The following is a 56,260-nucleotide window of genomic DNA, read 5'->3' as shown; positions in this document are numbered from 1 at the left end:
GCACCGTCACCGTATAGCCCATGTCCCCAGCAGCGCGCACGCAGGCATCCACACACATGTGGCTCATCGCACCGACGATCGTCACCTGCGTTATGCCGTGCTGCTGCAGCTGCTGCTGAAGCGATGTGTCACGGAAGGCGTTGACATGCTGCTTGACGATGACCACCTCGCCGTCCTGCGGCATGAGCGCATCGCGGATCCGCGCGCCGTGCGAGCCGGCTACAAAAAACGGCGCATCCGCACCCGCCTCATGGCGCACATGAAACACCGGAACACCCGTGCGGCGCGCATCGGTAATCACCGCCAGCGCGTTTTCTGCGGCCGGTTCGATGCCGGTCAATGGCAGTTTCCCGCCAGGAAAATAATCGTTCTGCAGGTCGATGACGATGACGGCCTTGGTCATGGTGTTCTCGCGTGGGATGTCATCGGAGAGCATGCGCCGGCGCGCTCATCGCGACGAGTGGCACCACCGACATCACCGGGCCGGGAGCGACATCTCATCGCTGCCGCGGGTATCCGCCGCGCGTACCCGGCCGCAAAAGGTGGTCAACGGCTCAAGGCAGTCAGCCACCAAGCGCACCTGCAAACCGCTGCCGGTAGTCGCTGGGCGATAGCCCGAGAATGCGCTTGAACACCTTGCGAAACGCCGCCGCGTCCTGATAGCCGACCTCCCACGCAATCGCGTCGATGGTCATTGCATGCGCTTCCAGCAGCGCGCGCGCGCGGCCGATCCGCAGCCGCTGGCCATAGTCCGTGCTGGTCATGCCGGTCGCCTTCTGGAACCGGCGCAGAAAGGTGCGCGCCTCCAGCCCGGCCTGTGCGGCCAGGCTGGTCAACGCCACATCTCGCGCACCGGTCTCCTGCAGCCAGTGCTGCACCCGCAGGATCGCCGCGTCGCCATGCGTCAGGCGCGGCGAAAACACGCTGTAGTAGCGCTGCTGTCGGCCCGGCGGGTCGACCAGCAGCACCCGCGCGGTTTCCAGCATGACTGCCGGCCCCAACAGGCGATCCACCAGCCGCAGCCCAAGATCCGTCCACGACATCACACCACCGGCGGTAATGACATCGCCCTCGTCGATGAGCAGTTCGTCCGGGTCCACCTGGACCGCCGGAAAGCGCTGCTGCAATGCTTCCGCATGCAGCCAGTGCGTGGTCATGCGGCGTCCGTCCAGCACGCCGGTGCCGGCCAACAGAAACGCACCCGCGCACACCGAGCACAACACCGCGCCCTGGGCATGTTGCGCGCGCAGCCAGTCGATCAGGCAGGCATTGCGCGCCGCATCTGGCGCATCGCCCAGGCTTGGCGGCAGGATCAACGCGCACAGGCGCGTGTCGGCGTGCATGTCGTTCCCGGACACACGCAACGGTGCTGCGGCGGGCGCCGGCTGCTGCCAATGCGTGACCCGGATCGTCGCGCCCGCCCCGTTCGCTCCCGAGAACCGGTTGGCCACCGCAAACAGATCGGTCAGGCCAAGCACGGCCGCCTGCTGCGCATCCGCATACAGCACCACGCCGACCTCGATGGTTTGCCTGGATGCCATCTCGTTCTCCATGCCGACTTGCATTCAGCAACGCGCCATTAGTGCAGTTGAAGTAACCGAAGCACGTCGCCCATGCTCCGGCTCCACAGCTTGCCCACATCACAGGAGTATGCCAATGACCTACATCATCCATGGTGCCACCGGCGCACAAGGCGCGCCGCTACTCAATGCGCTGTCGCAGGCCGGCAAGCATGCCGTGGCCGCGGTACGCAACACCGATGCGGTCTCCGGGGCGTCGGTACAGGTCGATCATCTTTCCGTCCGATCGCTGACCGATGCCTATCGCGGTGCGGATGGCGTCTTCGTCCACCTGCCTCAGGCACCCGAGGACGTGCGCGTTGCCTACGCAAACAACATCGTCCAGGCCATCGACACCGCGAAGCCGGCGCGCGTATTGATTTCTACCAGCGGCAGCATCGTCGATGCACCGGGCAGCGCGCTGCAGGCAGCACCCGACTCGGCCATCGCCATTCTGATCGACGGCGTGCAACGCAGCAGCGTGTCGAGCGCTGTCATCGCCCCGCGCCTGTATCTGGAAAACCTGCTGCTGCCCATGGTCATTGGCGGCGTGCATGGCGACGGCGTCCTCGGTTATCCGATACGCGAAGAGTTCCCGGTGTCCTGGAGCTCGCATCTGGACGTCGCCGATGTCGCCGCGCAGCTATTCGACCGTCCTGGCGTGACCGGCGTGGTCGGCGTCGGCCAATTACCTGGCCTGCTCGGCGCAGACCTCGCTGCCGCACTGGCCCATCATCTGAAGCGCGATGTCTGCTTCCAGAGCGTATTGCCAGCGGATTTCGGTAAGCACCTGGAGCCGCTGCTCGGCCCCGCGGCAACGGCGGTGGCCGGTTTCTACCAAGCGTTGTGGCAGACGCCTGCCAACACCATCGACTCAGCGACCAGTGCACAGCACCTGCTTGGCATCACACCGCGCAGTGTCGACCAGTGGTTGAAAGATCTTGCTATCCAGTGATTGATTGCAGGCATCGCAGGGTGCGTGGCGTGGCTAAATCGACCACGCTACGCACTGCATTGATGGGACATTAAGTCGAAGAACAATGTCCGAATGACCTCAGGCGTCGGTACCTGTGAATCTTCCGCAGGTCGATACGGGGAATGGGAGAGGCGCATACTGCGGAGCCCTGGACTTCCAACCCAGGCACGCAGGATCAAAGATCATTCGTGGTACCTACCGGGATCGACTATCTCGCTGCGCTTGCTCGTTATGGGAGCAGCGCGCTTTCCTGACGGAGTGTTGGGCAGAACCATTGATATCAAGGTGATAAAGAAGACCTCGCGGGCAATCTTTTCGCGAACGTAGTCGTAATGACATCCGGGAACGTCGCCTTGGAGAACTTGCTGACAATCTCCCGCAAGAGCATCCGAAAAGAAAAAAAACGATCAGCAGAATCTCACTATGCCGCTACATCAGTTTCTTAGCGCTTCAGATGTACTGCCTGGAGGCGCACCCGGCGCGAAAAAATGCCGTTAGCCGATGCCTGTACCCAATGCGGGCTCACGCCATCTGCTTGCGAATGGGCAGGAGTTTCCTCTCGGAACTCCGCAGACTATCCAGGTAATCAGCCCACGCTTGCATCATTTTCATGCGCTCTGGCAAGTGCGCGGTGCGATTGTAGGCACGTCCCAGCGGATCGCGCACGGCATGCGCAAGTTGGTGCTCGATATAGTCAGGGCGAAAGCCCAGAACTTCATCCAGTACGGTGCGCGCCATCGCACGAAAACCGTGACCGACGATAGTCGCGCCATCGAATCCTAGATTACGCAAAGCGGCGTTGATTGTGTTCTCGCTCATCGGCCGGTCTGAACTGCGGACGCCAGGGAAAACATAGTCGCTACGCTTGGTAAGCGGTTGTAGATCCCGCAGCACGCTCACGGCCTGAATGGACAGTGGAACGATATGCGGCGTCTTGGTCTTACTGGTGACGTAACGCCACTCGGCGCCATCCAGGTCGATATCGGTCCACTTGGCATGCCGCAGCTCACCCGGACGCACAAATAGCATGGGAGCAAGCTTGAGAGCTGCCTGCGTCACTGCGGCACCTTGATAAGCCCAGAGTGCGCGCAGCAGATCGCCAATCTGATTGGGGTCAGTGAGACTGGCGAAGTGCCTTGTCTGGGGTTGCTCCAGCGCGCCTGTCAGGTTGTCGGCCGGATTACTTTCGGAGCGGCCCGTGGCAATGGCGTAGCGGAACACTCGTCCGGCATGTGCACGGGCCCGATGAGCAGTTTCGATGATGCCCCGCTGCTCCAGCTTCCGTAGGGCAGCCAGCAGGATTGGAGCGCTCACATTGGTTATGGGCATGTCGGCAATGGACGCCAAATCTTTCTCGATCAGCCGGCGCTCGCGCTTCACCGATCCGGGACTAAGGCCTTCCCTGGCGCGCTTGTTCAATAGCTCCAGTCCGATGGCGCCAAATGTGGTGTTAATGCGTCCGGTCTGGACAGCTCTCTCGACGCGTGCGATGTGGGCCGGATTGGCTCCACCCTTCAGTAGCGCGCGCAGCTTGTCGCGCTCCACGCGTGCCTGCATCAATGACATGGCCGGGTATTCGTCGATGGTCACAATGCTTGGCTTGCCGGCATAACGATAGCGGTAGCGCCAAGCTTTCGAGCCAGTGGGACGGACCTCTATGCAGAGGCCATTCGAGTCAGCCACCCGAAAGGCTGCCACTTTAGGTTTCAACGCGCGAAGCTTGGCATCAGTGAGCATGTGAGTCAGACAGCTGTGAGTCGGAGCCGCCCATTGCCGCTCCACGACTCACAGCCTGACTCACTTTATTGCCGGACGCAACTGGACGTCGCTGAACTTCGGAGGACGCAGGCCAGCTAATTTATCTTGATTTTTGCGGATTCTCGGACTGAGCCGGACGTCCCCGGACTGCGTTTTGGTGGGCCCACCAGGATTCGAACCTGGAACCAAAGGATTATGAGTCCTCTGCTCTAACCGTTGAGCTATAGGCCCTGCTGCACAGCGCTCGCTGGTGCCGCATGCAATGCGTCGGGCCCACAGGAGTGGGGCAAGTTTACCTGTCTGCCAACAAGCTTGTCTGCTGGATGCCCGCTGCTAACTGCTTACTTGCTGCATCCTGCGTCCGCTTCCGAGAGACCTACCTAACCGCGCTGCACACGCCCCTGGAGATAGCCGGGCCGTTCAAGCTTTATGTGCTGGTCGCTCGGCACACAGTCGATCGGCATACATCAGCTGGCGGGAAAACCATCACGCATCCGCGGTCTGCTGCTGCCTGTCGATCAGCTGGCGACCTTCGCGGAAGCCTTGCGCGATGGCATCCTGGTAGGTGTCCCAGGTCTGAGTCCGGTCGTTGATACGGGGCAGGCGCGTGCTGCCTCCGTCGGCGTAGACGTCCACCCAGAGTGTCCACTTGGCCGTTGGCGTGGCCTGTTCGGCACGTACGCGGATCTCGTGATCGCGGTACGTGGTGGTTTCGTAGCGGCTTTGTCTACTCATCGGATGGCCTCGTTTCCTTTCGTGGACCAACTTAGAAGCGCCGGCTGGAATATCACGTGAGATTGAAAGAAACATCCACTTAATAGTGCGTTGCCGTGCGGCTTCGTCGCCAAGGTGTGAAGCCGATCTCCTCCATCCAGCACAGCCTGCAGCGGCGTCGCCGGGCCGGCGCCTGAAACGCAACAGCCCCGCGTGTGCGGGGCTGTTGTGGGACCACCGTAAGGATGCGACTGACAGGGTCAGTCGATATCCAGGAACGAGCGCAGCTGTTCCGAGCGGCTGGGGTGACGCAGCTTGCGCAACGCCTTGGCCTCTATCTGACGAATCCGCTCGCGGGTGACGTCGAACTGCTTACCGACCTCTTCCAGCGTGTGATCGGTATTCATGTCGATACCGAAGCGCATCCGCAGCACCTTGGCCTCGCGCGGGGTGAGGCCCGCCAACACGTCGCGCACCGTCTCGGAGAGATTGATGTTGGTGGTGTTGTCGATCGGGGACTCCACATTGGTGTCCTCGATGAAGTCGCCCAGATGCGAATCCTCGTCGTCGCCGATCGGGGTTTCCATCGAGATCGGCTCCTTGGCGATTTTCATCACCTTGCGGATCTTGTCCTCGGGCATGTCCATTTCCTTGGCCAGTTCTTCCGGCGTGGCCTCGCGGCCGAACTGCTGGAGCATCTGGCGGGAAATGCGGTTCAACTTGTTGATCGTTTCGATCATGTGCACCGGAATACGGATGGTGCGCGCCTGGTCTGCGATCGAACGGGTGATGGCCTGGCGGATCCACCAGGTTGCATACGTGGAGAACTTGTAACCACGACGGTATTCGAACTTGTCCACGGCCTTCATCAGGCCGATGTTGCCTTCCTGGATCAGGTCCAGGAACTGCAGGCCGCGGTTGGTGTACTTCTTGGCGATGGAGATCACCAGGCGCAGGTTGGCCTCGACCATTTCCTTCTTGGCCTTGCGTGCCTTGGCTTCGCCGTAGGCCATCGCACGGCTGATTTCCTTGATCTCGGCCAGGGTCAGGTAGTTGGCCTTCTCCATCTCGATCGAGCCCTGCTGCTCGGAGACGATCTGGTCCTTGACGTCGCGCAGCGCCGACGACCACTTCTGCTTGCGCTTGAGTGCGTCTTCCACCCATTCCAGGTTGGTCTGGTTGCCTTCCCAGGAGCGGATGAAGTCCTTGCGCGGCATGCGTGCCACGGTGGTGGCCAGGTGCAGCACCTTGCGCTCGTGATCCTTGATGCCGTTGACCACGCCACGCAGCTGGGTGACCAGTGCGTCGGTCAGCGGCAGCGGCAGCTTGAGCGTGGTGAAGATGGCGGCCATGTCTTCGCGCGCCTTGACCACCAGCTTGTGCTCGGCGCCGTTCTTGGCATAGATCTTCTTGAACTTGGCGTATTCGTTGGCCAGGTTCTCCATGCGCGTGGCGACTTCGACCGGGTCCGGACCGGTCGGGCCGGCCTCTTCTTCGGCCGCGTCGTCGTCGCCGTCTTCGTCGTCGTCTTCATCGACGGCGTCTTCGTCCACCGCGACCGGGCCGGCGGCGGCCAGTGCAGCGGCGGCAGCGTCGGCTTCTTCGATCAGGTCGTTGAAGCCGACCACGATCTCGGCCAGACGCTTCTTGCCTTCCTTGTGCGCTTCGTAATCGGCCAGCAGCATTTCGGTCGACAGCGGGAACACGCCCAGTGCTGCCTGGACCTGGCTCAGGCCTTCTTCGATACGCTTGGCGATGGCGATTTCGCCTTCGCGGGTCAGCAGCTCGACGGTACCCATTTCGCGCATGTACATGCGCACCGGGTCGGTGGTGCGACCACCTTCGGTGTCGAGCGCGGTCAGCGCGGCGGCGGCTTCTTCGGCGGCGGTGTCGTCAACCTCGCGGTTGCCGGTGTTGCCATCGTTGAGCAGCAGGGTTTCGGCATCGGGTGCAACTTCATGGACATCGATGCCCATGCCGTTGATCATGCTGATGATGTCTTCGATCTGCTCCGGGTCGACGAGGTCGTCGGGCAGATGGTCATTGACTTCGGCGTAGGTCAGATAGCCCTGTTCCAGGCCCTTGCTGATCAGTAGCTTGATGTCGGATTGCTGGGCAGGACGTTCGTTGGCCATGAGTGCTCGCGCCACCGGCTTTGAGATTGGAAAGAGAACCTAGCATTATACCAGCGTGAAGCCCGGTCTGCCGGATTCAAGACGGGACCGCTGGTGGACGTGTTGTATCTAGGGTCTGAGAAGGAAGGTCACCGGGCCGTCGTTGACCAGGTCGACAACCATATGGGCCCCGAAGCGCCCGGTTTCCACCCCGCCGCGATGTTTTTCGCGGCAGATCGCCACCAATTGATTGAACGCCCGTTCAGCCTCCTGCGGCGGCGCGGCCGTGCTGAAGCCCGGCCGGTTGCCGGAGCTGGTGTCCGCAGCCAGGGTGAACTGGCTGACCAGCAGCAGGCCGCCGCCGGTGTCCGTGAGTGAGCGGTTCATTTTGCCGGCGTCGTCGCCAAATACCCGGTAGCCGAGCAGGCGCTCGGCCAGGCGCCGGATCTGCGCATCGCTGTCGCCGGGCTCCACCCCGACCAGGGCCAGCAGGCCGGGGCCGATCTGCCCGACGCTCTGTCCGTCGACGGTGACCGAGGCCCGGGTAACGCGTTGGATCAAGGCAAGCATGGGCATCCCGGGCAGCAAACTGTGCCGCGCAGCATGCCCAGCGCTGCCCGCCGTGTCACCTGCGGGTCTTCACCGGCCGCGCTGTTTAGAATTGCGCGGATGACACCTGATCTTCGCGCTCGCCTGCTGTATGCCACCGCCGCCACCGTGGGCCGCCTGCCCTGGCCGCTGCTCAAACGCGTGGCCGATGCGCTGGCCTGGAGCTGGCGCAAGCTCAATGCACGCGAGGCGCGCGTGGCGTGGCGCAACCTGGAGCTGGCGTACCCGGAGTTGAGCGCGGCACAGCGCGCGCAGCTGCATGCACAGGTCCTGCAATCGACCGCACGCCAGACCCTGGAAGTGCTGCGCACCTGGACCCGCCCGCCGGCAGACAACCTGGCGCGTCTGCAGCGCAATGGCCAGGAGCTCTACGACGCAGCCCTGGCCTCCGGCCGCGGGGTGATCGTGGCCGCGCCACACTTCGGCAACTGGGAGCTGCTCAACCAGTGGCTGTCCGAACGCGGGCCGATCGCGATTGTCTACCGGCCGCCGGAGTCCGAGGCGGTGGACGGCTTCCTGCAGCTGGCACGCGGCGGCGACAACGTGCGCCAGGTGCGCGCCGAAGGCCCGGCCGTGCGGCAGTTGTTCAAGGTGCTCAAGGACGGCGGCGCGGTCGGCATCCTGCCCGACCAGCAGCCGAAGATGGGCGATGGCGTGTTTGCGCCGTTCTTCGGCATGCAGGCGCTGACCATGACCCTGGTCAACCGGTTGGCCGAACGCACCGGCGCCACGGTGCTGTACGGCTGGTGCGAGCGCGCCGGCGACGACCTGCAATTTGCGCTGCATGTGCAGCCGGCCGACCCGGCCGTGGCCGACCCGGACCCGGTGCGCGCCGCCAGCGCACTCAATGCCGGCATCGAACAGATCGCCCGGCGCGACCCGGCGCAATATCAATGGACCTACAAGCGCTACACGCTGCGCCCGCCGGGCAGTGGCGAAGCCAATCCCTACGCGACCGCGCGGCACCCGCACTAGGCCATTGATCGCCAGCGGCCACTCGCCTTGCGAGACGGGCGCCGGTGCTGCCTGCACACCCGTCCCCATCGGCGCCCGGGCCGTCCCGTCGGCGGGGCACAGCTACCGGGCGTGGATGACGGCGTTGTGCCAGATGCCGTGCAGCCACCGAAACGACGCTGCAATCGGGTCCGGCGCATCACGCGTCCTGCGGCCCCGCACGCGCAGGAGAACGCGCCACGACGCGCGCTCCCATCAACCGCTTACGGCAGGTTCGCGCGCAGAACGTGTCACGCCGCATCACCACCACGCTCAATCGTCGTGCGGGTCCGCTGGCGTGGACAGGATGCGCTGATAGAAGGCCAGATCCAGCCAGCGCCCGAACTTGAAGCCGGCCTCGCGCACGGTGCCGGCGTGGGTGAAGCCGAACTGTTCGTGCAAGGCGATGCTGGCCTGGTTACTGGCATCGATGCCGCCCACCAGCACGTGCACGCCGCGCTGCTCGGCCGCGGCGATCAGGGCCTGCAGCAGCGTGCGCCCCAGCCCCTTGCCGCGATGGTCCTGGTGCACGTAGATCGAGTGTTCGACGCTGTATTTGAACGCCGGCCAGGCGCGGAAGGTGCCGTAACTGGCAAACCCCATCAGGGTGCCGTCGTCGTCTTCCACGCCGATCACCGGAAACCCGCCGGCGCGCTTGGTGGCGAACCAGCCGACCATGCTCTCCGGTGGCCGTGGCCGGTAGTCGTACAGCGCGGTCGAATGGGCGATGGCCTCGTTGAAGATGTCCAGAATCGCACTGGCATGACGCGCTTCGCTGCAGTCGATAAGACGCATGGGATCTGCTGGGCTGAAAGATCGCCCGATTAGAAAGCATTGCCGGGCGCTGAACAACGCGGCCGGTGCGCAACCAACCGGTACCCGCGTGGTCACTCATGCGCGGCCGCTGGATGCAGCGTTCCAGCCGGCGGTGGCAACTGGCGGCGGCGAACCACGCGACAATGGCGCCATGCGTCCGGTCGCGGCGCGGCGGCGTCCGCCTTGAAGCGGCCGTGGCAATCCCCATCTGGAGTCGTGCATGAGCAGCCCCGTCCCCTCCCCCAGCGCACAGGCCTTCGGCGATCCGGCGGCGATCCGCTGCGAGCGCGCCGCATCCGAACTGCGCGCCGGCCGGCCGGTGCTGCTGACCGCCGCAGGCGGGCGGTCGCGTGCGGTGCTGGCGCTGGACAGCAGCACGGCGCAGTCGTACGCCGCCTTCGCACGCGCCGCGCACGGCCGCCACTATCTGTTTGTCACCCCGACCCGCGCCCAGGTGCTGGGGCTGACCGCGCCGCAGGGCGCACGGGTTGCGCTGGCCGACCAGAGCTACGACCAGCTGGCCGCGCTGGCCTATCTGCGCGACACCCCGGTACCAACACAGTGGACCGCCGGCGATGCGCTGGATGCCGGTGGCGCGGAGATCGCGCGGCTGGGTTTGCTGCTGCCGGCCATGCTGGCGGTGGAGCTGCGCGATGTGCACGACCATGCCGCCTTCGCCGGCTGCCAGTCGCTGGCCCTGGACGATCTGGGCAGCGGTTGCGCCACAGCGGCCGCCGCCGGCTTCGAACTGGTCACCCGCACCCCGGTGCCGCTGCGCGGCCTGGGCATGAGCGAATTTGTGGTGTTCCGCGGCGGCGTGGCGCAGCGCGACCAGGTGGCGATCGTGGTCGGCCAGCCGGATCTGACCGCCGCCGTACCGGTGCGCGTGCATTCCTCCTGTCTTACCGGTGACCTGTTCGGCTCGCTCAAGTGCGACTGCGGCGACCAGCTGCGGCACGGGCTGGCCAAGCTCAAGGACCTGGGCGGCGGTGTGCTGCTGTATCTGGACCAGGAAGGCCGCGGAACCGGCATTGCCGCCAAGATGCGCGCCTACGGCTATCAACACGCCGGGCTGGACACCATCGACGCCGACGCGCAGCTGGGCTTTGGCCCGGACGAGCGCCGCTACGGCAGCGCGGTGGCGATGTTGCGCGGCCTGGGCATCGGCCGGATCCGGCTGCTGACCAACAACCCGGCCAAGGCCGAGCGCCTGCGCGCAGCCGGCATCGCCGTGGAGGACCGCATTCCGGTCACCGGCGACATCACGCCGGAAAACGAACACTACCTGCGCACCAAGGCCACCCGTGCCGGCCATGCGCTGGATGTGGATGCGCTGATCCTGGCGGCGCAGTAGCGCGCCCGGCGCCGGGTGCGCCTGCACTCGGCGCCCGGCTATGCTTGCGAACCGCTTCTGCAGGCCCGCCTCGTGCACGACGTTCCACCACCGCACCCCGACATCCTGGTCCCCGCCGCGCCTGCCCAGCTTGCGGCCGCGGACCACGCGCAGTGGCAGCAACTACCGCGGCGTGGCGCTTATGTGGCGGCGGCCAACGGTGTGCTCGGCGGCGGATGTGCCGGTTTGATTGCCACCGGCGTTGCGCTCACCGCGCTGCATGCCTGGCGCTATTGGCCGGTGGTGCCGGGCGTGATGCTGGTGCTCGCGTTGCTGTGCGCGTGGCTGGCGGTCAAACGGCATCGGCTCACGCTGTGGAAACTCGACCAGCATGGTCTGGCGCTGCAACGTGGCCACCTGTGGCAAAGCGATACGCGGGTGCCGATCTCGCGCGTGCAGCACGTGGATCTGCGCCGCGGCCCGATCGAACGCGCTACCCGGCTAACCACGCTGGTGGTACACACTGCCGGCAGCCGGCTCAACGCCGTGGCGGTGTCCGGGCTGGATCAGGCCGATGCCGAACAGCTGCGCGACCGCCTGGCCCGCCAACTCGATCACCACGACGACGCGCTGTGAGCGCAGTGCAGCACTCCGGCGATGACGAGCAGCGCCTGCATCCGCTGTCGTGGGTGTTCGTGCTGCTGCAGCAGATCCGCCAGTTCCTGATCCCGCTGGTGGCACTGATCGTGTTCGGCAGCCGCGATGGCAGCCGCGACGTTGCCGACCACATCGCCACCGGTGTGGTGATGGCCGTGCTGGTGGCGATCTCGGTGCTGCGCTATTTCACCTATCGCTACCGCATCGGCGAAGACAGCGTGGCGATCCGCAGCGGGCTTCTGGAGCGCAGCCGGCGCGATATTCCGTTCGCGCGCATCCATAACGTGGTGGTGCATCAGTCGCTGCTGCATCGGCTGGCCGGGGTGGCCGAAGTGCGGCTGGAGTCGGCGGGCGGGCACAAGCCGGAAGCGGAAATGCGCGTGCTGCGGCTGGATCAGGCCCTGGCCCTGGAAGACCTGATCCGCCGCCGTGCGCAGCACCCGGACACTACGCAGGCGCAAATGCAGGCGCAGGACCGCAGCACCCTGCTACGTCTGCCGATGGCCGAAGTGATTCGCCTGGGCCTGATCTCCAACCGCGGCATGGTGGTGGTGGCCGCCAGTATCGGTGTGATCTACCAGATGATTCCGCGCCGCGTGGCCTCCACGTTCATCGAGACCAACGGCGAACTGGCCTACCGCTACGTCAGTCAGGTCCATCCGGGCGCAGCAGTCACCGCCACGCTGGTGGTGATCGCCATGCTGGCCGTGTTGCTGGCCATGCGCGCGCTCTCGGTGGCGCTGGCGATAACGCAATACCACGGCTTTCATCTCAGCGAATCGGAGCGGCGCCTGACCGTGGAGCGTGGTCTGCTGACGCGCATCCGCAGCAGCGTGGCATTACGGCGCATCCAGTCGTGGACGCTGTACGAAAGTCGTCTGCACCGGCTGTTCGGCCGCCGCCAGTTGCGTGTGGACACTGCGGTGTCCGGCACCGGCGACACCCACGACAGCGCGCTCAAGGAACTGGCACCCATCGCCCCACCGCAGCGCTGCGATGCCTTGCTGCAGCGCCTGTTGCCCGATATCGCCTGGCCGCCGCAGCAGTGGCAGGCCGTTGCCACCCATTGCTGGTGGCGCCTGAGCCTGCCCACGGTGCTGATGCTGGTGCCGCTGGTGGCCGCGCTGGCATGGCAGATCGGCAGCCAGGCCGCATGGTTGCTGCTCTGGCTGCCGTGGAGCGGGTTCAAGGCGTATCGCCAGGTGCAGCGCATGGGCTATGCCGTGGACACGCGCTATGTGGCGGTGCGTGGCGGCTGGTGGAAACGCTGGTGGCGGCTGGCCGAACTGGACAAGCTGCAGGCGCTGCAATTGCAGCGCTCGCCGCTGGACCGGCTGACCGGCACCGCCACGCTGTGGCTGGACACCGCCGGTGCCAGCGCCACCGGCCCGGCGTTGCGGCTGCGCTTTGTGCCACTGGCGCAGGCGCAACGGCTGCAGGGGCAACTGGCCGCCGCACTGGCGCGTCGCACGCTGCGCTGGTAGCGCAAGCGCCGGCTAACGGTGCTCAGCGCTGCGCCGGCCCCCAATAACCGAGTTCGCGCCGGATCTGCAGGCCGCGCCAGAGCGCACCCAATGGCCGGGGTCGCAACGTCCCGAGCTTGCCGGCGATGAAGTCGTCGGTGGCGGCAATCACCCGCTGCGACGATTGCCCGTCGCGATACGGATGAATCGCATCGGCATACGCGGCCAGCGCGCTGCGCAGTTCGGCATCCGGCGCCAGCGCGCGTGCCAGCTGTTGCGGCAGCTGCTCGGGCTGCTCGAAGTTCAGCATGTGCGGCTGCGGCACGCGGTTGCGGAAGGTCACCACCGGTTTGTGCTGCACCACGAACTCGGACACGATCGACGAGGTATCGGACACCAGCACATCGGCCGCACGCTGCGCGGCAATCACCTCTTCGGGCTCGACGAACCGCGCGTTGGCACCGGCCAGCGCGCGATAGCGGTCGAACAGCTCCGGCGCGCATTTGGGATGCAGGGTGAGCAGCCAGTAGTGCGCACCGCGCGCGATGTCGGCGGCGATCTCCTCGTAGAGCACCGGTGCTGCGCTGAGGCGCTCGGTGAAGGTGGAACCGAACAGCAGCACCGGGCGGCCATTGGCCGGCGCACGCAGCGCAGCGCTGTACCCGCCATCGTCGCGGAACACCGGGTCGAGCTTGGGCCAGCCGGTTTCGGCCACGGCAAAATGCCCTTCGCGCTCGGCCAGTGCGCGAAACGGCCCGGTGGTGGCCGGGCCTTGCGTGCAATACAGATCGAACAGCCCGCGCACACGGAAGTGGCCGCGGTTGTCTTCGCGTTTCTGCACGTTGAAGCCATGGAACAGCTGCACCTTGGCACCGGCGATGAATGGCGGCACCCAGTTGGCCGCGCTGAACACCGCGCGCGGGCGCAAGGCCAGCGCATCGCGCAGGCCGACCTCGCGCACCCCCGGCAGCACCAGCCCGCGGGCACCACCTTCGTACCAGGCCGCCACGGTGTCGCCGCGGGCCTGTAATGCCTGCGCCAATGGCGCCAGAATAGGCAACGCGTAACGCTCCGTTGCGAACAGCAGGTAATCGGCCATCACATGTCCTCTTCGACCGCACCCGACGAACGGCCTCGCATCAGCGCCTGCATTATCGCGTTCAACGAGGCCGATCGCCTACGCGACTGTCTGACCTCGCTGGCGTTCTGCGATGAGATCGTGGTGGTGGACTCCGGCTCCACCGATGCCACTGCGGCCATTGCCGGCGCGCACGGTGCGCGCGTGGTGCAACGCGCCTTCGATGGCTACCGCAGCCAGAAGGCGTATTGCGTGCAACAGGCCAGCCACGACTGGGTGCTGTGCCTGGATGCGGACGAGCGCATCAGCGAGCGCTTGCGCGCATCGATCATCGCCGCACGCGATGCCGGGTTTCCTGCTGCTGCCGGTTACCGCTTCGCGCGGCTGTCGGACTATTTCGGCCGCTTCCTGCGACATGGCAACGCGTATCCAGACCGGGTGCTGCGCCTGTTCGACCGACGCCGCGGCGGCTGGCGCGGCAAGCGCGAGATCCACGAGGCGGCCAGCGTGGATGGTGCAGTGATCACGTTGCCCGGCGACCTGATCCACTACCCGTATCGCTCCTTGATGCAGCAGTTGGCCAAGACCCAGCGCTACGCACAGATGATGGCCGAGCACGATTACGCGCGCGGCAAGCGCGCCACCTGGAGCAAGCTGGTGCTGGCGCCGGCGTGGCGCTTCTGGCGCGGCTATCTGCTGCGCGGCGGCTTCCGCGACGGCTGGCACGGGCTGATCTACGCCTATGTGCGCGCCAACTACGTGCGCCAGAAGACCATCATGCTGTGGCTGTTGCAGCACCAGCAGCCGGTGCAGGACCCGCCACGCGCAGCGGAACCGCGCGGCGACTGAGTGCGCGGGCGCTGCCGGATCACACCCGGTTACGGGTGACCTGCAATCCCGGCGCGGCCTGCTGCGCCTGGCGCGCTGCCAGCCCCGCCAGCACGCCCACCATCGCGGTATAGAAACTGGCCGCCACCTGGTGCGCGAACATCGACTGGGTCAGCCCGCACAGCACGTAGCTGATCACGAACATCACCCCGGCCGCGGCCGGTCCGCGGAACTGCACCTGCCCACTGCGCCGATGCAGGCGCACGAACAGCCACAGCGGCACGCCGTAGACCGCAATCAGCAACAGCAACCCGGGCACGCCCTGGGTGGCGCCCCACTCGGCCAGGTCGTTGTGTGCATGGCCCAGATGGCAACGAAACAGGGCGTTGTCGGCCGCGCACGCCGGCAACTCATGCATCGCATCGTCGAAACGGCCAACGCCGACGCCGGCGAGCGGATGCGCACGCAAGGTGTCCCAGGCCACGTGCAGGCGTTCGATGCGCGCACCGGCGGAAGAATCGCTGTCGCCGACCTCATAACGCTGCAGATCGCGCTGCAACTCGCCCAGGCGCATCTGGTCGGTCAAGGCGGGAACGCTGGCGATCACACCCACGGCCACGACCGCCCCGCTGACGAAGGTGAGCAGGCGTATGCGCGCGCTGTGCCAGGGCGCGCCCCAGATCAGGACGCCCACGGTTGCCAGCAAGGCCAGCCAGACCCCGCGACTGCCGCTGAGTACGATCACCACCACCGTGGCGATGGCCGCGCCCACCAGCCAGCGCACGGCGCCGGTGGGCCGGCAGAACGCCACCACTACCAGCAGCATCATTGCGATGTCGGCAAAGACAATGGCGTTGGTGAAGCCTTCGGCGCGGTCGGCGCCACGCATCACCTGCACGATCGCGATCACCATGGCCGCCGCCAAGCCGGCCAGCGCGCCCCGCCACAGCCAGATCTGGCGCGGCTGCAAGGCATAGGCCCACAACGCCGCCCACGGCAGCACCAGAAAGCGCGAACGGTTGCCTACATCGCGCAGGCCATGCTCGAACAAGGCGATCGACAGCAGCGACATCGCAATCACCGCCACCGTCAGCCATCCCAGCGTACGCAAGGTCACATCACGCGCGGCGATGCCGCCCCGCAGGCTGCGCCACCCCAGCAACGACCCAAGCAGCAGGCACAGGCCGAACGGCAACAGGCCGCTGGGCATGCTCACCACCAGGGCGGTGAGCGCAAACACGCCCAGCTCGGCCATCCCCACCCCCGACCGTGATACGACGGGCGCAGTGATGTCACGCGAGGCAGGCGGGGTGTGCAAGGAAGTCATCGACAGATCGGCAGCAAAAGGGAGGTGGAACAGGCAGGGGGCGTCAGCGACGCCGGCCAAGATAACGATGCGGCGCATGAATCCCTGCTAGACGGCCACCGGCGCGCGCATTGACGCAGCGCCTGCCGCACGGGCCGCGGGCATGCGCGCCTCACTCGACGTCCAGGTTGCCCTGCTCCTTTTCTTCGACTGCCTTCTCGGTGGAGCTGGCCACGCAGTCGCCCTGCACCGCATCGGCCGGCACCAGCCACCAGCGGCGGCGATTGGCCACGCCGACCAGTTGGCTGCGGCTGCGATCCACGCAGCCCAGCAAGGCGGTCTCCTGCACCATCAGCCAGCGCTGGCCCGGTTGCGCGGCCTGCCAGGCCACGCCGCGGCGCAGCTGTTCTTCCCACGGCACCTTGAAGCCGAAGGTCTGTGCCGGGCGGTCGGCCATCAGCAGGTTCTGCTCCTTCCAGGCCACCAGGCCGAGCTGTGCGTCCGGGCCGATGCGCCGGCCAACCTCGCGCATCACCGAACCGGCCGAACTGGAGTCGTTGAAGACGGGGTAGCAGACCAACCCGAACGCCACCCACCACGCGCCCAGCAGCGAGGCGGCCGCCAGCGCGGAGCGGCGCACGCGCAACAGCAGCAGGCTGGCCACGCCCCAACCGCCGACCGCCAGCAGCAGCCAGCCCAGCGGGTCGGTCGCTTCGCTGCCGACACCGCGGCTGTCCATGATCTTCTGCTCGAACCCCGGATGCCCGATCAGCATCGCCGCCCCACCCGCAGCGAAGGCCACCGTCAGCAGCACCACGAAGGCGAACAACAGCCGCTGCACGCCGGCCCGGCGCAGCAGCCCCGCTGCCAACGGCGCCAGCGCCAGGCAGAACATCGGCAGCGCCGGCAGGATGTAGACATCGCGCTTGCCGCTGGGAATGGTGAAGAACACCAGCACCAGCAGCCACCACGCCAGCGGCAGCAGATAACGCGCATCGCGTCGCCGCAACCGCCGCCGCCACGCCGGCACCGCCCACGGCAGCAGCAGGATGGTCGGCAGCCACATCGTGGCCATGCTCTGCAGGTGGTACCACACCGGCTGCGCGTGGTCCCAGGAGCTGGCGTAGCGCTTGGCGGTCTGGCGCAGCAGGATGTCGTTGAGATACACGCGGTATTCGGGCTGGCCGGCAGTCAGCGCGGTGACCATCATCGGCACGAACCACAGCGCGATCGCCACGAAGAAGAACAGCGGCCCGAGCCAGAAGCGGCGGTCGCGCACATGCACGCGCACGCCCGGCCAGCCGCGCGCTGCGGCAATCCCGGCCGGGATCAGCATCAGCAGTGCGATGATGCCCACGCCCTTGGTGATCACCCCCAGCCCGGCGGCGAACCAGCCCAACGTCCACCAGCGCCAGGCCGGGCCCATCAGCAGATGGCGCAGCAAGCCGTAATTGGCCAGGGTGATCCAGAACACCACCAGCGGGTCGATCTGCGCCTTCTTGGCCTGGAAGGTGAAGTGCAGCGTGAACAACAGCATCCAGGCGGCGTAGGCACCCACCCGCCGCGTCCACAACCGCCGGCCCAGGTCATAGACGCAGGCCAGGGTGCCCAGCGCCGCGAGCAGCGACGGCAGCAGAAACGCCACCCGCCAGTTGCCCAGCAGCGTGTAGAACAGCGCCTGCAGCCACATCAGCATGGGCGGCTTGTCCGAGTACAACTCGTTGCCGCGGTGCGGGAACAGCCAGTCCCCGCTCATCACCATCTGCTTGGCGACCAGGGCAAAGCGCGGCTCGTCCGAAGGCCAGGGGTCACGCAATCCGAGGCCGGCACCGATCACCAGCACAGCGGTGATGGCCAGCAGCCAGAAATCCTTCGAGGCACGGGTCTTGAGCATGGCGGGCAGCAGCGGGATGCGGGAGGGGGCGCCGGAACCGGCGCGCGATCAGGAGGCTTTTAGCAAACGTGCGTAGAAGAACCCGTCGCAGTGCTGCTCGCCGGGGAAGCGCTGCCGCCCCGGCCCCGCCGCGTGGCCGAACTGCGCCCCCAGCGGCTGTGCCTGTGCATCGGGCGTGCGCTGCAGGAAGGCGTCGATCTGCGCCTGGTTTTCGCGCGCCAGCAGCGAGCAGGTGGTGTAGAGCAGTTGCCCGCCCGGCCGCAAGGTACGCCAGCTTGCATCCAGCAGGCGTGCCTGCAGCGCACACAGCGCATCGATGTCGTCGGCCCGGCGATGCAGCAGCACATCCGGCTGACGGCGCACCACCCCGGTAGCCGAACACGGCGCATCCAGCAGCACCGCATCGAACGGCCGGCCGCCCCACCACGCGTCCGTATCGGCCGCGTCGGCCGCGTGCAATGCCACCTGCGCCGTCGGCACGGTGCGCTGCAGGGTCTGCTGCACGCGCTCCAGGCGGCGCGCATCGACGTCCAGCGCGGTGAGCTGCAGCGCCGGGTGCCGCTCCAGCAGATGCGCCGCCTTGCCACCGGGTGCGGCGCAGGCATCGAGCACGCGCGCCGATGGCGCCAGCGGCAACGCATCGGCCACCTGCTGCGCCGACCCGTCCTGCACCGAGACCTCGCCTTCGGCAAAGCCGGGCAACTGGCTGATCGGCACGGCCGTGGACAGGCGCACCGCATCCGGCAGCACCGGGTCGGCCTGCGCAGCGATGCCCGCGTCGGTCAGACGTGCCACATAGGTGGCCGGGTCGGTGCGCCCGCGATGGACCCGCAGCCACATCGGCGCCATCTGCGCGCTGGCGGTAAAAATGGCTTCGGCACGCTCGCCCCAGTCCGCGCGCAACTGCTTGCGCAGCCACGACGGCCAGCCGGCGTCGTCGGCCACCGCCGGAAATCCTTCGCGCTGGGCGCGCCGCAAGATCGCGTTGACCATGCCGGCCTGACGGGGCCGGCCCAGTGCGCGGCATGCCTCCACGGTGGCCGACAACGCCGCATGCGCGGGCAATTGCAGCACATCGAGTTGCGCAAAGCCGGCCATCAGCAACGCCTTGAGTTCGGCATCGCGGGGCGGCAACGGACGTTCCAGCCATTGCCGCAACGCCACGTCATACGCCGGGCGCCGGCGAATGACCGCAAAGCAGATCGCCTCCACCAGCGCGCGATCACGTGGATCGGCCACGCCGGGCAAGGTGGCGGCCAGCTCGGCCTTCAACGAGCGGCCCTGGTCGAACACCGCCGTCAGCACCCGCGCCGCAGCCAGGCGCGAGCCAACGCCCGCCGCCACCGTATCGGCCGACATCAGCGCAGCGCCGGCAGGTCGCGGCGCGCGTTGAGGTAATCGGCGGCGGTAATCGCCTTGCCGCCCTCGCGCTGGAGCACCCGCACCCGCAGCGCGCCCTGCCCGCAGGCGATGTCGATACCCTGCTTGCTGGCGGCCAGCAGGGTGCCCGGCGGCTGTTGATGCGCCAGCTCCAGCGCCACCGCGCCATGCAGGCGCACCCGCTCGCCGGCCAGGACCGCCTCGGCCACCGGCCACGGGTTGAACGCGCGCACGCGCCGCGCCAGTTCCTGCGCCGGCTGCGCCCAATCCAGCCGCGCCTGCGCCTTGTCCAGCTTGTGCGCATAGGTCACGCCCTCGGCCGGCTGGGCTTGCGCCACCGGACGGATGCCGGCGCGCAACAGACCCAGGCCGTCGGCCAGCACCTGCGCGCCCAGCGCAGCCAGGCGGTCGTGCAGCTGCCCGCCGGTTTCCTGCTCGCCGATCTCGATACGTTGCGACAACAGCACCGGGCCGGTATCCAGGCCGGCTTCCATCTGCATCAGGCACACACCGGTTTCGGTATCGCCGGCCTCGATGGCGCGCTGGATCGGCGCGGCGCCACGCCAGCGCGGCAACAGCGAGGCGTGCACGTTCCAGCAGCCATGGGTCGGCGCGGCCAGTACCGCCTTGGGCAGGATCAGCCCGTACGCCACCACCACCATCAGGTCCGCATCGAGCCCGCGCAGCGTGGCCAGCGCCTCGGGCGAGCGCAGGGTCTGCGGCTGGTAGACCGGAATGCCGCGCGCGATCGCTTCCAGCTTGACCGGCGAGGGAGTCAGCCCGCGCCCGCGCCCGGCCGGCCGATCCGGCTGGGTGTAGACCGCCACCACTTCATGCCGCTGCGCGGCCGCGCGCAAGGAGGCGACAGCGAAGTCCGGTGTACCGGCGAAGATAATTCTCATAGGGCGGGGATTCGGGATTTGGGATTCGGGATTGGCAACGGCGGGGGTGCTGGCCGGGGCGGGAGTAGCGTGGAGCTGAAAGGCGCAGAGCGGGATTTACGCTGGAAGATTTGGCAAACCGGCGCCGGAGCCCGCGTGCCCCATCATCGATCGGGTGCGCTGAGAAGCGGGAATTGCATCCGGGACTCGAAGCCCGTAATAGGCAGCGGCTTGGCGGTCACGCATTCCGCGCCCGAGGTTCAAGGCCATCCGCCCGGGACTTGCCGCAGTGGCAAAGTGCCGGCCTAGCCATCAGATCGCACCGAGATCAGCGCTCAACGATGTGAAACCAGCCGGCTCACAGGCGTGCAAAAACCCGCCTTTACCAATCCCCAATCCCGAATCCCCAATCCCAGCCCTCAAGCCACATGCTTGCGCTGTTTGGCCAGCTTCTTGCGCACCATCTCGCGCTTGAGCGGAGACAGATAGTCCACGAACAGCTTGCCGTCCAGGTGGTCCATCTCGTGCTGGATGCACACCGCCAGCAGGCCATCGGTGCTGAGCTCCTGTGCCTTGCCGTCACGGTCCAGGTAACGCACGGTGATCGCATCGGCGCGGCTGACATCGGCGAAGATGCCCGGCACCGACAGGCAGCCTTCCTGGTACACCTGTTCGCCCTGGCGGGTGGCGATTTCAGGATTGATGAACACCTGCGGGGCGTTCTTCTCTTCGCTGACGTCGATCACCATGAAGCGCTTGTGCACGTCCACCTGACTGGCGGCCAGGCCGATGCCGGGCGCCTCGTACATGGTCTGGAACATGTCGTCGAGCAAGCTCTGGAACGCCGGGCTGGTGACCTCGGCCGCATCGACCGGCACGGCCTTGGTACGCAGCCGCGGATCGGGAAATTCGAGAATAGGGAGCAAAGCCATGGGGTTACCCGTCTGGGACACCGGCGCGGCGCCGGCAAGACGGTGTCATTCTAGCGCAATGCTTGCGTGGCGCCCCGGTTTCTGGACTATAGTGCGCGGACCTGTTGGGGAATCAGGCAAGAAGGCACTCATGTTGAACCGACTTCGTACGGTCGTCGCTGCGGCGATGCTGACCGTCGCGACCTACGCTGCCGCGCAAGCGGTGGGCGAGCATCCAGATACCTATGTGGTCCGCAAGGGCGATACCTTGTGGGACATCGCCGGGCGTTTCCTGCAAAAACCATGGCTGTGGCCGGAAATCTGGCAGGCCAATCCGCAGATCCAGAATCCGCACCTGATCTATCCCGGCGACGTGATCAGCCTGGCCTATCTGGATCGCGTCGGCAAAGGCACCATCCAGCCCGGCCCGCGCCAGGAAGCACCGATCAACGCCATTCCGCTGGCCGACGTCGAGCCGTTCCTGAAGAACCTGCGCGTGGTCGACGACTTCGATCAGCTGCCTTACGTGGTGGGCCTGGAAGGCGGCCGCACGCGCGCCACCACCGGCCAGGTCGCTTACGTGGTCGGCCTGGAGAACGCGCAGCCGGGCCAGCGCTTTGCGGTGGTTCGCCCGACCGTGAAGTTCAGCCTGCCCAAGCACAACGAAGACCTGGACATGGCGGGCAACATCACCGCCGGCTCCGGCAACATCTGGAAGAACTTCATCGCGCCGAGCAAGCGCCGCGAGTTCCTCGGTTATGAGCTGGCGCAGGTCAACGTCGGCACCATCACCCGCAGCGCGGCAGGCGGCAACTCCAAGGCGGCAACCCTGCTGTTGCAGGACAGCGGCCGCGAAGTGCGCGCCGGCGATCGCATCGTCGCGGTCGAAGCACAGCCCTACGATCTGCAGTTCATCCCGCACCCGCCGTCCGAACAGGCGCTGCAGACCGAACTGCGCGTGCTGGCCATCTCCGACGCCTTCATCGTCGGCGGCACCCGCGACGTGATCGCCATCTCCGGCGGTGCCCGCGAAGGCATCAACAACGGCACGGTGTTCTCGATCTGGCGCAAGGGCCGCACGGTCAGCGACCGCGTCAAGCACGCGCGCTTCTCGCGGACTGATGACGATTTCAGCGGCCCGGCCGGCTCCACCGTCGGCCTGCCCGACGAATACGCCTCGCATGCGATGGTGTTCCGCACCTTCGACAAGGTCAGCTATGCGCTGGTGATGGAAAGCGTCAAGCCGACCGGCCTGGGGTATTTCGTCAAGCATCCCGACGCGCAGTAAGCAAAAATTCCGATGCATCAACGCGACGGCGCCCGAGGGCGCCGTCGTCGTTTGCGGCCTAGCCTGAATGCATGGCCCTGACTGCTCCCGACCTGCGCGCCCTGCTGATCCTGCTGCTGGCAGGCGGCCGTAGCCCACCGCGAAAGGCATTGCTGACCACCTTCGCGTCGGCGGCCCAGATGCTGGCGGCCGGGCCCGAGGCGTGGCGCTCCGCCGGCTGCGACGAGGTGCAATCGCAGCGCCTGCACACACCCGACCAGCAGGCACTGGATGCGGCGCTGCACTGGTGCACACAGCCCGGGCACCACCTGATCGGCTGGCACGATCCGGACTACCCGGCCCTGCTGCGTCATATCGCCAATCCGCCCATGGCCCTGTTCGTGGACGGCGACCCCAATGCGCTCTGGCACCCGGGCGTGGCCGTGGTGGGCAGCCGCTCGGCCACCGCCGCCGGCCGCGACCATACCCGTGTGTTCGCCTCCAGCCTGGCGGGCGCCGGGCTGAGCATCGTCAGCGGCATGGCCGCAGGCGTGGACGCGATCGCACACGAGGCCGCGCTGGCCCACCGCGAAGCCATCACCGTGGCAGTGGTCGGCACCGGCACCGACGTGGCCTATCCCGAGCGGCACCACGGCTTGCGCGATCGCATCGCCGCACGTGGCGCGGTGGTCAGCGAATACCTGCCGGGCACCGGCCCGGTAGCGGCGCACTTTCCGGCCCGCAACCGGATCATCGCCGGGCTGGCTCTGGGCACGCTGGTGGTGGAAGCGGCGATGCGCTCCGGCGCCCTGATCACCGCACGCCTGGCGGCAGAAGCCGGCCGCGAGGTGTTTGCCCTGCCCGGCTCGCTGCACAACCCGCTCGCCCGCGGCTGCCACCACCTGATCCGCCAGGGCGCCACGCTCGCGCAGGAACCGGCCCAGGTCATCGACGGGCTGGGCCTGCTGTCGGGCGAATTGGCCAGCGCCTTGCGCGAACGCCTGAGCGCCCCAACTCAGGAGGCCAGGCCGGTGCGCACCGCCACTTCCGTGCGCTCGGACCCGGACTACCAGCGCTTGTGGCAGGCGCTGGGCCACGACCCAACCCCTATGGATTCCCTGGTGCAGCGCACCGGATTGACGGCCGCCGCGCTGTCCTCCATGCTGCTCATCATGGAACTGGAGGGAGACGTGGTCACCGAGCACGGTCGCTATACCCGCAATCCTTAGTTTCTTCACCTCCACAGCGTCGCGCGACGCAGGCCGAGGGCAATGAAAGAGAGCATTCTCGATGTACTGCTGTACCTGTTCGAACATTACTTCAGCGAAGACGCGGACCTGGTCCGTGACCGTGACTCGCTACAAAATGGCCTGATCCAGGCCGGTTTCAGCCCCGCAGAAATCAGCAAGGCCTTCGATTGGTTGGACGCGCTCTCCGAGCAGCGGCCCAGCGTCGCGCGCCCGCATGTCGATGGGCCGGTGCGGATCTATCACGGGCCGGAGCTGGACAAGCTCGATGTGGACTGCCGTGGGTTCCTGCTGTTCCTCGAGCAACACCGCATTCTCGATGCCGATCAGCGCGAGCTGGTGCTGGATCGCGCCATGGCGCTGGACCAGGACGAGCTGGACCTGGACGACCTCAAATGGGTGGTGCTGATGGTGCTGTTCAACCAGCCCGGCGCCGAAGCGGCCTATGCCTGGATGGAAACCCAGATGTTCCTGGACGAGCCTGAACCCGTACACTGAGCCTTGAAGCCGCCACGGACGTGCGTGCAGGGGAACGGGGATGCGCAGTTGGTATTACGCCGATGGCAATCGCCATCGGCACGGGCCGGTGGCCGAAGACGCCTTGCTGGGTCTGTATCGCGATCACCTGATCGCCCTGGATACGTTGGTCTGGCGCGAAGGGCTGGACCAGTGGCTGCCCTTGTCCGCCTGTGCCGACACCCTTGGCCCGCCAATTTCCACTGATATGCGTGCGGCATCGGTTCCGCCGCCATTGCCGCCCGCTGCGGCGCACGCTCCGCTTGCTCATGCGCCCGCACCGCCTCTGCACCCACGCGGCAATACCACTGGCTGGCCGTTGATTGCAGTGCTGGGCGCGGTGGCCGGCGTCTTCGTCGTGGTTGGCGTGATCGGGATCCTTGCCGCGATCGCGTTCCCGGCCTACAACGACTATCTCAACCGCGCCAGGGTGGCCGAGGCGATTGGCGAGTTGGCACCGTTAAAGCCGCAGATCGCCGAATTTCTTGCGAGCGAAGGCCGCTGCCCGGTCAACGACGACGCTGGCTTCAAGCCACCCGAGCAGTACGCGAGCGAGCGCTTGAGCAGCGTGCGTATCGGCCGTTTCGAGACGACCGAGTGCGGCATCGAAGCGGTCATCCACGCGCCCAAGTCGGCCAGAATCGACGGCAAGGCGCTGTGGCTGGATCTGGATGCGGAGGCCGCGAGCTGGAACTGCAGTTCCGAGATCGACGACGCCCAACTTCCGCCGCATTGCCGCGGCTGACCGCCTGCAGCACGCCAATGGCTACACGTTAAGGGGACGACATGACGCAGTGGTATTACGCCGACGCACAGCGGCAACGCCAGGGACCGGTGGACACGGACACGCTTGCCGCGCGCCTGTCGCAGGGCATCATCGACCGCTCCAGCCTGGTCTGGCGCGAAGGCCTGCCGCAATGGGTGGCCCTGCATGAGGTCGCCGCCGAACTGAGCCTCGACGGCGCGGGGCCTGCGGTGCCCGAGGCCGGCGGGCCGCCGCGCGTGGAAACACCGACCGATGCACCGCTGTCGGCTGCCGACAGCGTCGACGGCGTGCCTGGCACGGCGTCGCCCGTCGCGGCCAGGCCGGTCAATGACCACGCTGCCACGGCATCGCCCGCGCAGACGACCGTTGCCGATGCCAGCGGCAGCGCCGTGGCTGGTGCCGCCGTGGCCGCCGGTCTTGCCGGTCAATCTCCGTCGGTCGATTCCCCAGCCCACCCGCCACGCGACCACGCCCCGTCACCGGGCCGGCCGGCATGGTCTGCCCCGCCGGCAGACGCCATTACCCCACCGCAAGCCTCGGGCCCGAGTCTGAGCGAGACCGCCGGAGCGGCTTCGGCACCCGGAAACGCACCGACAAGTGCGACGACGCCGCTTCCCGGCGCCTGGGGTGATCCGGCCCTCGCCGCGCCCGCGGCAAGCGGTGCACTGCAGGATGCGCCGGTCGTCTACGCCGGCCTGTGGCGGCGCGTGGCCGCCAGCATCCTCGACAGCCTGATCACCACCTTCGCGGTGTACCTGATCGTGATCCCGCTGGTGTTCGTGGTGGCGCTGATGACCACCCGGGGCGACTCCGGTTCGGCCCTGGACGACGGCAGCGCGCTCGGCATTGCGATCCTGGTGATGTCCTACGGCATCGGCCTGGCCATCCCCACGCTGTACTTTGCCTGGATGCAGTCCAGCCGGTTGCAGGCCAGCCTGGGCAAGCTCGCCTGTGGCATCAAGGTGGTGCGCGCCGACAGCAACGGTGCCCGGGTCGGGTTCTGGCGCAACGTGCTGCGGTACCTGGCCTATATGCTGATCAGCGTCCTGACCTTGGGGATCGGCGCGGTCGTGGCGGCCTTCATGGCCGGCATGACCCAGCGCAAACAGACCCCGCACGACAAGATCTGCGACACCCTGGTGGTGGACCGCTGGGCCTTCACCGACCGCCCGGAGCTGCAGTCGCGGGGCCTGGACACGGTCACGATCGTGGTACTGGCCATTTATGCGGTGCTGCTGGTGCTCTCCATCGTGGTCGTCGCGATCATGCTGGCAACCATCGGAATGAGCCAGAGCTAGCAGTTCGCCGCGCCAGGCGCTTGACACGGCGGCGTCCGCCGTGATCTTTCTAATAAGACGACTGAACGCCCGGGAGTACTCCCCGGGCGTTAACGTGTGGGAAACGGCCGATCTGCTTCCCTCGACCGGCCAATTAGGCCACGCTACCCGCCCCCCGGGCTCTGCCCCAAGAAGTTGCCACCATGCCCAAGCACCTGCTCATCGTCGAATCGCCCGCCAAGGCCAAGACGATCAATAAATACCTCGGCAAGGACTTCACTGTCCTGGCCTCGTATGGGCACGTGCGCGATCTCGTCCCCAAGGAGGGCGCGGTAGATCCGGACAACGGCTTTGCGATGCGTTACGACCTGATCGAGAAGAACGAGAAGCATGTCGAGGCCATTGCGCGCGCCGCCAAGGGCGCCGACGACATCTTCCTTGCGACCGACCCGGACCGCGAGGGCGAGGCGATCAGCTGGCACATCGCCGAGATCCTGAAAGAGCGCGGCCTGCTCAAGGACAAGCCGATGCAGCGGGTGGTGTTCACCGAGATCACACCGCGCGCAATCAAGGAAGCGATGCTCAAGCCGCGCGCGATCGCCGCCGACCTGGTGGATGCGCAGCAGGCCCGCCGCGCGCTGGACTATCTGGTGGGCTTCAACCTGTCGCCGGTGCTGTGGCGCAAGGTGCAGCGCGGGCTCTCTGCCGGCCGCGTGCAGTCGCCGGCGCTGCGCATGATCGTCGAGCGCGAGGAAGAGATCGAAGCCTTCATCCCGCGCGAATACTGGTCCATCGATGCGCACTGCCGGCATCCTTCGCAAGCGTTCAATGCGCGACTGATCAAGCTTGACGGGCAGAAGTTCGAGCAGTTCACCGTCACCGACGGCGACACCGCCGAGGCGGCGCGCCTGCGCATCCAGCAGGCCGCGCAAGGCGTGCTGCATGTGACCGACGTGGCCAGCAAGGAGCGCAAGCGCCGCCCTGCCCCGCCGTTCACCACGTCCACGCTGCAGCAGGAAGCTTCGCGCAAGCTCGGCTTCACCACCCGCAAGACCATGCAGGTGGCGCAGAAGTTGTACGAAGGCGTGGCGCTGGGCGATGAAGGCTCGGTCGGCCTGATCAGCTATATGCGTACCGACTCGGTGAACCTGTCGCAGGACGCGCTGGCGGAAATCCGCGACGTGATCGCGCGCGATTTCGGCACCGCCTCGCTGCCGGACCAGCCCAACGCCTACACCACCAAATCCAAGAACGCGCAGGAAGCCCACGAAGCGGTGCGCCCGACCTCGGCGTTGCGCACACCGGCCCAGGTAGCGCGCTTTTTGTCCGACGACGAGCGCCGCCTGTACGAATTGATCTGGCGCCGCGCGGTGGCCTGCCAGATGATTCCGGCCACGCTCAACACCGTCAGCGTGGACCTGTCGGCCGGCAGCGAGCACGTGTTCCGTGCCAGCGGCACCACCGTGGTGGTGCCGGGCTTTCTGGCGGTCTATGAAGAAGGCAAGGACACCAAGAGCAGCGAGGACGAGGACGAAGGCCGCAAGCTGCCGCTGATGAAGGCCGGCGACAACATCCCGCTGGACCGCATCGTCACCGACCAGCACTTCACCCAGCCGCCGCCGCGCTTCACCGAAGCGGCGCTGGTCAAGGCGCTGGAGGAATACGGCATCGGCCGTCCGTCCACCTACGCCTCGATCATCCAGACCCTGCAGTTCCGCAAGTACGTGGAAATGGAAGGCCGCAGCTTCCGCCCGACCGACGTGGGCCGGGCGGTGTCCAAGTTCCTGTCCGGGCACTTCACCCGCTACGTGGATTACGACTTCACCGCCAACCTGGAAGACGATTTGGATGCGGTGTCGCGCGGTGAAGCCGAGTGGATCCCGTTGATGGAGAAGTTCTGGGGCCCGTTCAAGGAACTGGTCGAGGACAAGAAGGATTCGCTGGACAAGACCGACGCCGGCAGCGTGCGCGTGCTCGGCACCGACCCGGTCAGCGGCAAAGAGGTGAGTGCGCGCATCGGCCGCTTCGGCCCGATGGTGCAGATCGGCACCGTCGAAGACGAAGAAAAGCCGACGTTCGCGTCGCTGCGTCCGGGGCAGAGCATTTACTCGATCTCGATCGAGGATGCGCTGGAACTGTTCAAGATGCCGCGCGCGCTGGGCCAGGACAAAGATCAAGACGTCAGCGTCGGCATCGGTCGTTTCGGTCCGTTTGCGCGCCGTGGCAGCGTGTACGCCTCGCTGAAGAAAGAGGACGACCCGTACACCATCGATCTGGAACGCGCGGTATTCCTGATCGAAGAGAAGGAAGAGATCGCGCGCAACCGCGTGATCAAGGAATTCGAGGGCAGCGACATCCAGGTGCTCAACGGCCGCTTCGGCCCGTACATCAGCGATGGCAAGCTCAATGGCAAGATCCCGAAGGAGCGCGAGCCGTCGTCGTTGACGCTCGCCGAGGTGCAGCAACTGCTGGCCGATACCGGCAAGCCGGTGCGCAAGGGCTTTGGCGCCAAGAAGGCCACGCTGAAGAAGAATGCGGTCAAGGATTCGGCCAAGGAAGCGAAGGACGCCGCCAAGAAGACCACGGTCAAGAAAACCGCCACCAAGACGGCAGCGAAGAAAGCGCCGGCCAAGAAAACCGCCGCCAAAAAAGCGGCCAAGCGCATGGTCAAGAAAACCGTGAGCAAGGCGGCAGGCTGAGGCAGCGCATGGACCACACGCTGAGCCCGGACAGCGCGGTCGCTACCCTGCAACGGGGCGGCGTGATCGCCTACCCGACCGAAGCGGTCTGGGGCCTGGGCTGCGACCCGGCACAGGAAGCGGCGGTGCTGCGGCTGCTGGAGATCAAGCGGCGCCCCGTCGACAAGGGCGTGATCGTGGTGGCGTCCGCCATCGAGCGGCTGTACGACTGGATCGATCTCGATGCGCTGGCGCCGGCACGCCGGCAGGACGTGCTGGCCAGCTGGCCCGGCCCGCATACCTGGATCCTGCCGGTCACGTCCCGCGCGCCGCGCTGGGTCACCGGCACGCACGACGGGTTGGCCGTGCGCATCAGCGCGCATCCGGTCGTGGCTGCGCTGTGCGCGGCCTGGGGCGGCCCGCTGGTGTCCACCAGCGCCAACCTGGCAGGCGAGCCCCCCGCGCGCAGCCGCGAGGCCCTGGACCCGGCCCTGCTGGCGACCATCGACGGCGTGGTGGCCGGCGATGTCGGCGGGCAGGCGCAGCCCACCCAGATCCGCGACGCACGGACCGGTCAGGTGCTGCGCGACTGAGCCACCGCCGGCCGAACAAGCCGGCGTCATGGTCCACTGAAAGCGCCCGTCTGGCGGTTGCTGCTCGCTGCCATGCAGGTCTGCATCAGGCGCGCGCCTGGCCCGGAGGCCTGTCCTAGCCGTGTTCGGTCCCCACGCCCCTCTTCGGTCTTCGACGGCTGTGCCCGCATGCAACGGAGCCAGCCAGCTGCGCCTGATCGGCACGTCCGCGGTAACGACCCGGCGCGGCAGGCCCTGCGCTCTCGGCCGGGTATCGATCAACGAGCGGTCTCCTGGAGCGGCCGGGCTCCGCCACAAGCAGCACCCGGGCACCTGCGGCAGTGCCCAGCCAGGCAAGCTCATCGCCTTCAGTGACGCTGCCATGCCGCGGCGCGACGGCGTCGCAGGCGACCGCCAGCCACTTGGCGGCGCGGCCGCCGAGCGCGCACACTCAGGCCATGCGTACTCCCCTGACTCTTCTGTTGCTGGCCTGCGCACTTCCCGCAGCGGCAGCGAGCACGGCCAGCAAGCCCGACCCCAACGTGCGCGTGTACCGCTGCGTCAGCAGCACCGGTACCGTCGCCTTGCAGGATGCGCCGTGCAGCGGCGGCCGCCAGCAGGTGCTGGACATGCAGCGCCCCCAGGATCCGCCGCCACGCCCGGCACGCGTTCAGGCGCCCGCCCCGGCCGCCGCCGCACCCGCGCGCGAGGTGCGCATCGTGACCGTGCAACCGCCGCAGCCGATGTACGAGTGCACCACCGAAGACGGCCAGCGCTATACCAGCGACAGCCCCGAAGGCAATCCGCGCTGGGTGCCGACCTGGGGGCCGGCCTATGTGGGCAATGGCATCGCCCCGCCCCCGCCCCCCGCTGGCACCCTGCGCCCGCCGCTACCGGTGAGACCGCGCCCGGCGATCTCGGTGCAGGGTGGTTCCGGACGCGGCAGCCTGCGCGGCAGTGCCAGCTTCGGCGGTGGCAGCTATCAAGGTGGCTATCAGGGCGGATACCACGGTGGCGACTATGGCGGCACCGTGATCGTGCCCTACGGCAATGTGCAGGTCCGCGACGAATGCCACGCCCTGCCGGAACAGGAAGTCTGCGCGCGGTTGGCAGACCGCCGCTGGGAGCTGATCCGTCGGTACAACAACGCACTACAAAGCGAGCGCCAGGACCTCAGCCGCGAACAACGTGGCATCGAAGCGCGTCAGCAACGCGATTGCGGCGGCGCATGAACCGTACCCTGGTGGTATGCCTGCTGTTGGGCGGGGTGTGGGGCGCCAGCGCCCAGGAAGTGGCCATCTACCGTTGCACCGATCCCACCGGCGCGCTCACGGTGCAGAACATGCCGTGCCCGAAAGGCATGCAGCAACAGAAAAAGCTGATGACAGCCCCGGCCGCAGTGCCATTCGCGCCAGGCGGAGCGGCAACCGCTGCGCCTGCACGTGCCACGCAGCCTCGCGCCGCTGCGCCAACCGCTGCATCGGCGCCTGCCGCGCCAGCCGCGACACCTCCCACCACGCCAGTGCCGGCAGCGACCTCCACCTCGACACTGCCACCGCCGCCGCTGTTCGAATGCACCGCGCACGATAACGGACGCTACTTCACCGAAGACCGCGAACCGGCCACGCGTTGCCTGCCGATGCAGACCACCAATCTGGCCGGCGGGCCGGCCACCGGTGGCGGCAGCGCCTGCGAAGTGGTCACCGACCGCTGCGCACCGGTGCCGGACCAGAGCCTGTGCGAGGCCTGGCGCAAACGTGCCGAGCAGGCCGAATCCACCTGGCGCTTCTCCGATGAGGCGCAATCGGCCGAGCGCAAACAGCGCTATGACCAGATGCGGCGCGTGCTGGATGAAAGCCGCTGCGCCAATCCCGCCGCCACGCCCTGAGCGCGCGGCCTGATCACCGGCTGCAATGCGTTACGCAAACCGCGCTACGACCAGATGCGGCGTGCGCGGGATGGCCACGGCCGCGCCAATCCTGCCGTGATGCCGTCAGCGCTGTTCCGATCATGGGCTGCAATGCATCGATGAAACGAACGTTGATCGGCATATGTCGACAGGTGCTGCCAGGTAGTCCGCGCGCTGCATCTCGATCAGGCGCGAGGCGGTGGGCTCGAATGCGCCGGCCAGGCACTGCGCGACGTGCCCCATCGCCCCCATGTGCACTGCCGCCGGGCGGAACCCGGGCGCCGCATAGAGCGCGACGCCGCGCAGCGACGCTGCGCCCTGGCCCGCCAGTGCAACGACCGGCAACGTCGCCCTGCCGTGGCGCTGTGCTCAGAACCCGTAGCGCAGAAAGCCGCCATCCACCGCGATGCATTCGCCGGTGATGTAGCTGGCCGCCGGCAGGCATAAGAAGCCCACTGCGGCGGCCACTTCTTCAGGCTCGCCGATGCGGCGCATCGGGGTGCGCTCGATCACCTGCTCGTAGTAATCCGGATCCGCCAACGGCCCGGAGGTGCGGCGCGTGCGGATGTACCACGGCGCGACGGCATTGACGCGGATGCCATCCTCGGCCCATTCCACTGCCAGGTTGCGCGTCATCTGCTGCAGGGCAGCCTTGGTCATGCCATACGGCGCACCGCTGCGCACATGGGTGATCCCGGACACGCTGCCGACGTTGACGATGGCCGATGCGGCGTGCCGGGTCAGCAACGGATGCGCATAGCGCGACAGTTCGAACGCCGAAAACACGTTGGCTTCGAAGATGCCGCGCCACTCGTCCTCGGTGTAGTCGATCGCGGCGCGGGTGATGTTGCCGCCGGCGTTGTTGATCAGCACATGCAGGCCGTCGGCATGATCTTCCACCCAGTCCAGGATCGCGCGGCGCTCCTCATCGTCGGCCACGTCGGCCGCCAGGCCATGCAGCTCGCGCTCGGGAAATTCCTCGGCCAGCTCGTCGCGCGCCTGCGCCAAGGCATCGGCATCGCGCGCCACCATCAGCAGATCCGCGCCAAAACCCAGCAGCTCGCGCGCAATGGCCAGACCGATGCCGGCACTGGCGCCGGTGATGAGCGCGGTCTGTCCATCCAGCCGCCAGCGATGCATTGTCACGTGGGTGATCCTCTTCAAGACGCTGGGAAACGGCCGCTGCAGCGCAGTTGACGCGCATGCGTGGGCCGAGCGTTAGGATACCGCCACCCCGAGCGAGGTCACGACGATGAAGACGCATTGGATGCTTGCAGCCTGCCTGGCGGTGTCGCTGGGCGCCTGTCAGCGGCCGCAGCCCGCACCCACCGAACAGAAACCCGAACCGCAGGCCACCGCCTTGCGCGACCACATCCAGCAACCGCTGAACGAGGCGCACGCAGTGCAGGCCGCGACCGATCAGGCCGCCGAAGACCAGCGCAAGGCGATCGACGCAGCCACGCAGTAGAAACCACAACGCCGGCACAAGGCCGGCGTTGTCGATACAGCAATCGCTGTCCAAGCGCGACGGCTCAGAACCCGCAGAAGCAGTAGGCCAATGCCTTGACCGGCGTGCCGCCTGCCTTGCTGTCGTGCACGGCGCTTTCGACGAAGCGCAGCTGCGTGTCCACTTCCGGCAACGAGCGGGCCAGCAATGCACGTGCCATGCCCGAGTCGCCCAGCATCCACGCGCCCATGCGGCTGCCGGCGAACCCGCTCATGAACTGCGAAAACGGCGTCGCCGGTTTTTCCACATAGCGCACGCGGAACTTGCCACGGCCCAGCTTGGCGCGGTCGGCCGCATCGGCCACTGCGTCCTGCATGCCGCCGAAGGCATCCACCAGGCCATGTTGCTTGGCCTGCGCCCCGCTCCACACACGACCGCGCGCGACCTTGTCGATGGCCTCCACCGACTGGTGACGCGCCTGCGCCACCTTGCCGGTGAAGTCGGCATAACCCTTGTTGATCACGGCCTGGATCACCTGGCCGGCCGCCGGGTCCAACGGACGGGTGATGTCGAACGCACCGGCGAATCGCGTGGTACCCACGCCGTCGGTGTGCACGCCGATCTTGTCCAGCGCGCGGGTCAGGTTGGGCACCATGCCGAAGATGCCGATGGAGCCGCTGATGGTCGACGGATCGGCGTAGATGCGATCGGCATTCATGCTGATCCAGTAACCGCCGGACGCGGCCAGGTCGCCCATCGACACCACCACCGGCTTGCCGGCCTGCTTGAGCGCGACCACTTCACGGCGGATCTGTTCGGAGGCGAACACTTCGCCGCCGGGCGAATCCACCCGCAGCACCACCGCCTTGACCTCGTCGTCGTCGCGCGCCTGGCGCAGCAACGCCGCGGTGGACTCGCCACCGATGCGCCCGGCCGGCTGCTCGCCGCCACTGATTTCGCCGGCGGCCACCACCACGGCCACCTGCGGACGGCTGTCCATCGGCGAGCGCTGCGCCTGCAACTGGCTCAGGTAATCGTTGTAGCCGATGTTGCGGAAACCGCTGTCGGCATCGCTGTCGGCCACGCCGCGCTTGGTCAGCAGGGCATCGACGTCTTCGCGGGTCTTGAGCCCGTCGACCAGCTTCTGCTGCAGCGCGAACTTGGCCAGGTCGCCACCGGCGGCCACCACGCCCTCCGGCAGGGTGTCGATGCCGGCGGCCAGCTGCGCGGGCGTGAGCTTGCGCGCGGCGCCGACATCGGCCAGATAGCGCTGCCACACATCGTTCATCCAGAACAGGTCCGCTTCCTTGGCGTCGGCCGAGGCCGCGTCGAGGATGTACGGCTCGGCTGCAGACTTGTATTCGCCGACACGGAACAGGTGCACGTCCACGCCGAGCTTGTCCTGCAGGCCTTCGCGGAAATACTGGCGATAGCGGCCAAGCCCTTCCAGCAGCACGCTGCCCATCGGGTCCAGATAGACCTCGTTGGCCTGCGCGGCCAGCAGGTACTGGCCCTGGCTCATGCTTTCGCTGAAGGCCACAATCTGCTTGCCGGAGGCGCGCAGTTTCTGCAGCGCGGCGGCCACTTCGCGCTGCGAGGCGAAGCCGGCCGGCTGCAGCTTGTCCAGGTTCAACAGCACCCGCTCGATCTTGCGGTCCTTGCCGGCCGCCTCGATCACCCGCACCAGGTCGCGCAACTGCACTTCTTCGGCGCTCTTGTCGCCCACCGCCTTGGCCAGCGACCGGCTCACCGGGTCGGCGCTGAACTGCTCGACCAGGGTGCCTTCGGGGTTGATCACCAGGGTGGTGCGCTCGGCCAGTGGTTTGGTGCCGTCGCCGCGCGCGATCGCCACCACGAACAGCAGCAACAGCAGGAACAGAAAGCCAAAGAACACCAGGTTGAAGATCAGGCGCCGGGTGAAATTCATCACGTCCCACAGGCCGACGAAGAAGCTGGCGATGGGATTGCGACGCACGGGGTGGTTCATGGAAAACTCCGTCGAAAAGACGCTGCGTACAGATGATGGTGTGCAGCATACCGGCTGCGCTGCGCGCGCGGCATGCGCTGAAAGTCAGGGGGCCACGCGGGCGGTCAATCGCCGGCTGGTATGGCGGAAGCGCAAGCCCATCAGGACCGACGCCACGGTCAGGCCCAGGATCAACCCGATCCACATGCCCTGCGGCCCCCAGCCCAGCCCCAGGCCGAGCCCGGCGCCGATCGGCATGCCCACGCCCCAGTACGACACCATCGCCAGGAACATCGGCACGCGGGTGTCCTTGAGCCCGCGCAGCGCGCCGGCCGACAGCACCTGGATGCCATCGGGGAACTGGAAGGTGGCGGCAAACAGCAGCAACACCGAGGCCAGCGCGGCCACTGCCGCATCGTTGGTATAGACGCCAACGATGGCGTCGTGGCCCAACAGCAGCGCGCTGGCCGACAAAGCCTGGGTGCCCAGCACGATGGCGTAACCGGCCCAGGTGGCGCGCCGTATCGCCAATGGGTCGCCACGGCCCACCGCATGGCCGACGCGCACGGTGGTGGCTTCGGCCACGCCCATCGGCACCATGAAGCACAGCTGCGCGACGTTGATGGCGATCTGGTGCGCAGCTGCTTCGGTGGAGCCCAGCCGGCCGATCAACAGGGCGGTGACGATGAACAGGCCGCCTTCCATCAACACGGTGATACCGATCGGCAGGCCGGTGCGCAACAGATCACCGATGGCGCGCCAACGCGGCCCTTCCAGGTGGGTGAACAGTTCCAGGTGCGCAAAGCGACGCGCCCGCCACAGGTACAGCGCAAAGACACCGGCCTGCACCCACATGGTGATCGCCGAGGCCATGCCCAGCCCTTCGGCGCCATGCTCGGCCAGGCCCCATTTGCCGTAGGTGAGCGCATAGCCCAGCGGCGCCAGCACCAGCAGCCCGCCAAACCCCAGCAACATGGTCGGCAGCGTCCAGTGCATGCCTTCGCTGAGATAGCGCATGCAGAAATAGAACGTCAGCGCCGGCACGCCCCAGCGCACCGCATGCAGGAAGTCGGTGGCCCCCGGCACGATGTCCGGCGCAATGCCGAAGGTGGGCAGCAGCGGCGGCACCACGCTCAGAAACGCGAACATCAATGCGCTCAAGCCCAGCGACAGCCACAACGCCTGACGAAACAACGGGCCGATCTCGCGCTCGCGCCCGGCGCCGAGCAGTTGCGAGACCGAAGCGGTCAGCGAGATCAGCGTGCCGATCGGCACCAGCATCGGCAGCCACAGCAGCGAGGTCCCGATGGTGACCGCCGCCAGCGTGGCAGTGCCGTGGTGGCCGGCGATGACGTTGTCGGTGAAGCCGATCAGGCCGGTGGAGACGTGGCCGAGCACCAGCGGCAAGGCCAGCAGGCCGGTGGTGCGCACTTCCGCGGCGAAGCCTGGCGTCGCGGACGTGGGTGCAGAAGGAACAGACATGACAAACCGATCGCTGCGCGGACTACGGCCGTACCGGGAGGCGCTGGCACCGGGTCGCGTGGGGCCGCTATCTTACGCGCAGTTTCCGACAGCGGCCTGACGCGCGCCTGGGTCACTGCCGCCGCGCTCGCTCGCGCATGCGGGGCAATACAATGCGGCACGCCAATCCCGGCCAGCCGCGCGATCATGCTGTACCGTGCGCGTGACATGGCCCTTCGGGTGGCCATGCCAGCCGCTGCGGCCCATTGGAACCGCCAACAGGACCTGGCCATGCCCCTGCACCCGACCGCGCCGCACCCATCGGATTGCGAAAACTGTTCCACCGCCCTGCACGGTGACTTTTGCCACGCCTGCGGGCAGAGCGCCCACAACCCGGTGCGTAGCGTTGCGCATGCGGTGGAAGAAGTATTCGAGTCGTTCTGGCACCTGGACGGGCGCATCTTCCGCACCCTGCGCGACCTGCTCGTGCCCGGCCGCGTGGCACTGCGGTTTCTGAGCGGGCAACGCGTGCGCTATGTGGCACCGATGCGGCTGTTTCTGGTGCTGAGTCTATTGACCTTCTTCATCGCACGCATCGCCGTGCACGCGTCCGACGAGGACACCGATGTCGCGGCGGGAGCGGCACCGCACAGCGCCACACCGAAAGACTTCGCGCATGCGCGCACGCCGGCGCAGGTGGAAGCGGTGCGTGCGCAGATGGTCGGTGCGCTGACCAGCACCCGCACGGTGGTGCCAGCCGGCATCGCACGCGACGGCGTGGATGCCGGCATTGCACGTGCCGAGAGCGAAGCGAGCAAGCGGCTGGCGCAACTGCACCAGGGCGCGCGCCTGAATAGTGCGGCCCCGGTGGTCGATGCACCCGACAACAGCACGTTCTTTTCGGTCGGCGGCACCCCCTGGGATCCGGTCAGCAATCCGTTGACCGTGGCGCCGTTGCCGCCGTTCGCCAACCGCTGGCTCAACACCCAGCTCGGCCATATCCGCGCCAACCTGCCGCGCCTGCGCAGCAACCCGCAGCTGCTCTACAACGCGTTCTTTGCGGCGGTGCCATCCACCTTGCTGGTGCTGGTGCCGCTGTTTGCGTTGCTGTTACGGGTGTTTTACCTGCGCAGCGGGCGGGTGTATCTGGAACACCTGGTGGTGGCGCTCTACAGCCATGCGTTTCTGTGCCTGAACCTGCTGGCGATGCTGCTGCTGTCGCTGCTTGGCGACGCGGTGGCGCAGGTTGCCAGCCCGATTGCCTGGAGCATCGGGCTGGTGCAGTTCGGGCTGGCGCTGTGGATGCCGGTCTATCTGCTGTGGATGCAGCGACGGGTGTACGGACAGTCGTGGCCGGTGACCGTGCTGAAATATCTCGGCCTGGGCAGCGTGTACTTCGTCGTCGTCGCGCTGGCAGCCGCATTCCTGATGGTGGCGAGCCTGGCGCGCCTGTGATCGAACACGGCATGCGTGACATCGCCATGGTGTTCTGGTTGCCCACAGTCTGACGCAGCAACGGCGCGACCTGGCCGCGGACGATTCCGAGTGGCGAGCCGCGCATCGGCCGTACCGCCTCGGTGACACCCACCAAGCCGGGACAGCCCGCTGGCCGTCGTGCAGTCGCACGGCGCAGGACGAGGCACGCGTCGCCTCCCGGCACCCTGCGGCGATCAGCGCGCCAGTTGCCGCTTCAGCCAGGCACTGCGGGTGGCCGGGGTTTCGGCCAGTAAGGCCTCGCGCAGGCCATCGCGCTCCTGCGGCGGCGTGCGTTGTGCCAGCACCGCCAGCTGCTCCAGCTGGCCGGCATCCAGGTTGCGCAGGACCGCCAGCACACGCTCGCGCTGCGCCACCGGCACATAGCCGATCAGCGGCTGCAGCTGCGGGTAGAACGCCCCCAGCTGCGAGCCCAGACGCCAGCCGTCGCGGTGCAGGCGGTCCATCGCAGTGAACTGGGTCCGCAGCGCACGCTGCTGGTCGTCGGGCAGCCCATGCAGGCGCTCGCGCGCCTGCCGCAGCACCACCTTGTCGGTGGCGGTCAGATCCTTCCAGGCCGCGTAGCGCGCGCGCAGGTCGGCCTGTTGTGCCGGGGTCAGCGCCGCCCAACGGGCCCGTTGCTGCGCAGCGCTGGGCGCGGCCGGGGCAGCCGCAGCACTGCCTTCGTCCAGTGCTGCGGGCAAGGCCTGCGCACAGGCAATGCCAGTCATCGCCAGCATCAACAGGCCGGACCACTTATTGATCGTCATCGACCGTCTCCAGTGGTGCAGAAGGCAGCTCGGCAGCGGTGGCATGCGCGCCGGACTCGTCCTTGGGAACCGGGTGGCCGGCGGCGTACCAGGCATAGAAGTCCGCCGAGCGCGCCAGCTCCAGGTCCGGGTCGGCCAGCATGGCCTGATCGCGCGGGTCCGGGCCGGCGGCCGCGGCGGAGTCCGGCAGGTCGGCGGCCGGAAGCTCCTCCACCAAGACTGGCGCGGCGTCGGTCACGTGGAGCACGCCGGCGGGCGCCTGCGAGACCGGCTCGGGCGGCAGCGCCGGCCGGCGATGCGTCCACCACCAGCCCACCACCGCCAGCAGCAGGGCCAGTGCCAGCACGCCCAGGCCGATGCCGGCGTGGCGGCGGGTGACCTGCGGCCAACGCCACGACCGCTGTGCGCGCACACGCGACGGGCGCTCCACTGCTGGTGCGGTTTGTACCGGTGTGGCCGGGGGCTGCAACGGCACCCCGGCCAGGGCCGCATCGCGCAACTGGCTGAGCCGGGTCAGCTGGGCTGGACCGAGCTCGCGCAGTTCCTGCTGGGCCGCTTCCGCCAATACCCGCCAGGCCTGCGCGTCCGGGTTGCCGGCCGCATCGCGCGGGCAGGCCCGTGCCAGCGACTGCCGGTAGTCGGCCGCCGCGATGCCCTGCACCTCGCTGGCGGCATCTTCTTCCAGCCCGGCCACGATCCGCAGCAACAGCGCCAGGCGGTCGGTCGTCTGCATCCGGCCCAGCGCGGTGAACGGCGGCAGCCAGGTACCGGGCATGGGTTCGCGGCGCAGCGGCGGCGCGGTGGCCAGCAGGCTCCAGAAGCGCATCGGCCAGCCAGCCATCGGGCGTCCCGCCGCCTGGCTGCTGAAGGCGCGCAAGGCGGCGGCCAGCGCCCGCTCGGCGGCGGCCACGTCGCCGCATTGCAACTGCGCCAGCACCAGACCCCGGCGTTCCACGCCCCGCAGGAAGGCTGACAGCGCGGCAGGTGTCACGGGGGCGTCGGGAACTACGGTCATGTGAACTCCAGCATCGGCCGGCATGATACCGACGCAGGTCCGCCACGCCGACCGCTTGACAGATCGCGCCGCCGTTGCTCTGGTCGCGACCGCTGGTCACGCACGTTGTGCACAGCGGCAGGCATACCGATACGCCCCCGTCTGTCAACTGTTGTTTTTTCTTTGTTGCAATCGTGTTTCACGCCTAAGTGATTGATCCATATTGAATTTCACCGGATGGCGAAAAAATGTCCAAGAAGTTGCCAAGGCAAGTGAATCCGCCTTCACGGCGTGGAGCACGCGGTTAATTCACAGGTTTATCCACAGGCAGTGTGGATAAACCCGTTTCCTCAGTCCTCACATAGGTTTACGTCGTATTTATCACTTGGGTCACAGAAAGACGCTGCAAGTGATCACGCGGCCTTCACGCCCCAAATTGCGCAGGACAGGTCCACTGGACACAGTCGGTAGACTTGGCGGATGCCTTCGACTGTGCCCACCTTGCGCGTCGCCCTGCCGGTGCCGCTGCCCCAGCTGTTCGATTACCTGCCCCCGGCCGACGTGCCGGGCGCCGATCCGGCGCGGGTCGGTTGCCGGCTGCGCGTGCCGTTCGGCTCGCGCGAGCTGATCGGAGTGGTGGTGGAAATCGGCCGGCAGCCGTCGGCCGAGGGCCTGCGCCCGGCACTGGCCTGGTGCGACGACACGCCACTGCTGGTGGATGAACTGGCTCGCTCGCTGCAGTGGCTGGCCCGCTATACCCATGCCCCGCTCGGCGAGGCTCAGGCCAGCGCCCTGCCCGGCCCGCTGCGCCGCGGCGAGCCCCTGGCCGACACCCACGCCTGGGCCTGGCAGCTGACCGAGGCCGGGCACACCGCCGCCACCAGCCTGCGCGCCGGAAGCCGGCCTGCATTGCTGGCCGGCCTGCTGCAAGCCGGCGCCGTGGGCGAAGAGCAGCTGGACCCGTTGCTGCCGCAGTGGCGCGAGGCCGCCCGCAGCCTGGCCAAACGTGAGCTTGCCGAACGCGTGGCAGTGCCGGCCAATGCCATCCCGGCCCGCCCCGGCAGCGGGCCGGCGCTCAACGACGAACAACAGGCCGCCGCCGCCGCGATCCGCGCGCACAGCGGCTTTGCCACCTACCTGCTCGACGGCGTGACCGGCAGCGGCAAGACCGAGGTCTACCTGCAGGCGATCGCCGACTGCCTGGCCGCCGGCAAGCAGGCGCTGGTGCTGGTGCCGGAAATCGGCCTGACCCCGCAGACGCTGGGCCGTTTCCGCGCGCGCCTGGGCGTGCCGGTGCACGCGCTGCACTCGGGGCTCTCCGATGGCGAACGCGCCCGCGTCTGGGCTGCGGCCTGGCGCGGCGAGGCCAAGCTGATCGTGGGTACCCGCTCGGCGGTGTTCACCCCGCTACCCAATGCCGGCCTGATCGTGATCGACGAAGAACACGACGGCAGCTACAAGCAGCAGGACGGCATCCGCTACCACGCCCGCGATTTCGCCCTGGTGCGCGGCAAGGCGCTGGACGTGCCGGTGATCCTGGGCAGCGCCACCCCCTCGCTGGAAAGCCTGCACAACGCCTATTCCGGCCGCTACCAGCACCTGCGGCTGTCGCGGCGTGCCGGCGAGGCGCGCCCACCGCGGGTCCGGGTGCTGGACGTGCGCAAGCGCCCGCTCAAGGACGGATTGTCGCCAGAGGTGCTGGCTGGCATCGGCGCCACCCTGGCGCGTGGCGAGCAGGTGCTGGTGTTCAAGAACCGCCGCGGCTATGCACCGGTGCTGCTGTGCCACGACTGCGGCTGGACCGCCGCCTGCCAGCGCTGCAGCACGCCGCTGCACCAGACGCCCATGACCGTGCATGCCGGCGGCCGCCGCCTGCAATGCCACCACTGTGGCGCGCGCCAACCCGCACCGCTGGCCTGTCCGGCCTGCGCCAGCCTGGCGCTGCAGCCGCAGGGCATCGGCACCGAGCGGCTGGAAGAGCGCCTGACAGAGGCCTTCCCGGATGTGCCGGTGGTGCGCATCGACCGCAGCACGACCCAGCGCCGCGACGCACTGGAGACCCAGCTCGCCCGGCTCGGCAGCGACGCCGGCATCCTGGTCGGCACCCAGATCCTGGCCAAGGGCCACGACCTGCCGCGGTTGACCATGGTGGTGGTGGTCGGCATCGACGAAGGCCTGTTCTCGGCCGACTTCCGTGCCGCCGAAAAGTTGTCCCAGCAGCTGATCCAGGTGGCAGGGCGTGCCGGACGCGCCGACCGCCCCGGCGAGGTCTGGCTGCAGACCCATCACCCCGAACACCCCTTGCTGCAGACCCTGGTCAACGGCGGCTACCACGCCTTTGCCGATGCCGAACTGCAGCAGCGCGAAGCGGCCGGATTTCCACCGTTTGCGCATCTGGCGCTGTTCCGCGCCGAAGCCAAGGATGTCGCCGCCGCCAATCAGTTCCTGCTGGCGGTACGCGGGCTGACCGCCGACGAGAGCTCGGCGCAGTCGCCGGCGGTTGCGGCCGTGGAATGCTATGGCCCGATGCCTGCCCCGATGCCGCGCCGCGCCGGGTTCCAGCGCACCCAGTTGCTGCTGTCCGCACAGCAACGCTCGGCGCTGCACCGGTTGCTCGACACCCAGTTGCCGGCGATCTACGCACTCCCGCAGGCGCGCCGCGTGCGCTGGTCGCTGGATGTGGATCCGATCGATTTGTATTAGTGCAGCGCGCGGCATCAGCCAGACCGACGTTGCGCGGTGTCCCCCAGGTTTCGTAGGAGCGCACCTGGGCGCGATGTGGCGTTACTGGAGAAGGCCCTCGCGCACAAGTGCGCTCCTACAGACAACGCGAGCTACCTGGCGCGCGATGTACAAGGCCCACGTACTGGAGCGACGTGTGGGTCGGCGTGTGCTGCCTGCCATGCACCACGCTGGCCTGAGCGCGGACCCGAACTCAGGTCAGCGCCGTCATCACGCCACGCTGGTAGGCCGGCCGCGCACGCAAGCGCTGGTACCACGCCTGCAGATACGGCAGCGCGGGTCGCTCGATCGGCATTTCGAACCAGGCGTAGATGAAACTGCCCAACGGAATGTCGCCCATCGCGAAGCGCTCGCCAGACAGATACGGCTGCTGCGCCAACGCCGCATCGGCACGTGTCAGCAGTTCGCCCGATTGCGCCAGTGCCGCGGCGATACGTGTGGCATCGCGCTCGGCCTCCGGTGTGCGCAATACCCCCCAGAACAAATCACGAAACACACTGGCAAACGTCGATGTAGTCCAGTCCATCCAGCGGTCGCCCAGCGCGCGCTCGGCTGGTGATTGCGGGTACAACGCCGGTGCGTACTGCGCAGCCAGGTAGCGCACGATCGCATTGGATTCCCATAACACCAGCGTGCCGTCCTGCAAGGTCGGCACCACGCCATTCGGGTTCAATGCGCGATACGCCGGCGTGTCGTTACCGCCGAATGCACCGCCCACCTCGATCGAGGTATAGGCCACGCCGGCTTCTTCCGCGCACCACAACACCTTGCGCACATTGCTTGAATTCCGACGTCCCCAAATCGTGATGGCGGGAATCGCGGCGGCGGGCGCATTTGCGTCATGCGTCATGCTCAGCCCCCTGCTGCAGGTTTGGCTGGCGCGCGCGCCGGGCGCTTGGCAGCAGCCGCCGGTTGCGCCGTCGCAGTGGAGGGCTGCGGCGGTTTGCCGCGCCCACCCTTGGGCGTATCGCGCACCCACAGTGCCTGCTCGTCCTGCTTGATTTCGAACAGGCCGATCGCGCGCACCAGGTCGCTGAGTTTGCGGTAGCCGTAATTGCGTGGATCGAACGAGGCCTGGTTGGCGACCTGCTTGCCCACCGCGCTCAGCAGCGCCCAGCCATCGTCTTCGCAAGCGCTGACGATCGCATTGCGCAGCATCTGCACCAGCCGCGTGTCGCTGCGCAATGCAGTGGCGTCCTTGCGGCCGGCCGCGCTGTCGCTGGCGGCCGCAGCCTGCTCGCCCAGCGCTTCGACATAGGTGAACTTGGAACACGCATTGACGAACGGCGCCGGGGTTTTCTGCTCGCCAAAGCCATAGACCTTCATGCCGTCGGTCAGCAGGCGCATCACCAATGGGGTGAAATCGGCATCGCTGGAGACGATCGCAAAGCCGTCCAGATTGCGTGCATACAACAGGTCCATCGCATCGATCACCATCGCCATGTCCGAGGCGTTCTTGCCGGAGCTGTAGGCAAATTGCTGGATCGGCCGGATCGCGTAATCGTGCAATGCCGCTTCCCAGCCTTTCAGGTGCGGGCTCTTCCAGTTGCCGTAGGCACGGCGCACGTTGGCCACGCCATAGCGTGCCACTTCTGCCAGCACCACATCGATCTTGCCCGCCGGCGCGTTGTCGGCATCGATCAGCAAGGCGATCCGCTTGTCGGGATTGTCGGTCATGCTCATGGCTCCACTGTTGTCTCAGGGGCGGTGTCGAATGCGGGATCGGTGTCCATTTCTGATGGGGTATCCGGCGTCTCAATGTCCGTAGTCGCTGCCGCAGGCAAGGTGTACTCGGTGCCATCGCGCAAGGTGAGCAGCCCCTCGCTGAGAATCTCCTGATCGGCACCGGCACTGACCCAGGTCGCCGCGACGCGACCAGCGCCGCGATCGCCTTCCACGTCGAAGACGAACTCTTCGCCACCCGCTGCCATTCCGGTGCGCAGCAGATCCACGCGCATGCTGCGGATCTGCCCGATGTGTTCCTGCACCACGGCGTCTTCCTGCAGCGCAGTGCGCGCCTGGTCGGCAAACATCGACCAGCCGGTGCCGACCAGCCACAGCCCCGCAGCAAGCACCACCATCCCGAACACGCTCGCACAGGCCAGGATGCCGATCAGGCCGATGGCCACGCCACTGCGTGGCTGTCTGACCGCAGCCGCAGGAGCAATGTTTGCTGCTGCGCTGTGCGCCGGGGCAGGCGGCAGCGGTGGCAAGGGCGGTGGCAGTGAAGACATGCAATGACCGTCGGCGGCAGATGCGACATGATGCCGCAGGCGTGCGACGCCCACGCGTCATGTTCATTGGCGATTTGGCATGCTGTCGCGCCCGCGTCGCACTCCATCGGACCTGACGATGACCTCTTCCCCCTCTCCCGCTCCCCTGCATCTGGTCGTGGTCGGCGGCGGTTTCGCCGGCTTGTGGGCGACCCGTGCGCTCGACGACCCCGGCATCCGCATCACCCTGATCGATCGGCAGAACCACCATCTGTTCCAGCCGCTGTTGTATCAGGTGGCCACCGCCGGCCTGTCGGCACCGGACATCGCCGCGCCGCTGCGGCACATCCTGCGCGAGCAGCGCAATGTCGAGGTGCTGCTCGGCGACGTCGCAGAGATTGCGCCGACCCGCCGGGAAGTGGTGCTCGCCGATGGCACGTCGCTGGGCTACGACATGTTGCTGCTGGCCACCGGCGCCACACATGCCTATTTCGGCAACGACCAGTGGGCCGAACACGCGCCCGGCCTGAAGACCCTGTACGACGCGCTGGTCCTGCGCCGCAAGCTGCTGCTCGCCTTCGAGCGCGCCGAGGCCGAATCCGACCCCGCGGCGCGCGCCGCCTGGCTGAGCTTCGCAGTCGTCGGTGGTGGCCCGACCGGGGTCGAGCTGGCCGGCACCCTGGCCGAGATCGCCCGCCACACGCTCAAGAACGAATTCCGCCATATCGATCCACGTCAGGCACGGGTGCGCCTGGTCGAAGCCGGCCCGCGCGTGCTGCCCTCGTTTCCGGAGGATCTCACCGACAAGGCGCGCAAACAGCTTGAGCGGCTGGGGGTGGAGGTGCACACCGGCACGCCAGTCAGCCATATCGATGCGCTGGGCTATCGGCTCGGCGACACCTTCGTGCCGGCGCGCACCGTGGTGTGGGCGGCCGGCGTCGCCGCCTCGCCGCTGGCGCGCACGCTCGGCGTGCCACTGGATCGCGCCGGGCGCGTGCTGGTTGAGCCGGACCTGAGCGTGCCCGGCCATCCGGAGATCTTTGTCGGCGGCGACCTGGCGTCGGTGCAGCAGGGTGGCCGCCCGGTACCGGGTGTGGCACCGGCGGCCAAGCAGATGGGCAAGCACATCGCCAAGGCCATCCGCGCACGCCAGCGCGGCCAGGCCGCCGCCGCCTTCCGCTATCAGGACTTCGGCAACCTGGCCACCATCGGCCGCATGGCCGCCATCGTGCATGTCGGCAAGCTCAAGCTGTCCGGCATCGTCGCGTGGTGGTTCTGGCTGGCCGCGCACGTCTACTTCCTGATCGGCTTCCGCAACCGTTTCGTGGTGCTGGTGAACTGGGCAATGGCGTACTGGAGCTACCAGCGCGCCGCGCGCATCATCTTCGGCGGCGCCACCGACGACCCGCCGCCCAGCAGCAAGGACGGATGACAGCGCCACAGGCCGTGCGCGATGCTGTGCGGCCTGATGCGACGACCTGACCGTGGCAACTGTCCTGTTCCTGCTGGATCTGCTTGGCACCTTCGTGTTCGCCCTGAGCGGTGCGACCGTGGCGGTGCGCAACCGCCTCGATCTGTTCGGCGTGCTGGTGCTGTCCTGCGCGGCGGCGGTGTCCGGTGGCATCGTGCGCGACGTGCTGATCGGCGCCACCCCGCCGGCTGCGCTAGTGCAGCCGCAGTATTTGCTGGTCGCCTGTCTGGCCGGCGTTGCCGGGTTTTACTGGCACGCAGCGGTGGAGCGGCTGCGCAACCCGGTGCAGATTTTCGACGCGGCCGGGCTGGCGTTGTTTGCGGTCTACGGCACCAGCAAGGCGCTGGACTATCAGCTCAGCCCGCTCAGTGCCACGCTGCTGGGCATGCTCAGCGGCATCGGCGGCGGCATTGCGCGCGATCTGTTGGTCGCACGCACGCCAGTGGTGCTGCAGGCCGAGTTGTACGCCGTCGCCGCGCTCGCCGGTGGCGGTCTGGTGGCCATCGGCCATGTGCTCGGCGTGCCGCAGGCCTGGTCGCTGGCGATCGGCGCCGGCGTGTGTTTCGGACTGCGCTTCATGGCGATCCGCTACGGCTGGCATCTGCCGGTGGCACGCCTGCCCGACTGACACATTGTCGCGCAGGCGTGATCCTGGCAGCGGCGTCAGACGGCTGCTCGCACCCGCAGACACCCCAACGCAAACGGCCCGGATAACCGGGCCGTTTGTGCGACATGAACTGCGGAAGCAAAAGATCAGGCGACGAACAGCGCCTTCATCTTCTTCAGCGCGTTCGCCTCGATCTGGCGAATCCGCTCGGCCGACACGCCGTACTCGTCGGCCAGCTCCTGCAGCGTCACCTTGGATTCGGAATCCAGCCAGCGACGCTTGACGATGTCGCGCGAGCGCGTGTCCAGACCGGCCATGCCTTCGCGCAGCAACTGCAGCTGGTTGTCTTCGCTGTCGTGCCGCTCGTAGGCCTGCGACGGATCTTCGTCGTTGGCCACCAGGTAGCTCACCGGCGACGGCGGACCGTGGTCATCGTCTTCGTCGGAGGACGCGTCGAAACCGATATCGCGACCGGACAGACGCGACTCCATCTCCATCACTTCCCGTTCGGAGACGTTCAGGTCCTTGGCGACCGCTGTCACCTCGGAGGCATTGAGCCAGCCCAGGCGGGTCTTGGACTTGCGCAGGTTGAAGAACAGCTTGCGCTGCGCCTTGGTCGTGGCGACCTTGACGATGCGCCAGTTCTTCAAGATGAACTCGTGCATTTCGGCACGGATCCAATGCACTGCGAAGCTGACCAGGCGCACGCCCATGTCCGGGTCGAAGCGCTTGACCGCCTTCATCAGGCCGATATTGCCTTCCTGGATCAGGTCGCCCAGCGGCAGGCCGTAGCCGTTGTAGCCGCGGGCCACGTGCACCACGAAGCGCAGGTGGGAATGGACCAGTTCGCGCGCGGCGTCCAGATCGAGCTCGTCGCGGAAGCGGCGGGCCAGATTCTGCTCCTCATCGACCGACAGCACCGGGATCTGGTGCACGGCACCGATGTAGGCGTCCAGCGAACCGAGCGCACTGGGAATCGGGAGATTGTTTGCCACGAGGGCAGTCGAAGTAGTCTGGTTCATAGGCACCATCTTAGCAGTCGAACTATTGGACTGCCGGGTATAGAAAGAGTTCCCAGCGTTCCATTTATAGGACGTTCGGGCTTCCATGCTTGCCGGCGTTCTACCGTACAGCTCCCCGAATTCTGACGCCAAACTAGCACTCCATGCCTGCGCAGACCGTGACAAAACGCGCGACGACGCGGCGCCCGGCCCGGGCTGTTCAGCCGCCGGCCGACGTTGTGCCCAACCCGTCGCGCGGAGGCAACGACCAGTCGATCGGAGGGAGACCCCGGCGCTGCAGATGCTCGTTGGTCTTGGAGAAATGCTTGCAGCCCAGAAAACCGCGATGCGCCGACAACGGCGACGGGTGCGGCGCCTTGAACACCCGATGCCGCGCCTGGTCGATGACCTTGCCCTTGGACTGCGCGTAGCTGCCCCAGAGCAGGAACACCAGGCCTTCGCGCTCGCGGTTGAGGGTCTCCACCACATGGTCGGTGAAGCCTTCCCAGCCCTTGTTCTGGTGTGCACCCGCCCGGCCCTGCTCCACCGTCAGCACCGCGTTGAGCAGCAGCACACCGCGGCGCGCCCACGGCATCAGATAGCCATGGTCCGGGCGCGGGATGCCCAGATCGTCCTGGATCTCCTTATAGATGTTGAGCAGCGACGGCGGCACCGGCACGCCGGGCAACACCGAAAAGCACAGCCCATGCGCCTGGCCTTCGCCGTGGTACGGGTCCTGCCCCAGGATCACCACCTTGACCTGATCGAACGGGGTCGCGTCGAAGGCGGCAAAGATCTGCGGCCCTGGCGGAAACACCCGCGCCCCGGCCGCCTTGCGCTGGCGCAGGAAGGCCGACAGCTCCTGCATCTCCGGGCGCAGCAGCCAATCGCCCACCTTTGCCTTCCACGACGGTTCCAGCTGGATGCGCCCTTCCACTTCACTCATAGCGTGACGGCCTGATCCTCAAGTCGCGCCAGGCGCAGCTGGAACAACACCTTGGTCACCAGCAAGCGCTCCTCGATGGGCTTTTGCACCAAGTCATTGGCGCCGGCGCGCAGCAGTTCGGACTGGTTGCGCGGATTGGTGTCGCCGGTCATCACCAGCACCGGCAGGCGGCGCTTGCCGTAGGCGAAATCGATGCGGATACGTTCGACCACATCGCGGCCGTTGAGCTCGCCTTTCAGGGTCACGTCGGTCAGCACCACGTCGATACGACGCTCGGTCCGGCCCAGCGATTCGGCGGTCAGCAGCGCAAAGGCATCTTCGGCGGTCAATACATGCACCACCTTCAGGCTCTGGCGCTCGAGCATGCGCTTGGTCGCCTCGGCCACCACGCGGCTGTCTTCGATATAGAGCACGGTCGCGCCGACCACCGGCTCGGGCTGCACATAGCCACGGATGAAGGTAGCCAGGGCCTCATGGCCCAGCGCCTTGTCGAAATAGTCGGTGACGTATTCGGTGAAGCGGCGCTCGACCAGGTGCTGCTGCGCATCGCCGGACACCACGATGACCGGCACATACGCCTGCCCGGCCGCTTCGCGCACGCTGCGCGCCAGGGCCAGGCCATCGCCATCGGGCAGCGACAGCGAGGTCGTCACCAGATCCACTGCGCCGGCTTCCAGCGCATCGCGCGCTTCGGCGATGCTGGCGCAGCCAATCACCTGCACGTTTTGCAGCTCGCGCGTGAGCACGTCGGCAATGAGCTTGCGCACCAGTTTCGAACCATCGACGACCATCACGCGCGGTGCGTCGCTGATCAGGTGTTTGAGATCTGGTGGATGCATGGCAGGCCTCAGGTCTCGGTGGGACGGGTCTGGCGAAGGAAATGGCCGGTCACCAGCCAGGCGCCCAGCCAGCCCAGCACCAGGGTGCCGATGAGCACCATCACAGAATGCAGCAGATCCAGCCCGTGCAGCGTAAACGAACTGCCATAGCTGTCGGCCAGGGTCGCCAGCGGCGCACGCAACGCCAGGCCCGAAGCGGCAATCAGCGCAAGCGCCACGGCGCCAGCGCCCAGCCCGTACCACGCGCCCAGGTACAGGAACGGGCGACGGATGAAGCCATCGCTGGCGCCGAGCAGCTGCAGCACGCCGATCTCTTCGCGCCGCGACTGGATGTCCAGCCGCACGGTGTTGCCGACCACCAGCACCGCACCGATGCCAAGCAGGGCCGACAGCACCTGTACCAGGCGCTCGCCGAAGTGCAGCCAGCCATCCAGGCGCTTGCGCCACAGCGCGTCGTGCTGCACTTGGTCGGTTTGCGGCAGGGCCTGCAGTGCGCCGGCCAGTTGCGCGTCGTCGGCCGTGTCGGCAGGCGTGACGATCAGCAGCGTGGGCAGCGGGTTTTCGCCCAGCGCTTCGGCAGCTTCATCGAGCTTGGCGCTCTCACGCAACTCGGCCAGGCCCTGTTCGGGGGTGCGCAGCGTGACCTGCGCCACATCCGGGCGGGCTCGCAGCTCGGTGGCCAGCGCCTGCGCAGCCTCGGCCGCGACATCGACCTTCAGGAACAGATTGATCTCGCGCGATTGCTGCACGCTGCCGGCCAGCAGCTTGACGTTGTCCAGCGCGATCGACAGCCCCAGCGGCAAGGCCAGCGCCAAGGCCATCACCACGATGGTCAGCAGCGTGGCCCACGGCTTGCGCATGGCGCGGCCCAGGCTGAAGGCGATGCTGTGCAGATGGTGGTCGATCCAGACGCCGAAGCGCGACGGTGCCACCGCTTCGGTATTGGCAAGCTTGCTCATTCGGCCAGGTCCTGCGGCGAGATGTCGTCGACCAGGCGGCCGTGGTCCAGGATCAGCACGCGCTTGCGCATCTGCTTGAGCAGCGCCAGGTCGTGGCTGACCACCAGCACGCTGGTGCCGCGCGCAGGAAGCTCGGCAAACAATTGCATGATTTCGGCCGCCAGCGCCGGGTCGAGATTGCCGGTGGGCTCGTCGGCCACCAGCAGGCGCGGTTCGCCGACGATGGCGCGGGCGATGCCCACGCGTTGCTGCTCGCCCGCCGACAATTGCGATGGCAGGGCTTTTTCGCGATGGGCCAGGCCGATGCGTTCCAGCGCCGAGCGCACGCGCTTGCCGATCTCGGCGCGGCGGGTGCCGCGCAGGATCAACGGCAACGCCACGTTCTCGGCAATGCTGCGGTCGTTGAGCAGACGGTGGTCCTGGTAGACCGCACCCACCTGACGCCGATGCAGCGGAATCTGCCGGCCGCGCACCTTGAGCAGGTTGCGCTCACCCAGCAACACCGCGCCCTGGCTGGGCCGCTCGCTGAGGTGGATCAATTTGAGCAAGGTACTTTTGCCGGCGCCGGAGTGGCCGGTCACGAACAGCATCTCGCCATCGGCCACCTCGAAGCTGACATCAGTCAGCGCCTGGTGGCCCCCGGCGTAGTGCTTGCTGACGTTGTCGAAACGCAGAACGGTCATCCGGCGATTATGCCGGAGCGCCCGTGCCTGCGTCGCATCGCCGCGTAACGGCGATGCGACTGCAGCGAAGCGATCGTCAGTTGCCCGAGACCAGCGACCGCAGGCGGCGACCGATGCGGCTCAGCAGCGACGGGCTGCCGCCCGGCTTGGCTGCGGCGCGCACTGGCTTGGCGACCACCTGGGTGGGCTTGCGCGGGGCAGCAGGTGCGGGCACCGGCGTGGACGCGACCGGCTCGGCACCGTCGACCGGACGGCCGTTGCGACGACGACGACGCTTGCGCGGTGCACGCTCGGCATCGGCCGCGATGGTGGACGGCGCGTCCACCGCTGCAGCGGCAACCACCGGTGTTTCGCTCGGTGCAGCCGTGGCAGGCGCCTGCCCTTCCACACGCGGCTTGCGGCGCGGACGCGGCTTGCCGTCGGCACCGGCGCTGGCGCCATCGCGGCGCCCGCCACCACTGCCGCTGCGCGAACCGCCGCCGGGACCACTGCGCCCGCCACCGCGACGCTGTTCTTCGGCGGCACGCTGCTCGCGCGCTTCGCGGAAGATCGTGCCCACGCTGTCGCCAGCGTCGTCGTCGGCCTCTTCGCCTTCCACCGGCACGCGTGCTGCACGCGGCAGCGGGGTCAACAGCTCGGTGGTCACCGGCTCGACCGGGATCTTCTGCTCGATGTAGGCCTCGATATCCGGCAGGCTCATCGCATAGCGCTCACAGGCGAAGCTGATCGCATCGCCTTCTTCGCCCAGACGCGCGGTGCGGCCGATACGGTGCACGTAGTCTTCGGCGTCGAACGGCAGGTCGTAGTTGTAGACGTACTTGACCCCGTCGATATGCAGGCCGCGCGCGGCCACGTCGGTGGCGACCAGGATTTCGAGCTGGCCCTTCTGGAAGCGGTTGAGCAGCGACTCGCGCTTCTTCTGCGGCACATCGCCCGACAGCACACCAACGCGGTAGCCATGGCGCTCCAGGGTGCGCGCCACGCGCTCGACGAACGCCTTGGTGTTGACGAACACCATGGTGCGCGCGCCTTCGCTACGCGACAGCAGACCCAACAGCAGCGTCTGCTTCTCTTCGTCGGACGGGAAGTAGATGCGCTGGCGCACCCGCGCAGCGGTGATGGTCTCGGTCTCGACGACGAGCTTTTCCGGCTCGTTCATGTGCTCGTAGGCCAGCTCCAGCACACGGTGGCTGAGTGTGGCCGAGAACAACAGCGTCTGACGGGTGCCGCGCTCGGGCATGCGCCGCAGCAGGAAGCGGATGTCCTTGATGAAGCCCAGGTCGAACATGCGGTCGGCTTCGTCCAGCACGCAGATCTCGCAGGCATGCAGCGAGACCACCTTGTGCTGCTTGACGTAGTCGATCAGCCGGCCCGGCGTGGCGATGATCACATCCACGCCCTGCTGCAGCAGCTCGCGCTGCTTGTCGTAATCCACTCCGCCGTAGACCAGCGCAAAGCGCAGCCCCAGGTCGGCGCCGAACTTGACTGCGTCTTTATGGATCTGGATCGCCAGCTCGCGGGTGGGCGCCAGGATCAGCGCGCGCGGGTCTTCCGGCTTGCGGTCGGCCAGCGCCGGGCGGATCAGCAGGCGGTTCATCACCGCCACCAGGAACGCCAGAGTCTTGCCGGTGCCGGTCTGGGCCTGGCCGGCGACATCGCCGCCCGGCAGCGCGACCGGCAGGGTCAGCGCCTGGATCGGGGTACAGCGGGTAAATCCGGCGCTCTCCAGCCCGGCGATCAGCGCCGGATGCAGGTCGAACGAGGAAAAGGTCAAATCGGTCAGCGGTTTGTCGCTCATTATTCCGTCTTCGTAAGGCGCCCTGGGCAGCCCGGGCGCGGCTTGCATCGATGCCGACAGCGTCGCAAACTGCGGCAGTTGTGGCGGACAGCGCGGCTTCAGGACTGACACTTGATTCAGTCGCGCAATGCCCCAGTTTAACGCAATGTGGCGGCCTGCCCGATCGGGTGGGCCGTTTGGTTTCCAGGAGACCCAACGTGAGCGACAAGGTTCAACATGTCGGCGATGCCGACTTCGAGACAGCTGTACTGCAATCCGGCGAACCGGTCCTGGTGGATTTCTGGGCCGAATGGTGTGGCCCGTGCAAGATGATCGCACCGGTGCTGGACGATCTGGCCGATACATACCAGGGTCGGCTCAAGGTTGCCAAGGTCAACGTGGACCAGAACCGCGCCCTGGCCATCAAGTACCACGTGCGCTCGATCCCGATGCTGTTGCTGTTCAAGGACGGAGAAGTCCAGGCCAGCCAGATCGGGGCGGTTGGCAAGGGCCAGCTGACCCAGATGATCGACAAGACCCTGGGCGGCGCGGCCGCCTGAGTGAGCGGGCGTCCAGCGATGGGCGCCTGCCGTGGTAGGCCGGCAGTTAAATCCGGCCAAGGCCGATGCTTGCGCGGTTGCGCGCCGCGGTGATAGTGTCAGTTGGTCCGGCACACGTTCGTGCGCCGCCGTACCCCTCTAGAACCCTCTTCTAGACTCCCATCTACCAATAGTTCGCCCCCCAGCCGGGCGCTCGCACCTTAGCGAGGAATCACGCACTTGTCCGATCATCCTTCCTCCGATACCGGGAGCAGCGTCGACGCTCCCGTCGAGAAGCGCGTGCGCAAGCCGCGCGCGAGCAAGACCGCCGTCGCCCATGACGATGCCGGCGCGCAGCAGCCCAACCTGCCCTTGCCCGCCAGCCCCGCACCCGACGCGCCACGCCCTCCGCAGGCACCGTCGCCCGCTGCCGAATCGGCACCGGCGCAGACGTCCGGCGATGGCGCAGGCACCAGCAGCGCTTCCAGCGCCAGCCAGGGCAGCGACAGCCACGGCGAGCCCCGCGAGGGCGGCCAGTCGCAGCAGCAGCGCTTCAATCAGGCGCAGCAACAGCAGAACCAGAATCAGGCGCAAAACCAGGGCCAGAACCAGAACCAGGGCCAGAACCAGGGCCAGAACCAGGGCCAAGGTCAGAATCAGGGCGGCCAGAATCAGCAGGGCAATCGCCGCGACCGGTTCCGCAACCGTCGCGACCGCGGTCCGCGCGACCGCTTCGGCAATGAAGGCGGTGGCATGCCGTCCTCCGATGGTAGCAACGAGCCCTTCATCGCGCGTCCGCATCCGGCCGTACCGGAAGGCTTCCCCGTCTATTCGCTGAGCGACCTCAAGCGGATGCCGGCGCAGAAGCTGCTGGATATCGCCGACCAGCTCAACATCCAGGAAGGCGTGGCGCGCGCGCGCAAGCAGGACGTGATCTTCGCCCTGCTCAAGGTGCTGACCCGTCATGGCGAAGGCGTTGCCGCCGATGGCGTGCTGGAAATCCTGCCTGACGGCTTCGGTTTCCTGCGTGCGGCCGAAGCCAGCTACCTGGCCGGCCCGGACGATACCTATATCTCGCCCAGCCAGATCCGCCGTTTCAACCTGCGCACCGGCGACCATCTGTCCGGCCGCATTCGTTTCCCGAAGGATGGCGAGCGCTATTTCGCGCTGTCGATCGTGGACACCATCAACGGTGAGCCGCTGGAAGCGAGCAAGAACAAGGTCCTGTTCGAGAACCTGACTCCGCTGTTCCCGCGTCGTCGTTTCCGGCTGGAGCGTGGCGACGGGTCCACCGAGGACATCACCGGCCGCATCCTGGATCTGATGGCGCCGCAGGGCAAGGGTCAGCGCGCGCTGATCGTGTCCCCGCCCAAGGCCGGCAAGACGATGATGATGCAGCAGGTGGCCACGGCCATCACCACCAATCATCCCGAAGTGCACATGATCGTGCTGCTGATCGACGAGCGCCCGGAAGAAGTGACCGAGATGCAGCGCACCGTGCGCGGCGAGGTCATCTCCTCCACCTTCGACGAGCCGGCTGCGCGTCACGTGCAGGTTGCCGAGATGGTGATCGAGCGGGCCAAGCGCCTGGTCGAGCACAAGAAGGACGTGGTGATCCTGCTGGACTCCATCACCCGCCTGGCGCGCGCCTATAACAACGTGGTGCCCAGCTCCGGCAAGGTGCTCACCGGTGGTGTGGACGCCAATGCGTTGCACCGGCCCAAGCGCTTCTTCGGTGCGGCACGTAACGTGGAAGAAGGCGGCTCGCTGACCATCATCGCCACGGCGCTGGTGGAAACCGGCAGCAAGATGGACGAGGTGATCTACGAAGAGTTCAAGGGCACCGGCAACAGCGAAGTGCATCTGAACCGCCGTATCACCGAAAAGCGCGTGTACCCGGCGATCGACATCAACCGCTCGGGCACGCGCCGCGAAGACCTGCTGATCGAGCCGGAGCTGCTGCAGAAGATCTGGATCCTGCGCAAGCTGCTGCACCCGATGGACGAAATCGCGGCGATGGAATTCCTGCTGGACAAGATGAAGACCACCAAGTCCAACGACGAGTTCTTCAGCTCGATGAAGCGCTGAGTCCGGTCTGCGTCAACGAGAAAAAAGCCCCGCATTGCGGGGCTTTTTTGTGGGTGTGAGGCGACTGTCGCGCAGTCTTTGCCTCGTCCCTCAGTTACTTTCAACTTCCTTGCAGCGGTGTTACCAAGCGAACACCTTCTCCGCGTGCGGAGAACAATCCACTGCCAGGCAGCGCATCCGGACTGTCGCTCGCTGCTGACGGACTGGACTGCTCGTGCCAGGGCGCCGGCTGACGCGGGCCCGGCAGATAGGATTGCCATTTTTTGGCTTGCTTCGCAGCGACCGGATTACTTGGCCAGGGATGGATGTCGAACGTGACCGGAACCCGCATGACCCAGTACGGCGCGTCGGCCTCGGCGCCCTGAGTCGGCGGTACAAATGTCCAGCCTCGCGCCTTGGCGATTGCGACATCGGCAAACGCCTTGCGCCAGCGTGGGCGCTTTGATTCCGGCGCCAGCGTGGTCAGGTTGACCTGCTCTGCGACCAGATCCTCGACTTTGCCATCACGCCCGATCTTGAGCAACAGATAGACCACACCGGTCGCACCTTCTCGAAACGCATGCTCAGGGTAGGCGGGCGGCGGCATGTCCTTGGCGGTGACGCTGGCCGCACCTTGCTCCTGGCTGCCGAAATGCGCGCTGCGGATCGATACCGCATAGGTGTTGTTTTCACCAGGCTTGGCAACCAGCAGCAGATTCATCGGTAGCTGTGTTGGCAAGGCGCTTCCGTCGTCTTTCACAGGGTCAAAGCGCCAGGACGTGATCGACTGTTTGACGCGCTCG

General features: G+C 67.1%; 50 protein-coding genes, 1 tRNA gene and 1 pseudogene (2 of these 52 cut by a window edge). 22 read left to right on the top strand and 30 right to left on the bottom strand.

What is annotated here, in order from left to right; genetic code table 11:
• A protein-coding gene (locus XnspCFBP7698_RS19945; RefSeq protein WP_104581338.1) for a cysteine hydrolase family protein crosses the window boundary here: on the bottom strand, positions 1-403 show its 5' portion. The gene continues 140 nt to the left of window position 1, outside the view; the window shows 403 of its 543 coding nt (coding positions 1-403); the start codon lies at positions 401-403; its stop codon lies beyond the left edge, outside the window.
• Positions 404-563: 160 nt separating this feature from the next.
• Positions 564-1,541 carry a GlxA family transcriptional regulator gene (locus XnspCFBP7698_RS19940; protein WP_233549032.1) on the bottom strand — a complete coding sequence of 326 codons (978 nt, stop codon included), beginning with the start codon at positions 1,539-1,541 and terminating at the stop codon, positions 564-566.
• On the opposite strand from XnspCFBP7698_RS19940, the gene XnspCFBP7698_RS19935 reads away from it, so the two are divergent.
• The gene (locus tag XnspCFBP7698_RS19935; RefSeq protein ID WP_233549030.1) at positions 1,522-2,514 is read left to right on the top strand and encodes an NAD(P)H-binding protein; all 993 of its coding nucleotides are present in this window, start codon (positions 1,522-1,524) and stop codon (positions 2,512-2,514) included. The genes XnspCFBP7698_RS19940 and XnspCFBP7698_RS19935 overlap by 20 nt on opposite strands.
• A 543-nt stretch (positions 2,515-3,057) precedes the next feature.
• Here the strand turns inward: XnspCFBP7698_RS19935 and XnspCFBP7698_RS19930 are convergent.
• From XnspCFBP7698_RS19930 to dtd, 5 genes are all read right to left on the bottom strand, one after another.
• Positions 3,058-4,272, bottom strand: coding sequence for an integrase arm-type DNA-binding domain-containing protein (locus XnspCFBP7698_RS19930; protein ID WP_104581316.1), 1,215 nt, complete (start codon positions 4,270-4,272; stop codon positions 3,058-3,060).
• A 176-nt stretch (positions 4,273-4,448) separates the two neighbouring features.
• Positions 4,449-4,524: transfer RNA gene (locus tag XnspCFBP7698_RS19925), tRNA-Ile, on the bottom strand.
• A 255-nt stretch (positions 4,525-4,779) separates the two neighbouring features.
• Positions 4,780-5,103: a DUF6566 family protein gene (locus XnspCFBP7698_RS19920; RefSeq protein WP_104581315.1), complete on the bottom strand. Its 324-nt coding sequence runs from the start codon at positions 5,101-5,103 to the stop codon at positions 4,780-4,782.
• 164 nt (positions 5,104-5,267) lie between these two features.
• Positions 5,268-7,142, bottom strand: coding sequence for an RNA polymerase sigma factor RpoD (gene rpoD / locus XnspCFBP7698_RS19915; protein ID WP_039564462.1), 1,875 nt, complete (start codon positions 7,140-7,142; stop codon positions 5,268-5,270).
• A 108-nt stretch (positions 7,143-7,250) separates the two neighbouring features.
• On the bottom strand, positions 7,251-7,691 hold the full coding sequence (gene dtd / locus XnspCFBP7698_RS19910) for a D-aminoacyl-tRNA deacylase (RefSeq protein WP_047694681.1): 441 nt from the start codon (positions 7,689-7,691) through the stop codon (positions 7,251-7,253).
• 99 nt (positions 7,692-7,790) lie between these two features.
• On the opposite strand from dtd, the gene XnspCFBP7698_RS19905 reads away from it, so the two are divergent.
• A complete protein-coding gene (locus XnspCFBP7698_RS19905) occupies positions 7,791-8,705 on the top strand; it encodes a lauroyl acyltransferase (RefSeq protein WP_104581314.1) in 915 nt (304 codons plus the stop codon).
• A gap of 291 nt (positions 8,706-8,996) precedes the next feature.
• On the opposite strand, the gene XnspCFBP7698_RS19900 is transcribed toward XnspCFBP7698_RS19905, so the two are convergent.
• Complete coding sequence (locus XnspCFBP7698_RS19900) at positions 8,997-9,518, bottom strand: GNAT family N-acetyltransferase (protein ID WP_104581313.1); 522 nt, start codon at positions 9,516-9,518, stop codon at positions 8,997-8,999.
• Positions 9,519-9,759: 241 nt separating this feature from the next.
• On the opposite strand from XnspCFBP7698_RS19900, the gene ribA reads away from it, so the two are divergent.
• The 3 genes from ribA (at position 9,760) to XnspCFBP7698_RS19885 (ending at position 13,013) form a co-directional block, all read left to right on the top strand.
• Positions 9,760-10,893: a GTP cyclohydrolase II RibA gene (gene ribA, locus XnspCFBP7698_RS19895; RefSeq protein ID WP_047694675.1), complete on the top strand. Its 1,134-nt coding sequence runs from the start codon at positions 9,760-9,762 to the stop codon at positions 10,891-10,893.
• A gap of 105 nt (positions 10,894-10,998) precedes the next feature.
• Positions 10,999-11,508: a PH domain-containing protein gene (locus XnspCFBP7698_RS19890; protein WP_228890353.1), complete on the top strand. Its 510-nt coding sequence runs from the start codon at positions 10,999-11,001 to the stop codon at positions 11,506-11,508.
• Entirely contained in the window at positions 11,505-13,013 is a 1,509-nt protein-coding gene (locus XnspCFBP7698_RS19885) for a PH domain-containing protein (RefSeq protein WP_104581311.1), read from the top strand. Before XnspCFBP7698_RS19890 ends, XnspCFBP7698_RS19885 begins: the two co-directional genes overlap by 4 nt.
• A 22-nt stretch (positions 13,014-13,035) precedes the next feature.
• Here the strand turns inward: XnspCFBP7698_RS19885 and XnspCFBP7698_RS19880 are convergent, their stop codons facing one another.
• Complete coding sequence (locus XnspCFBP7698_RS19880; RefSeq protein WP_104581310.1) at positions 13,036-14,094, bottom strand: CDP-glycerol glycerophosphotransferase family protein; 1,059 nt, start codon at positions 14,092-14,094, stop codon at positions 13,036-13,038.
• Here XnspCFBP7698_RS19880 and XnspCFBP7698_RS19875 point away from each other — a divergent pair, their 5' ends adjacent.
• Complete coding sequence (locus XnspCFBP7698_RS19875) at positions 14,095-14,919, top strand: glycosyltransferase family 2 protein (protein ID WP_104581309.1); 825 nt, start codon at positions 14,095-14,097, stop codon at positions 14,917-14,919.
• Positions 14,920-14,938: 19 nt separating this feature from the next.
• Here XnspCFBP7698_RS19875 and XnspCFBP7698_RS19870 read toward each other — a convergent pair whose 3' ends face one another.
• From XnspCFBP7698_RS19870 to def, 5 genes are all read right to left on the bottom strand, one after another.
• Complete coding sequence (locus XnspCFBP7698_RS19870; RefSeq protein ID WP_104581336.1) at positions 14,939-16,225, bottom strand: O-antigen ligase; 1,287 nt, start codon at positions 16,223-16,225, stop codon at positions 14,939-14,941.
• A gap of 151 nt (positions 16,226-16,376) precedes the next feature.
• Complete coding sequence (locus XnspCFBP7698_RS19865) at positions 16,377-18,098, bottom strand: glycosyltransferase family 39 protein (RefSeq protein ID WP_104581308.1); 1,722 nt, start codon at positions 18,096-18,098, stop codon at positions 16,377-16,379.
• Positions 18,099-18,146: 48 nt separating this feature from the next.
• On the bottom strand, positions 18,147-19,457 hold the full coding sequence (gene rsmB / locus XnspCFBP7698_RS19860; RefSeq protein ID WP_123137713.1) for a 16S rRNA (cytosine(967)-C(5))-methyltransferase RsmB: 1,311 nt from the start codon (positions 19,455-19,457) through the stop codon (positions 18,147-18,149).
• On the bottom strand, positions 19,457-20,380 hold the full coding sequence (fmt, locus tag XnspCFBP7698_RS19855) for a methionyl-tRNA formyltransferase (RefSeq protein ID WP_047694661.1): 924 nt from the start codon (positions 20,378-20,380) through the stop codon (positions 19,457-19,459). Before fmt ends, rsmB begins: the two co-directional genes overlap by 1 nt.
• A 398-nt stretch (positions 20,381-20,778) precedes the next feature.
• A complete protein-coding gene (gene def, locus XnspCFBP7698_RS19850; protein ID WP_039564470.1) occupies positions 20,779-21,291 on the bottom strand; it encodes a peptide deformylase in 513 nt (170 codons plus the stop codon).
• A gap of 130 nt (positions 21,292-21,421) precedes the next feature.
• On the opposite strand from def, the gene XnspCFBP7698_RS19845 reads away from it, so the two are divergent.
• From XnspCFBP7698_RS19845 to XnspCFBP7698_RS19805, 9 genes are all read left to right on the top strand, one after another.
• Positions 21,422-22,558 (top strand): LysM peptidoglycan-binding domain-containing protein, encoded by a 1,137-nt coding sequence (locus XnspCFBP7698_RS19845; RefSeq protein WP_104581307.1) that lies wholly within the window; start codon positions 21,422-21,424, stop codon positions 22,556-22,558.
• Between the two features lie 71 nt (positions 22,559-22,629).
• Positions 22,630-23,766 carry a DNA-processing protein DprA gene (gene dprA / locus XnspCFBP7698_RS19840; RefSeq protein WP_104581306.1) on the top strand — a complete coding sequence of 379 codons (1,137 nt, stop codon included), beginning with the start codon at positions 22,630-22,632 and terminating at the stop codon, positions 23,764-23,766.
• A 42-nt stretch (positions 23,767-23,808) separates the two neighbouring features.
• A complete protein-coding gene (locus XnspCFBP7698_RS19835; protein WP_003484452.1) occupies positions 23,809-24,282 on the top strand; it encodes a DUF494 family protein in 474 nt (157 codons plus the stop codon).
• A 40-nt stretch (positions 24,283-24,322) separates the two neighbouring features.
• A complete protein-coding gene (locus XnspCFBP7698_RS19830; protein WP_104581305.1) occupies positions 24,323-25,045 on the top strand; it encodes a pilin in 723 nt (240 codons plus the stop codon).
• Positions 25,046-25,086: 41 nt separating this feature from the next.
• Positions 25,087-26,364: an RDD family protein gene (locus XnspCFBP7698_RS19825; RefSeq protein WP_104581304.1), complete on the top strand. Its 1,278-nt coding sequence runs from the start codon at positions 25,087-25,089 to the stop codon at positions 26,362-26,364.
• A 182-nt stretch (positions 26,365-26,546) separates the two neighbouring features.
• Positions 26,547-29,042, top strand: a complete 2,496-nt coding sequence (locus tag XnspCFBP7698_RS19820) for a DNA topoisomerase I (RefSeq protein ID WP_104581303.1) — start codon at positions 26,547-26,549, stop codon at positions 29,040-29,042.
• Positions 29,043-29,050: 8 nt separating this feature from the next.
• Positions 29,051-29,614 carry a Sua5/YciO/YrdC/YwlC family protein gene (locus tag XnspCFBP7698_RS19815; RefSeq protein WP_104581302.1) on the top strand — a complete coding sequence of 188 codons (564 nt, stop codon included), beginning with the start codon at positions 29,051-29,053 and terminating at the stop codon, positions 29,612-29,614.
• 437 nt (positions 29,615-30,051) lie between these two features.
• A complete protein-coding gene (locus tag XnspCFBP7698_RS19810) occupies positions 30,052-30,825 on the top strand; it encodes a hypothetical protein (protein ID WP_104581335.1) in 774 nt (257 codons plus the stop codon).
• Positions 30,822-31,481: a hypothetical protein gene (locus XnspCFBP7698_RS19805; protein WP_047694647.1), complete on the top strand. Its 660-nt coding sequence runs from the start codon at positions 30,822-30,824 to the stop codon at positions 31,479-31,481. Before XnspCFBP7698_RS19810 ends, XnspCFBP7698_RS19805 begins: the two co-directional genes overlap by 4 nt.
• Before the next feature lie 120 nt (positions 31,482-31,601).
• Here XnspCFBP7698_RS19805 and XnspCFBP7698_RS19800 read toward each other — a convergent pair whose 3' ends face one another.
• Positions 31,602-31,847, bottom strand: coding sequence for a hypothetical protein (locus XnspCFBP7698_RS19800; protein ID WP_104581301.1), 246 nt, complete (start codon positions 31,845-31,847; stop codon positions 31,602-31,604).
• 24 nt (positions 31,848-31,871) lie between these two features.
• The gene (locus XnspCFBP7698_RS19795; RefSeq protein ID WP_104581300.1) at positions 31,872-32,648 is read right to left on the bottom strand and encodes an SDR family oxidoreductase; all 777 of its coding nucleotides are present in this window, start codon (positions 32,646-32,648) and stop codon (positions 31,872-31,874) included.
• A 106-nt stretch (positions 32,649-32,754) separates the two neighbouring features.
• Between XnspCFBP7698_RS19795 and XnspCFBP7698_RS19790 the strand changes: the two genes are divergently transcribed.
• Positions 32,755-32,970, top strand: a complete 216-nt coding sequence (locus tag XnspCFBP7698_RS19790) for a hypothetical protein (RefSeq protein WP_104581299.1) — start codon at positions 32,755-32,757, stop codon at positions 32,968-32,970.
• 64 nt (positions 32,971-33,034) lie between these two features.
• On the opposite strand, the gene sppA is transcribed toward XnspCFBP7698_RS19790, so the two are convergent.
• Entirely contained in the window at positions 33,035-34,936 is a 1,902-nt protein-coding gene (sppA, locus tag XnspCFBP7698_RS19785; protein WP_104581298.1) for a signal peptide peptidase SppA, read from the bottom strand.
• An 84-nt stretch (positions 34,937-35,020) separates the two neighbouring features.
• Complete coding sequence (locus XnspCFBP7698_RS19780; protein ID WP_047694641.1) at positions 35,021-36,397, bottom strand: MATE family efflux transporter; 1,377 nt, start codon at positions 36,395-36,397, stop codon at positions 35,021-35,023.
• Positions 36,398-36,632: 235 nt separating this feature from the next.
• Here XnspCFBP7698_RS19780 and XnspCFBP7698_RS19775 point away from each other — a divergent pair.
• A pseudogene (locus tag XnspCFBP7698_RS19775) lies at positions 36,633-37,831 on the top strand (DUF3667 domain-containing protein).
• Between the two features lie 215 nt (positions 37,832-38,046).
• Here the strand turns inward: XnspCFBP7698_RS19775 and XnspCFBP7698_RS19770 are convergent.
• Positions 38,047-38,619: a DUF3106 domain-containing protein gene (locus XnspCFBP7698_RS19770; RefSeq protein WP_104581297.1), complete on the bottom strand. Its 573-nt coding sequence runs from the start codon at positions 38,617-38,619 to the stop codon at positions 38,047-38,049.
• Positions 38,606-39,634 (bottom strand): hypothetical protein, encoded by a 1,029-nt coding sequence (locus XnspCFBP7698_RS19765; RefSeq protein ID WP_104581296.1) that lies wholly within the window; start codon positions 39,632-39,634, stop codon positions 38,606-38,608. The genes XnspCFBP7698_RS19770 and XnspCFBP7698_RS19765 overlap by 14 nt, the downstream gene beginning before the upstream one ends.
• A gap of 459 nt (positions 39,635-40,093) precedes the next feature.
• Here XnspCFBP7698_RS19765 and XnspCFBP7698_RS19760 point away from each other — a divergent pair, with 459 nt between their 5' ends.
• Entirely contained in the window at positions 40,094-42,316 is a 2,223-nt protein-coding gene (locus XnspCFBP7698_RS19760; protein ID WP_104581295.1) for a primosomal protein N', read from the top strand.
• A gap of 232 nt (positions 42,317-42,548) precedes the next feature.
• On the opposite strand, the gene XnspCFBP7698_RS19755 is transcribed toward XnspCFBP7698_RS19760, so the two are convergent.
• The 3 genes from XnspCFBP7698_RS19755 to XnspCFBP7698_RS19745 are packed head-to-tail and all read right to left on the bottom strand — an operon-like array spanning position 42,549 to position 44,589.
• Positions 42,549-43,172, bottom strand: coding sequence for a glutathione S-transferase (locus tag XnspCFBP7698_RS19755; RefSeq protein ID WP_304480440.1), 624 nt, complete (start codon positions 43,170-43,172; stop codon positions 42,549-42,551).
• 35 nt (positions 43,173-43,207) lie between these two features.
• A complete protein-coding gene (locus XnspCFBP7698_RS19750) occupies positions 43,208-44,038 on the bottom strand; it encodes an NYN domain-containing protein (RefSeq protein ID WP_146093262.1) in 831 nt (276 codons plus the stop codon).
• Positions 44,035-44,589, bottom strand: a complete 555-nt coding sequence (locus tag XnspCFBP7698_RS19745) for a hypothetical protein (protein ID WP_104581332.1) — start codon at positions 44,587-44,589, stop codon at positions 44,035-44,037. Before XnspCFBP7698_RS19745 ends, XnspCFBP7698_RS19750 begins: the two co-directional genes overlap by 4 nt.
• 118 nt (positions 44,590-44,707) lie before the next feature.
• Between XnspCFBP7698_RS19745 and XnspCFBP7698_RS19740 the strand changes: the two genes are divergently transcribed.
• Positions 44,708-46,000 (top strand): NAD(P)/FAD-dependent oxidoreductase, encoded by a 1,293-nt coding sequence (locus XnspCFBP7698_RS19740; protein WP_047694630.1) that lies wholly within the window; start codon positions 44,708-44,710, stop codon positions 45,998-46,000.
• Between the two features lie 52 nt (positions 46,001-46,052).
• Entirely contained in the window at positions 46,053-46,667 is a 615-nt protein-coding gene (locus XnspCFBP7698_RS19735; protein WP_104581293.1) for a trimeric intracellular cation channel family protein, read from the top strand.
• A 125-nt stretch (positions 46,668-46,792) separates the two neighbouring features.
• Here the strand turns inward: XnspCFBP7698_RS19735 and rpoH are convergent, their stop codons facing one another.
• From rpoH to rhlB, 6 genes are all read right to left on the bottom strand, one after another.
• Positions 46,793-47,668: an RNA polymerase sigma factor RpoH gene (rpoH, locus tag XnspCFBP7698_RS19730; RefSeq protein WP_039564933.1), complete on the bottom strand. Its 876-nt coding sequence runs from the start codon at positions 47,666-47,668 to the stop codon at positions 46,793-46,795.
• Positions 47,669-47,867: 199 nt separating this feature from the next.
• Complete coding sequence (gene ung / locus XnspCFBP7698_RS19725; RefSeq protein WP_104581292.1) at positions 47,868-48,593, bottom strand: uracil-DNA glycosylase; 726 nt, start codon at positions 48,591-48,593, stop codon at positions 47,868-47,870.
• Positions 48,590-49,432, bottom strand: a complete 843-nt coding sequence (locus XnspCFBP7698_RS19720; RefSeq protein WP_039405267.1) for a response regulator — start codon at positions 49,430-49,432, stop codon at positions 48,590-48,592. Before XnspCFBP7698_RS19720 ends, ung begins: the two co-directional genes overlap by 4 nt.
• An 8-nt stretch (positions 49,433-49,440) precedes the next feature.
• Positions 49,441-50,391, bottom strand: a complete 951-nt coding sequence (ftsX, locus tag XnspCFBP7698_RS19715) for a permease-like cell division protein FtsX (RefSeq protein WP_047694624.1) — start codon at positions 50,389-50,391, stop codon at positions 49,441-49,443.
• Positions 50,388-51,074 (bottom strand): cell division ATP-binding protein FtsE, encoded by a 687-nt coding sequence (ftsE, locus tag XnspCFBP7698_RS19710; protein ID WP_003484499.1) that lies wholly within the window; start codon positions 51,072-51,074, stop codon positions 50,388-50,390. Before ftsE ends, ftsX begins: the two co-directional genes overlap by 4 nt.
• A 76-nt stretch (positions 51,075-51,150) precedes the next feature.
• Positions 51,151-52,872, bottom strand: coding sequence for an ATP-dependent RNA helicase RhlB (rhlB, locus tag XnspCFBP7698_RS19705; RefSeq protein ID WP_123137712.1), 1,722 nt, complete (start codon positions 52,870-52,872; stop codon positions 51,151-51,153).
• 197 nt (positions 52,873-53,069) lie between these two features.
• On the opposite strand from rhlB, the gene trxA reads away from it, so the two are divergent.
• Both trxA and rho read left to right on the top strand, forming a co-directional pair.
• On the top strand, positions 53,070-53,411 hold the full coding sequence (trxA, locus tag XnspCFBP7698_RS19700) for a thioredoxin TrxA (protein ID WP_039405310.1): 342 nt from the start codon (positions 53,070-53,072) through the stop codon (positions 53,409-53,411).
• Positions 53,412-53,630: 219 nt separating this feature from the next.
• The gene (gene rho / locus XnspCFBP7698_RS19695; protein ID WP_147423616.1) at positions 53,631-55,478 is read left to right on the top strand and encodes a transcription termination factor Rho; all 1,848 of its coding nucleotides are present in this window, start codon (positions 53,631-53,633) and stop codon (positions 55,476-55,478) included.
• A 100-nt stretch (positions 55,479-55,578) separates the two neighbouring features.
• Here rho and XnspCFBP7698_RS19690 read toward each other — a convergent pair whose 3' ends face one another.
• On the bottom strand, positions 55,579-56,260 hold the 3' portion of the coding sequence (locus tag XnspCFBP7698_RS19690; protein ID WP_104581290.1) for a hypothetical protein. Its footprint extends 203 nt past the window's final position; 682 of the gene's 885 nt are visible here — the last part of the coding sequence; its start codon lies beyond the right edge, outside the window; the stop codon is at positions 55,579-55,581.

It is taken from the genome of Xanthomonas sp. CFBP 7698 (assembly GCF_003600855.1).
GTDB classification, from domain to species: domain Bacteria; phylum Pseudomonadota; class Gammaproteobacteria; order Xanthomonadales; family Xanthomonadaceae; genus Xanthomonas; species Xanthomonas cannabis.
The sequence above is the reverse complement of the archived record's forward strand: the minus strand, read 5'-3'. Positions and strand labels throughout refer to the sequence as shown.

Coding starts and splice junctions, on each gene's coding strand:
- XnspCFBP7698_RS19935 (WP_233549030.1), top strand. CDS start 1,522: ATGGTTTGCCTGGATGCCATCTCGTTCTCCATGCCGACTTGCATTCAG.
- XnspCFBP7698_RS19940 (WP_233549032.1), bottom strand. CDS start 1,541: ATGGCATCCAGGCAAACCATCGAGGTCGGCGTGGTGCTGTATGCGGAT.
- XnspCFBP7698_RS19930 (WP_104581316.1), bottom strand. CDS start 4,272: ATGCTCACTGATGCCAAGCTTCGCGCGTTGAAACCTAAAGTGGCAGCC.
- XnspCFBP7698_RS19920 (WP_104581315.1), bottom strand. CDS start 5,103: ATGTTTCTTTCAATCTCACGTGATATTCCAGCCGGCGCTTCTAAGTTG.
- rpoD (WP_039564462.1), bottom strand. CDS start 7,142: ATGGCCAACGAACGTCCTGCCCAGCAATCCGACATCAAGCTACTGATC.
- dtd (WP_047694681.1), bottom strand. CDS start 7,691: ATGCTTGCCTTGATCCAACGCGTTACCCGGGCCTCGGTCACCGTCGAC.
- XnspCFBP7698_RS19905 (WP_104581314.1), top strand. CDS start 7,791: ATGACACCTGATCTTCGCGCTCGCCTGCTGTATGCCACCGCCGCCACC.
- XnspCFBP7698_RS19900 (WP_104581313.1), bottom strand. CDS start 9,518: ATGCGTCTTATCGACTGCAGCGAAGCGCGTCATGCCAGTGCGATTCTG.
- ribA (WP_047694675.1), top strand. CDS start 9,760: ATGAGCAGCCCCGTCCCCTCCCCCAGCGCACAGGCCTTCGGCGATCCG.
- XnspCFBP7698_RS19875 (WP_104581309.1), top strand. CDS start 14,095: ATGTCCTCTTCGACCGCACCCGACGAACGGCCTCGCATCAGCGCCTGC.
- XnspCFBP7698_RS19870 (WP_104581336.1), bottom strand. CDS start 16,225: ATGACTTCCTTGCACACCCCGCCTGCCTCGCGTGACATCACTGCGCCC.
- XnspCFBP7698_RS19865 (WP_104581308.1), bottom strand. CDS start 18,098: ATGCTCAAGACCCGTGCCTCGAAGGATTTCTGGCTGCTGGCCATCACC.
- rsmB (WP_123137713.1), bottom strand. CDS start 19,457: ATGTCGGCCGATACGGTGGCGGCGGGCGTTGGCTCGCGCCTGGCTGCG.
- fmt (WP_047694661.1), bottom strand. CDS start 20,380: ATGAGAATTATCTTCGCCGGTACACCGGACTTCGCTGTCGCCTCCTTG.
- def (WP_039564470.1), bottom strand. CDS start 21,291: ATGGCTTTGCTCCCTATTCTCGAATTTCCCGATCCGCGGCTGCGTACC.
- XnspCFBP7698_RS19845 (WP_104581307.1), top strand. CDS start 21,422: ATGTTGAACCGACTTCGTACGGTCGTCGCTGCGGCGATGCTGACCGTC.
- dprA (WP_104581306.1), top strand. CDS start 22,630: ATGGCCCTGACTGCTCCCGACCTGCGCGCCCTGCTGATCCTGCTGCTG.
- XnspCFBP7698_RS19835 (WP_003484452.1), top strand. CDS start 23,809: ATGAAAGAGAGCATTCTCGATGTACTGCTGTACCTGTTCGAACATTAC.
- XnspCFBP7698_RS19830 (WP_104581305.1), top strand. CDS start 24,323: ATGCGCAGTTGGTATTACGCCGATGGCAATCGCCATCGGCACGGGCCG.
- XnspCFBP7698_RS19825 (WP_104581304.1), top strand. CDS start 25,087: ATGACGCAGTGGTATTACGCCGACGCACAGCGGCAACGCCAGGGACCG.
- XnspCFBP7698_RS19820 (WP_104581303.1), top strand. CDS start 26,547: ATGCCCAAGCACCTGCTCATCGTCGAATCGCCCGCCAAGGCCAAGACG.
- XnspCFBP7698_RS19815 (WP_104581302.1), top strand. CDS start 29,051: ATGGACCACACGCTGAGCCCGGACAGCGCGGTCGCTACCCTGCAACGG.
- XnspCFBP7698_RS19810 (WP_104581335.1), top strand. CDS start 30,052: ATGCGTACTCCCCTGACTCTTCTGTTGCTGGCCTGCGCACTTCCCGCA.
- XnspCFBP7698_RS19805 (WP_047694647.1), top strand. CDS start 30,822: ATGAACCGTACCCTGGTGGTATGCCTGCTGTTGGGCGGGGTGTGGGGC.
- XnspCFBP7698_RS19790 (WP_104581299.1), top strand. CDS start 32,755: ATGAAGACGCATTGGATGCTTGCAGCCTGCCTGGCGGTGTCGCTGGGC.
- sppA (WP_104581298.1), bottom strand. CDS start 34,936: ATGAACCACCCCGTGCGTCGCAATCCCATCGCCAGCTTCTTCGTCGGC.
- XnspCFBP7698_RS19780 (WP_047694641.1), bottom strand. CDS start 36,397: ATGTCTGTTCCTTCTGCACCCACGTCCGCGACGCCAGGCTTCGCCGCG.
- XnspCFBP7698_RS19770 (WP_104581297.1), bottom strand. CDS start 38,619: ATGACGATCAATAAGTGGTCCGGCCTGTTGATGCTGGCGATGACTGGC.
- XnspCFBP7698_RS19765 (WP_104581296.1), bottom strand. CDS start 39,634: ATGACCGTAGTTCCCGACGCCCCCGTGACACCTGCCGCGCTGTCAGCC.
- XnspCFBP7698_RS19760 (WP_104581295.1), top strand. CDS start 40,094: ATGCCTTCGACTGTGCCCACCTTGCGCGTCGCCCTGCCGGTGCCGCTG.
- XnspCFBP7698_RS19750 (WP_146093262.1), bottom strand. CDS start 44,038: ATGAGCATGACCGACAATCCCGACAAGCGGATCGCCTTGCTGATCGAT.
- XnspCFBP7698_RS19745 (WP_104581332.1), bottom strand. CDS start 44,589: ATGTCTTCACTGCCACCGCCCTTGCCACCGCTGCCGCCTGCCCCGGCG.
- XnspCFBP7698_RS19740 (WP_047694630.1), top strand. CDS start 44,708: ATGACCTCTTCCCCCTCTCCCGCTCCCCTGCATCTGGTCGTGGTCGGC.
- rpoH (WP_039564933.1), bottom strand. CDS start 47,668: ATGAACCAGACTACTTCGACTGCCCTCGTGGCAAACAATCTCCCGATT.
- ung (WP_104581292.1), bottom strand. CDS start 48,593: ATGAGTGAAGTGGAAGGGCGCATCCAGCTGGAACCGTCGTGGAAGGCA.
- XnspCFBP7698_RS19720 (WP_039405267.1), bottom strand. CDS start 49,432: ATGCATCCACCAGATCTCAAACACCTGATCAGCGACGCACCGCGCGTG.
- ftsX (WP_047694624.1), bottom strand. CDS start 50,391: ATGAGCAAGCTTGCCAATACCGAAGCGGTGGCACCGTCGCGCTTCGGC.
- ftsE (WP_003484499.1), bottom strand. CDS start 51,074: ATGACCGTTCTGCGTTTCGACAACGTCAGCAAGCACTACGCCGGGGGC.
- rhlB (WP_123137712.1), bottom strand. CDS start 52,872: ATGAGCGACAAACCGCTGACCGATTTGACCTTTTCCTCGTTCGACCTG.